Source organism: Winogradskyella psychrotolerans, assembly GCF_018860565.1.
Lineage (GTDB): Bacteria > Bacteroidota > Bacteroidia > Flavobacteriales > Flavobacteriaceae > Winogradskyella > Winogradskyella damuponensis.
Map to the genome: position 1 here is coordinate 115,343 of NZ_JAHKPS010000028.1, position 57,671 is coordinate 173,013.

General features: G+C 33.2%; 56 protein-coding genes and 1 tRNA gene (1 of these 57 cut by a window edge). 40 read left to right on the plus strand and 17 right to left on the minus strand.

Annotation, left to right across the window (positions count from 1 at the left end; translation table 11 throughout):
• Window positions 1-112: 112 nt before the first annotated feature.
• Window positions 113-658 carry an RNA polymerase sigma factor gene (locus KO504_RS14285; RefSeq protein ID WP_215927935.1) on the plus strand — a complete coding sequence of 182 codons (546 nt, stop codon included), beginning with the start codon at window positions 113-115 and terminating at the stop codon, window positions 656-658.
• Window positions 658-1,371: a hypothetical protein gene (locus tag KO504_RS14290; RefSeq protein WP_215927937.1), complete on the plus strand. Its 714-nt coding sequence runs from the start codon at window positions 658-660 to the stop codon at window positions 1,369-1,371. Before KO504_RS14285 ends, KO504_RS14290 begins: the two co-directional genes overlap by 1 nt.
• Before the next feature lie 7 nt (window positions 1,372-1,378).
• On the opposite strand, the gene KO504_RS14295 is transcribed toward KO504_RS14290, so the two are convergent.
• Window positions 1,379-3,010, minus strand: a complete 1,632-nt coding sequence (locus KO504_RS14295) for an ABC-F family ATP-binding cassette domain-containing protein (RefSeq protein WP_215927938.1) — start codon at window positions 3,008-3,010, stop codon at window positions 1,379-1,381.
• Window positions 3,011-3,177: 167 nt separating this feature from the next.
• On the opposite strand from KO504_RS14295, the gene KO504_RS14300 reads away from it, so the two are divergent.
• From KO504_RS14300 to KO504_RS14360, 13 genes are all read left to right on the plus strand, one after another.
• Complete coding sequence (locus KO504_RS14300; protein ID WP_215927940.1) at window positions 3,178-3,321, plus strand: hypothetical protein; 144 nt, start codon at window positions 3,178-3,180, stop codon at window positions 3,319-3,321.
• 44 nt (window positions 3,322-3,365) lie between these two features.
• The gene (locus KO504_RS14305; RefSeq protein WP_215927942.1) at window positions 3,366-4,349 is read left to right on the plus strand and encodes an L-threonylcarbamoyladenylate synthase; all 984 of its coding nucleotides are present in this window, start codon (window positions 3,366-3,368) and stop codon (window positions 4,347-4,349) included.
• Between the two features lie 160 nt (window positions 4,350-4,509).
• Window positions 4,510-4,965 (plus strand): 50S ribosomal protein L13, encoded by a 456-nt coding sequence (rplM, locus tag KO504_RS14310; RefSeq protein ID WP_215927944.1) that lies wholly within the window; start codon window positions 4,510-4,512, stop codon window positions 4,963-4,965.
• A complete protein-coding gene (rpsI, locus tag KO504_RS14315; protein WP_215927946.1) occupies window positions 4,966-5,352 on the plus strand; it encodes a 30S ribosomal protein S9 in 387 nt (128 codons plus the stop codon).
• A 210-nt stretch (window positions 5,353-5,562) separates the two neighbouring features.
• Window positions 5,563-6,348, plus strand: a complete 786-nt coding sequence (gene rpsB, locus KO504_RS14320) for a 30S ribosomal protein S2 (protein WP_215927948.1) — start codon at window positions 5,563-5,565, stop codon at window positions 6,346-6,348.
• 81 nt (window positions 6,349-6,429) lie between these two features.
• A complete protein-coding gene (gene tsf, locus KO504_RS14325; RefSeq protein WP_215927950.1) occupies window positions 6,430-7,404 on the plus strand; it encodes a translation elongation factor Ts in 975 nt (324 codons plus the stop codon).
• 216 nt (window positions 7,405-7,620) lie between these two features.
• Complete coding sequence (pyrH, locus tag KO504_RS14330) at window positions 7,621-8,328, plus strand: UMP kinase (RefSeq protein ID WP_215927952.1); 708 nt, start codon at window positions 7,621-7,623, stop codon at window positions 8,326-8,328.
• Between the two features lie 45 nt (window positions 8,329-8,373).
• A complete protein-coding gene (gene frr / locus KO504_RS14335; protein ID WP_215927954.1) occupies window positions 8,374-8,928 on the plus strand; it encodes a ribosome recycling factor in 555 nt (184 codons plus the stop codon).
• Window positions 8,929-9,027: 99 nt separating this feature from the next.
• Window positions 9,028-10,308, plus strand: a complete 1,281-nt coding sequence (locus KO504_RS14340; RefSeq protein ID WP_215927956.1) for a DUF5686 family protein — start codon at window positions 9,028-9,030, stop codon at window positions 10,306-10,308.
• A gap of 76 nt (window positions 10,309-10,384) precedes the next feature.
• Window positions 10,385-12,787, plus strand: a complete 2,403-nt coding sequence (locus KO504_RS14345; protein WP_215927958.1) for an efflux RND transporter permease subunit — start codon at window positions 10,385-10,387, stop codon at window positions 12,785-12,787.
• 36 nt (window positions 12,788-12,823) lie between these two features.
• Entirely contained in the window at window positions 12,824-14,257 is a 1,434-nt protein-coding gene (gene asnS, locus KO504_RS14350; protein WP_215927960.1) for an asparagine--tRNA ligase, read from the plus strand.
• A 76-nt stretch (window positions 14,258-14,333) separates the two neighbouring features.
• Window positions 14,334-15,800 (plus strand): RNA polymerase factor sigma-54, encoded by a 1,467-nt coding sequence (gene rpoN, locus KO504_RS14355; RefSeq protein ID WP_215927962.1) that lies wholly within the window; start codon window positions 14,334-14,336, stop codon window positions 15,798-15,800.
• Between the two features lie 10 nt (window positions 15,801-15,810).
• Complete coding sequence (locus KO504_RS14360; RefSeq protein WP_215927964.1) at window positions 15,811-16,419, plus strand: hypothetical protein; 609 nt, start codon at window positions 15,811-15,813, stop codon at window positions 16,417-16,419.
• Here KO504_RS14360 and KO504_RS14365 read toward each other — a convergent pair.
• The 8 genes from KO504_RS14365 to KO504_RS14400 all read right to left on the minus strand — a co-directional run bounded on the left by KO504_RS14365 (window position 16,414) and on the right by KO504_RS14400 (window position 21,584).
• Entirely contained in the window at window positions 16,414-17,121 is a 708-nt protein-coding gene (locus KO504_RS14365; RefSeq protein WP_215927966.1) for a porin family protein, read from the minus strand. The genes KO504_RS14360 and KO504_RS14365 overlap by 6 nt on opposite strands.
• 92 nt (window positions 17,122-17,213) lie before the next feature.
• Window positions 17,214-17,678, minus strand: coding sequence for an ExbD/TolR family protein (locus KO504_RS14370; protein ID WP_215927967.1), 465 nt, complete (start codon window positions 17,676-17,678; stop codon window positions 17,214-17,216).
• Window positions 17,679-17,689: 11 nt separating this feature from the next.
• Entirely contained in the window at window positions 17,690-18,325 is a 636-nt protein-coding gene (locus KO504_RS14375) for an ExbD/TolR family protein (protein WP_215927969.1), read from the minus strand.
• Window positions 18,326-18,331: 6 nt separating this feature from the next.
• Window positions 18,332-18,772 (minus strand): hypothetical protein, encoded by a 441-nt coding sequence (locus tag KO504_RS14380; protein ID WP_215927971.1) that lies wholly within the window; start codon window positions 18,770-18,772, stop codon window positions 18,332-18,334.
• Between the two features lie 9 nt (window positions 18,773-18,781).
• A complete protein-coding gene (locus KO504_RS14385) occupies window positions 18,782-19,549 on the minus strand; it encodes a MotA/TolQ/ExbB proton channel family protein (RefSeq protein ID WP_215927972.1) in 768 nt (255 codons plus the stop codon).
• Between the two features lie 75 nt (window positions 19,550-19,624).
• Window positions 19,625-19,712, minus strand: a tRNA-Ser gene (locus tag KO504_RS14390).
• Window positions 19,713-19,786: 74 nt separating this feature from the next.
• On the minus strand, window positions 19,787-20,815 hold the full coding sequence (locus KO504_RS14395) for an asparaginase (protein ID WP_215927974.1): 1,029 nt from the start codon (window positions 20,813-20,815) through the stop codon (window positions 19,787-19,789).
• A gap of 1 nt (window position 20,816) precedes the next feature.
• Window positions 20,817-21,584 (minus strand): TatD family hydrolase, encoded by a 768-nt coding sequence (locus KO504_RS14400; protein WP_215927976.1) that lies wholly within the window; start codon window positions 21,582-21,584, stop codon window positions 20,817-20,819.
• 60 nt (window positions 21,585-21,644) lie between these two features.
• Between KO504_RS14400 and KO504_RS14405 the strand changes: the two genes are divergently transcribed.
• Both KO504_RS14405 and KO504_RS14410 read left to right on the plus strand, forming a co-directional pair.
• On the plus strand, window positions 21,645-22,097 hold the full coding sequence (locus tag KO504_RS14405; protein WP_215927978.1) for a retropepsin-like aspartic protease: 453 nt from the start codon (window positions 21,645-21,647) through the stop codon (window positions 22,095-22,097).
• Between the two features lie 57 nt (window positions 22,098-22,154).
• The gene (locus KO504_RS14410) at window positions 22,155-22,790 is read left to right on the plus strand and encodes a response regulator (RefSeq protein ID WP_215927979.1); all 636 of its coding nucleotides are present in this window, start codon (window positions 22,155-22,157) and stop codon (window positions 22,788-22,790) included.
• Between the two features lie 532 nt (window positions 22,791-23,322).
• Here KO504_RS14410 and odhB read toward each other — a convergent pair.
• Window positions 23,323-24,537 carry a 2-oxoglutarate dehydrogenase complex dihydrolipoyllysine-residue succinyltransferase gene (odhB, locus tag KO504_RS14415; RefSeq protein ID WP_215927981.1) on the minus strand — a complete coding sequence of 405 codons (1,215 nt, stop codon included), beginning with the start codon at window positions 24,535-24,537 and terminating at the stop codon, window positions 23,323-23,325.
• A 49-nt stretch (window positions 24,538-24,586) separates the two neighbouring features.
• The gene (locus KO504_RS14420) at window positions 24,587-27,343 is read right to left on the minus strand and encodes a 2-oxoglutarate dehydrogenase E1 component (RefSeq protein ID WP_215927983.1); all 2,757 of its coding nucleotides are present in this window, start codon (window positions 27,341-27,343) and stop codon (window positions 24,587-24,589) included.
• A gap of 117 nt (window positions 27,344-27,460) precedes the next feature.
• Between KO504_RS14420 and KO504_RS14425 the strand changes: the two genes are divergently transcribed.
• The 13 genes from KO504_RS14425 to KO504_RS14485 all read left to right on the plus strand — a co-directional run bounded on the left by KO504_RS14425 (window position 27,461) and on the right by KO504_RS14485 (window position 39,255).
• Window positions 27,461-28,003 carry an alpha-ketoglutarate decarboxylase gene (locus KO504_RS14425; RefSeq protein WP_215927985.1) on the plus strand — a complete coding sequence of 181 codons (543 nt, stop codon included), beginning with the start codon at window positions 27,461-27,463 and terminating at the stop codon, window positions 28,001-28,003.
• 307 nt (window positions 28,004-28,310) lie between these two features.
• A complete protein-coding gene (locus KO504_RS14430) occupies window positions 28,311-28,796 on the plus strand; it encodes a c-type cytochrome (RefSeq protein ID WP_215927987.1) in 486 nt (161 codons plus the stop codon).
• Between the two features lie 6 nt (window positions 28,797-28,802).
• On the plus strand, window positions 28,803-29,375 hold the full coding sequence (locus KO504_RS14435; protein ID WP_215927989.1) for a fasciclin domain-containing protein: 573 nt from the start codon (window positions 28,803-28,805) through the stop codon (window positions 29,373-29,375).
• A 27-nt stretch (window positions 29,376-29,402) separates the two neighbouring features.
• Entirely contained in the window at window positions 29,403-31,361 is a 1,959-nt protein-coding gene (gene nosZ / locus KO504_RS14440; protein WP_215927991.1) for a Sec-dependent nitrous-oxide reductase, read from the plus strand.
• A gap of 140 nt (window positions 31,362-31,501) precedes the next feature.
• A complete protein-coding gene (locus KO504_RS14445; RefSeq protein ID WP_215927993.1) occupies window positions 31,502-32,116 on the plus strand; it encodes a hypothetical protein in 615 nt (204 codons plus the stop codon).
• Between the two features lie 26 nt (window positions 32,117-32,142).
• Entirely contained in the window at window positions 32,143-32,580 is a 438-nt protein-coding gene (locus tag KO504_RS14450; RefSeq protein ID WP_215927994.1) for a nitrous oxide reductase accessory protein NosL, read from the plus strand.
• A gap of 4 nt (window positions 32,581-32,584) precedes the next feature.
• Window positions 32,585-33,820 carry a nitrous oxide reductase family maturation protein NosD gene (locus tag KO504_RS14455; RefSeq protein ID WP_252723704.1) on the plus strand — a complete coding sequence of 412 codons (1,236 nt, stop codon included), beginning with the start codon at window positions 32,585-32,587 and terminating at the stop codon, window positions 33,818-33,820.
• Window positions 33,814-34,521, plus strand: a complete 708-nt coding sequence (locus KO504_RS14460; protein WP_215927995.1) for an ABC transporter ATP-binding protein — start codon at window positions 33,814-33,816, stop codon at window positions 34,519-34,521. Before KO504_RS14455 ends, KO504_RS14460 begins: the two co-directional genes overlap by 7 nt.
• Window positions 34,514-35,296: an ABC transporter permease gene (locus tag KO504_RS14465; protein ID WP_215927996.1), complete on the plus strand. Its 783-nt coding sequence runs from the start codon at window positions 34,514-34,516 to the stop codon at window positions 35,294-35,296. Before KO504_RS14460 ends, KO504_RS14465 begins: the two co-directional genes overlap by 8 nt.
• A 2-nt stretch (window positions 35,297-35,298) precedes the next feature.
• The gene (locus KO504_RS14470) at window positions 35,299-35,721 is read left to right on the plus strand and encodes a hypothetical protein (protein WP_252723705.1); all 423 of its coding nucleotides are present in this window, start codon (window positions 35,299-35,301) and stop codon (window positions 35,719-35,721) included.
• Between the two features lie 54 nt (window positions 35,722-35,775).
• A complete protein-coding gene (locus tag KO504_RS14475; RefSeq protein ID WP_215927997.1) occupies window positions 35,776-36,174 on the plus strand; it encodes a hypothetical protein in 399 nt (132 codons plus the stop codon).
• Window positions 36,175-36,272: 98 nt separating this feature from the next.
• Window positions 36,273-37,118, plus strand: coding sequence for a hypothetical protein (locus tag KO504_RS14480; protein WP_215927998.1), 846 nt, complete (start codon window positions 36,273-36,275; stop codon window positions 37,116-37,118).
• 136 nt (window positions 37,119-37,254) lie between these two features.
• The gene (locus KO504_RS14485; RefSeq protein WP_215927999.1) at window positions 37,255-39,255 is read left to right on the plus strand and encodes a TonB-dependent receptor plug domain-containing protein; all 2,001 of its coding nucleotides are present in this window, start codon (window positions 37,255-37,257) and stop codon (window positions 39,253-39,255) included.
• A 19-nt stretch (window positions 39,256-39,274) separates the two neighbouring features.
• Here KO504_RS14485 and KO504_RS14490 read toward each other — a convergent pair whose 3' ends face one another.
• Together KO504_RS14490 and KO504_RS14495 are read right to left on the minus strand one after the other, a co-directional pair.
• Complete coding sequence (locus KO504_RS14490; RefSeq protein WP_215928000.1) at window positions 39,275-39,625, minus strand: hypothetical protein; 351 nt, start codon at window positions 39,623-39,625, stop codon at window positions 39,275-39,277.
• A 7-nt stretch (window positions 39,626-39,632) separates the two neighbouring features.
• Entirely contained in the window at window positions 39,633-40,607 is a 975-nt protein-coding gene (locus KO504_RS14495) for a polyprenyl synthetase family protein (RefSeq protein ID WP_215928001.1), read from the minus strand.
• 150 nt (window positions 40,608-40,757) lie between these two features.
• Between KO504_RS14495 and KO504_RS14500 the strand changes: the two genes are divergently transcribed.
• The 8 genes from KO504_RS14500 (at window position 40,758) to KO504_RS14535 (ending at window position 51,904) form a co-directional block, all read left to right on the plus strand.
• Window positions 40,758-41,366 (plus strand): TetR/AcrR family transcriptional regulator, encoded by a 609-nt coding sequence (locus KO504_RS14500; RefSeq protein WP_215928002.1) that lies wholly within the window; start codon window positions 40,758-40,760, stop codon window positions 41,364-41,366.
• Window positions 41,363-42,688 carry a TolC family protein gene (locus KO504_RS14505; RefSeq protein ID WP_215928003.1) on the plus strand — a complete coding sequence of 442 codons (1,326 nt, stop codon included), beginning with the start codon at window positions 41,363-41,365 and terminating at the stop codon, window positions 42,686-42,688. Before KO504_RS14500 ends, KO504_RS14505 begins: the two co-directional genes overlap by 4 nt.
• A gap of 18 nt (window positions 42,689-42,706) precedes the next feature.
• Entirely contained in the window at window positions 42,707-43,885 is a 1,179-nt protein-coding gene (locus tag KO504_RS14510; RefSeq protein ID WP_215928005.1) for an efflux RND transporter periplasmic adaptor subunit, read from the plus strand.
• 64 nt (window positions 43,886-43,949) lie between these two features.
• A complete protein-coding gene (locus KO504_RS14515) occupies window positions 43,950-47,483 on the plus strand; it encodes an efflux RND transporter permease subunit (protein WP_215928007.1) in 3,534 nt (1,177 codons plus the stop codon).
• A 140-nt stretch (window positions 47,484-47,623) separates the two neighbouring features.
• Window positions 47,624-49,378, plus strand: coding sequence for an aspartate--tRNA ligase (gene aspS, locus KO504_RS14520; protein ID WP_215928008.1), 1,755 nt, complete (start codon window positions 47,624-47,626; stop codon window positions 49,376-49,378).
• A 142-nt stretch (window positions 49,379-49,520) separates the two neighbouring features.
• Complete coding sequence (locus KO504_RS14525) at window positions 49,521-51,323, plus strand: chloride channel protein (RefSeq protein WP_215928010.1); 1,803 nt, start codon at window positions 49,521-49,523, stop codon at window positions 51,321-51,323.
• Window positions 51,324-51,355: 32 nt separating this feature from the next.
• Window positions 51,356-51,601 (plus strand): hypothetical protein, encoded by a 246-nt coding sequence (locus KO504_RS14530; RefSeq protein ID WP_215928011.1) that lies wholly within the window; start codon window positions 51,356-51,358, stop codon window positions 51,599-51,601.
• A gap of 111 nt (window positions 51,602-51,712) precedes the next feature.
• Window positions 51,713-51,904, plus strand: a complete 192-nt coding sequence (locus tag KO504_RS14535; RefSeq protein ID WP_020898101.1) for a cold-shock protein — start codon at window positions 51,713-51,715, stop codon at window positions 51,902-51,904.
• A gap of 84 nt (window positions 51,905-51,988) precedes the next feature.
• Here KO504_RS14535 and KO504_RS14540 read toward each other — a convergent pair whose 3' ends face one another.
• Together KO504_RS14540 and KO504_RS14545 are read right to left on the minus strand one after the other, a co-directional pair.
• Window positions 51,989-52,456 carry a hypothetical protein gene (locus KO504_RS14540; RefSeq protein WP_215928013.1) on the minus strand — a complete coding sequence of 156 codons (468 nt, stop codon included), beginning with the start codon at window positions 52,454-52,456 and terminating at the stop codon, window positions 51,989-51,991.
• A gap of 25 nt (window positions 52,457-52,481) precedes the next feature.
• Window positions 52,482-52,931 (minus strand): nucleoside deaminase, encoded by a 450-nt coding sequence (locus KO504_RS14545; protein ID WP_215928014.1) that lies wholly within the window; start codon window positions 52,929-52,931, stop codon window positions 52,482-52,484.
• 65 nt (window positions 52,932-52,996) lie between these two features.
• Between KO504_RS14545 and KO504_RS14550 the strand changes: the two genes are divergently transcribed.
• Window positions 52,997-54,778, plus strand: coding sequence for a 1-deoxy-D-xylulose-5-phosphate synthase (locus KO504_RS14550; protein ID WP_215928016.1), 1,782 nt, complete (start codon window positions 52,997-52,999; stop codon window positions 54,776-54,778).
• Here KO504_RS14550 and KO504_RS14555 read toward each other — a convergent pair.
• Window positions 54,752-54,922, minus strand: a complete 171-nt coding sequence (locus tag KO504_RS14555) for a hypothetical protein (protein ID WP_215928018.1) — start codon at window positions 54,920-54,922, stop codon at window positions 54,752-54,754. The genes KO504_RS14550 and KO504_RS14555 overlap by 27 nt on opposite strands.
• An 85-nt stretch (window positions 54,923-55,007) precedes the next feature.
• Window positions 55,008-56,348 carry a deoxyguanosinetriphosphate triphosphohydrolase gene (locus KO504_RS14560; protein WP_215928020.1) on the minus strand — a complete coding sequence of 447 codons (1,341 nt, stop codon included), beginning with the start codon at window positions 56,346-56,348 and terminating at the stop codon, window positions 55,008-55,010.
• A 238-nt stretch (window positions 56,349-56,586) separates the two neighbouring features.
• Between KO504_RS14560 and KO504_RS14565 the strand changes: the two genes are divergently transcribed.
• Window positions 56,587-57,671: the 5' portion of a hypothetical protein gene (locus KO504_RS14565; protein WP_215928022.1), read on the plus strand. It continues 223 nt past the right edge of the window; 1,085 of the gene's 1,308 nt are visible here — the first part of the coding sequence; it begins with the start codon at window positions 56,587-56,589; its stop codon lies beyond the right edge, outside the window.

Consider the following 57,671-nt stretch of genomic DNA (forward strand, 5'->3'; position numbering starts at 1 on the left):
TTTTATGAATTGATTACACTTTTAGTTCCTCGAACTTTACAAACATTAACAAACCATCTAAAAAAAATTATATTTGTTTTATTGTTAATGTTTTAGTCTTCGAGATAACTAAATGAAAAACACGCTTAGCGACAACGATTTACAACGACAACTTAGAGCCGATGATAAAAAAGCTCTAGAAAGCGTGTATCTGAGTTATAAGCAAGCGTTTTTAAATTATGCCAAGCGCTACGACATAGCGACTTCTGATGTCTTAGACATATACCAAGACGCCATTATTGCTATGCACCAAAATTTTGTAACGTCGCAATTAGAGCTGCAGAACAGTACCATTAAAACGTACCTCTTTGGCATAGGAAAAAATAAAATATTTAAAACATTAAAAGCACAGCAACGTGTTATAAGAGTAGACGTTGAAAACGACAATTATACAGAAATTAAGATAGAAGAAGAATTACCTACAGCAAACCAACACGCTTTAGCGAAACGACTAAGCGAACTATCTGAAACCTGTAAAACAGTACTTCAACTATTTTATTACAGAAATTTAACGATTGAAGAAATTGTAGGCTTAACCCATTATAAAGATGCGAATACGGTGAGAAGTCATAAATCGCGATGCTTAAAGCATTTAAAAACGTTGTTTAAAGTAAACTAATGAATAACGAAACACTCATACAAGACTATATTGCAAATCGGCTTTCTACTAACGAAAGAGCTGAAGTTGAGCATTTGTTAGAAACAGATTCAGAATTTAAAGCTAAATTTGAGTCTCATAAAGATATGGCTGTGGCTTTTAAAATTTCAGAAGCTGAGTCTTTAAAGAGGCGCTTTCAGGAATTAGAAAACACCCTTCCTAAAGAAAAATCAACTTTTAAAACAGTTAAATATGCCGCTTTTGCTATTGCAAGTGTATTAGTTATTGGGCTATGCTATAACATCTTCAATACGACAACTGGTAACGATTTATTTGAAGACTATTTTGAAATTTCACCAAATACGTATCAACCCGTAACCCGATCAAATAATTCTGATAAGGACAATACTGCTTTTATAGCTTATGAAAACGGAAACTATGAATTGGCTGAAAATAAATTTGAAACACTATTAAAAACCTCAGAAAACCCTAATATTCGTTATTATTACGCATCGTCTTTACTTAACCAGTCAAAATATGATTTAGCATTAGAGCAATTTCAAATCTTAAATAAAATTGATTTTGACTACACGGACGAATCACTTTGGTACACTGCCTTAATCTATATTAGAACTGAAGATTATGATAATGCTAAAGCGCAATTAAAAAGACTGAACTCTAAGAATTCTGTATTTAAAACTAAAGAAAGAAAAGTGCTTTTAGAAAAATTGTAAAAGGCTGTTATAAATCCAATCCTTTTAAACTCTCTACCCTATTTCTTGCTAAGAAATCATCAATCGTTTCAAAATGTTCAACAACGCGTTTTTCTTTAAACTCAAAGACTTTATTTGATAGACCTTGAAGAAAATCTCTATCGTGAGACACGAGAATTAATGTCCCATCAAAATTCTTTAAGGCTTCTTTTAAAACATCCTTCGATTTTAAATCAAGGTGATTGGTAGGTTCATCGAGAATTAATAAGTTCACTGGTTCTAGTAAAAGTTTCACCATCGCTAATCTGGTTTTTTCACCACCTGATAAGACGCTCACTTTCTTTTCAACATCATCTCCCCTAAACATAAAACCACCCAAAATACTTTTAATCTGCGTGCGCACATCACCCTGAGCCACATCATCAACAGTTTGAAAAATGGTTAGACTCTCATCTAACAAAGCCGCTTGGTTTTGGGCAAAATACCCAACCTTTACATTATGACCTAAAGCGCAAGTCCCTTCCACATCTATTTCTCCTAAAATAGCTTTTATCATGGTGGATTTTCCTTCTCCATTTCTACCCACAAAACAGACCTTCTCTCCTCTAGCAATAGACATATTAGCATTTTTAAATACCACATGGTCGTCATAAGATTTAGACACCTCTTTTACCGTCACCGGATAATCACCAGAACGTTGTGTTGCTGGAAAACGCAATTTTAAAGCCGAGGTATCAATCTCATCAATTTCAATCCTTTCTAATTTTTCAAGCATACGCTCTCGTGACGACACTTGGTTGGTTTTAGAATATGTTCCTTTAAAACGCTCTATAAACGCCATATTATCAGCTATAAACTTTTGCTGCTCTTGATAGGCTTTTATTTGATGTGTACGTCTATCTTCACGCAACTGAAGGTAATGCGTATAATTAGCCTTATAATCGTAAATACGCCCCATCGTTACCTCGATAGTTCTATTGGTTATATTATCTACAAAGGCTCTATCGTGTGAAATAACAACCACAGCATTCGCTTTATTAAGTAAAAAATCCTCTAACCAAATAACCGATTCAATATCAATATGGTTGGTGGGCTCATCTAATAGAATTAAATCCGGTTTTTGCAATAAAATCTTAGCCAATTCTATTCGCATACGGTAACCACCAGAAAACTCATTGGTTTGCCTGGCAAAATCGTCTTGTTTAAATCCTAAACCTTTTAATGCTTTTTCAACTTCGGCATCGTAATTGACATCCTCTAAAGCATAATATTTCTCACCCAAATCAGACACACGTTCAATAATTTTCATGTAGTCGTCAGATTCATAATCGGTTCGCGTTTCCAATTGTTTATTGAGCGCTTCCATCTCATCACGCATTTCAAACACATGCTTAAATGCTTTTGATGCTTCATCAAAAACAGTCGTATTATCTTCGGTTAACAAATGTTGTGGTAAATACGCAATAACAGCATCCTTAGGACACCTTACGTTACCATGAGTTGCTTTTTGCACACCTGCAATAATCTTCATCATGGTCGATTTTCCTGCACCATTTTTACCCATTAAAGCAATTTTATCATTAGCATTAATCGTAAATGACACATCACTAAAAAGCGTATGCCCACTAAATTCTACGGCTAAATTATCGACTGAAATCATATTTTGAATTTTAAAGATGCAAAACTACTAAATGGGAAGTCATTATTTATAATTGTAGTCAAAATAATATCACAACTCTTATAAGCTAATCCTAGTCTCTATTCAGTTAAGATGTAAAGATCTAATCCATTAATTTTAGAACATAATTAATATGTAATAAAACAATTATGATACTAACAAAAGTTTTAGGGTTAACAAGCGCATTAACCAAAAGCAAAAAAGCCAAAATAGCCCTTTTAAGTCTCGAGATCGCTGTATTAGGTTATGCACTTTACCAACAGAAAAAGGAAAATAAGCGTATTAAATCTTAGTCGTATGAGATTTTGAAGTAATTTTGTAATCGCATTTTACGACTATGAGCATCATTTCAAAAGACATATCAAAAGCGATTCAACTATTAACGGCTGAAGACATTGTTGCTATTCCAACAGAGACTGTCTATGGCTTAGCAGGAAATATTTATAGCGAGAAAGCTATAAAAGCTATTTTTGAAACCAAGAAGCGCCCTTTTTTTAATCCGCTTATTGTTCATATTCCTTCTATAGATAAGCTTTCCAACATCGTTGAATATATTCCTAAAAAAGCGCAGTTATTAGCCGAAGCTTTTTGGCCAGGGCCAATTACTTTGGTTTTAAAAAAGAAAGCTATAATTCCAGATTTAATTACTGGTGGAAAAGATACAGTTGCAGTTCGTGTTCCTAATCATCCCACTACAATAGAATTATTAAAACAATTAAATTTCCCTTTAGCCGCACCAAGTGCCAATCCTTTTAGTAGCATTAGTCCAACGACAGCAGCACATGTAGAAACCTATTTTAAAAATACTATTAAAATGGTTTTAGATGGAGGGGCTTGCACAAGCGGAATAGAATCTACCATTATAGGTTTTGAAAATGACAACCCTATTATTTATAGATTAGGCTCAACAGCTTTAGAAGACATTGAAGCCATTGTTGGAAAAATTGAAATAAAAAACATGGCTACTGAGCGTAGTCAAAATAATAAAGAAATAAGTCCGGATGCTCCTGGTATGTTAGAGAGACACTATGCACCAAAGACGACGACGATCTTAACAGATAATATTCCTAACACATTAGATAAATATAAAGAGAAACGTGTTGGACTCATAACATTTCAATCTCAAATTGAAAATAACGCAATCGAAGTACAAATTGCGCTTTCAAAATCTGGCGACTTAGCCGAATCGGCTTCAAAACTTTACGATGTTCTACATCAGTTAGATAAAATGCATCTGGATGTTATTATTGCCGAAAAATTCCCAGATCATGGCTTAGGAAAATCCATAAATGACAGACTTACAAGAGCTACAAAAAACTAAATTTAGAATACACATTTCCAAACCATCTGATTTTCAGCACAAAAAATATATCCATCAAGGTTTGGTAAATCAATTGTTTATCGTAAATTTGCAAACTCTTTTTTAAAGAGGAATGTTTAATCTTTTTGCGCTGTGAAGCGTAAATATAAATCAAATTAGTGTGGATACATTAAGCTACAAAACAGTTTCAGCTAACAAAGCTACCGTTAATAAGGAGTGGGTTTTAGTTGACGCTGAAGGACAAACTTTAGGTCGCTTAGCTTCGAGAGTAGCAATACTTTTAAGAGGTAAGCACAAACCTAATTTTACGCCACACGTTGATTGCGGTGACAATGTAATTGTTGTTAATGCAGAAAAAATCAACTTAACTGGTAACAAATGGACGGAAAAAAGTTACATCCGTCACACAGGTTATCCAGGTGGACAAAGAAGTCTGACGGCTACTGAAATGTTTGAGAAAGACCCAACCAGATTAGTAGAAAAGTCAGTGAAAGGAATGTTGCCTAAAAACAAATTAGGATCAGCCCTTTTTAGAAATTTAACTGTTGTTTCAGGTACAGAGCACGCTCACGCAGCTCAAAAACCTAAAGCAATCAAATTAAACGAAATTAACTAAATGGAAGTAATTCACAAAATTGGCCGTAGAAAGACGGCTGTTGCTCGTGTGTACGTTGCCCAAGGTAGTGGCAAAATCACAGTGAACAAAAAAGACATGGCGGATTATTTTACTACTGCAACATTGCAGTATAAAATAAACCAACCTTTAGCCTTGACTAACAATGATGGCAACTTTGATATTACTGTTAACGTATATGGAGGTGGTATCACCGGCCAGGCAGAAGCAATACGTTTAGGATTAAGTCGTGCAATGTGCGAACTAGATCCTGAAAACAGACTAGTATTAAAGCCAGAAGGTCTATTAACGAGAGACCCAAGAATGGTAGAGCGTAAGAAATTCGGACAGAAGAAAGCGCGTAAGAAATTCCAATTCTCGAAACGTTAATATCCAAACAACACTTAATTCAGAGTTTGATTTTTCAGGCTCTGAATTATTTTATTTTATTGAAAAGATTCTGAAATACTTTAGAATCAATTAAAACAGATCCTGAAATAAATTCAGGACTAAAAGTTTAGCATCTAAATGAAGCCAACAGCTAATAACCATTAGCTTAATGGAACATTGCTAATTTAACAGAACGTAAACTATTACAAAATGGAAAAAGTAGAAGTAAAAGAATTACTTGAAGCAGGTGTACACTTCGGTCACCTTACACGTAAGTGGAACCCAAACATGGCTCCTTACATTTATATGGAACGTAACGGTATCCATATTATCAACCTTTACAAAACAGCAGCAAAAATTGAAGAAACATCTGAAGCTTTAGCTAAAATAGCAGCATCAGGAAAGAAAATCTTATTCGTTGCTACTAAAAAACAAGCTAAAGACATCGTTGCTGAAAAAGCAGGTGCAGTAAACCAACCTTACATTACTGAGCGTTGGCCTGGTGGAATGTTAACGAACTTTGTAACTATCAGAAAAGCGGTAAAGAAAATGGCTGCTATTGATAGAATGAAAAAAGATGGTACATTCAACTCTTTATCTAAAAAAGAACGTTTACAAGTAGATCGTTTACGTGCAAAATTAGAAAAGAATTTAGGTTCTATTTCTGACATGACTCGTTTACCAGGTGCTATATTCGTAGTTGATATTATGCGTGAGCATATTGCCATTAAAGAAGCACAAAAATTAAATATCCCAATCTTTGCTATGGTAGATACAAACTCTGACCCTCGTGAAGTTGATTATTTAATCCCTGCTAATGATGATGCTTCTAAATCTGTAGATAAAATTTTATCTATCGTAACATCTGCAATTGCTGATGGTTTAAACGAAAGAAAAAATGAGCGTGCAGAAAAAGATGCTAAATCTGCTAAAAAAGACGCAAAACCAGCTAAAAAAGCTGAAAAAGCGCCTGTAGCATCTCAAGAAGAAGAATAAATAACATTTATACAATATTAAAAGTCATTTGGTTCTTTTCATTTTGAAAATTAATTAAATGACTTTTTAAATTTAAAAACTATGGAAAATACTGTAAAAATTACAGCAGCAGAAGTCAACAAGCTAAGACAAGCAACTGGTGCTGGTATGATGGATTGTAAAAAAGCTTTAGTTGAAGCTGGTGGTGATTTTGATAAAGCCATCGAAGTTTTACGTAAAAAAGGACAAAAAGTTGCAGAAAAAAGAGCAGACAGAGATTCTTCTGAAGGTGCTGCAATCGCAAAAATAAATGCAGATAACACATCTGGTGTTGCTATTGTTTTAGGCTGTGAAACTGATTTCGTTGGTAAAAACGAAAACTTCGTAGCATTAGCTAACCAATTAGCTGATATCGCATTAAACTATGACACAAAAGAAGCATTTTTAGCTGCTGATTTTGGTGGAATGACTGTTGCTGATAAATTAATTGAGCAAACAGGAGTTATTGGTGAAAAATTAGACATTACTGCTTTTGAAAAATTAGAAGCACCTTACGTAGGTCAGTACGTTCACATTAACAAAATTGCTGCTTTAGTTGGTTTATCTGCTAAAGTTGATAACGTTGAAACTTTAGTAAAAGACGTTGCAATGCAAGTAGCTTCAATGGGAGCAACTACATTATCTTACAAAGATTTTGAGCCTGAATTTATCGCATCAGAAACTGAAGCTCGTATTGCTGTTATTGAAAAAGATAATATCGAATTAGGACGTTTAGGTAAAACATTAAAGAATGTACCTAGCTATATTTCTATGGCTCAATTAACTCCAGAAGTTATCGCTGAAGCTGAAGAAGCTGCAAAAGCAGAATTAAAAGCTGAAGGTAAGCCAGAACAAATTTGGGATAGAATTTTACCAGGTAAAATGGAGCGTTTCATTTCTGATAACACAACTTTAGACCAAGAAAAATGTTTATTAGACCAAAAGTTTATTAAAGATGAAAAGCAAACTGTTGCTGATTATGTTAAAACTTATGGTGATGTTTCAGTTACAGGTTTCAAACGTGCAACTGTTGGATAATTAACATTATTCAAATTACAATAATTAAAAAAGCTTCTCAAAATTGAGAAGCTTTTTTTTTGCTTTTTTTTCACTTTTACAGATGCTAATAATTACGTAGTTTTGCTAAACTTTCTAAACCCACATAAAATGAATCAGAATCATATAGTAAATTTTTACCAATATGATGCTTGACACATTCTATTAGACCATAAAATAGCAATAGAAACTATCTAAATGAAATATAAAAGAATACTACTCAAATTATCTGGCGAAGCCTTAATGGGAAACCGTCAATATGGTATTGATCCTGAAAGATTAACAGAATATGCTAAAGACATTAAAGAAATAACTGATTTAGGTGTAGAAGTTGCAATAGTAATTGGTGGCGGAAATATTTTTAGAGGTGTTGCTGGTGCCATGAACGGTATGGATCGGGTGCAAGGTGACCACATGGGAATGCTAGCTACTGTAATTAACGGATTGGCTTTACAAAACGCACTAGAAGATGCTGATGTAAAAACGCGTTTGCAAACAGCTATCAAAATCAATGAAGTTGCAGAACCTTTTATAAGACGTAAAGCAATGAGTCATCTAAGAAAAGGACGTGTTGTAATTTTTGGAGGTGGTACAGGTAACCCTTATTTTACAACAGATTCAGCAGCCGTTTTACGCGCTATCGAAATTGAAGCAGATGTCATTTTAAAAGGTACACGTGTAGATGGTATTTATACTGCAGATCCTGAAAAAGATATCAATGCCGTTAAATTTGATAATATTTCATTTAAAGATGTTCTAAGCAAAGGACTTAAAGTAATGGACACAACAGCGTTTACACTTAGTCAAGAAAATAACTTACCAATTATTGTTTTTGATATGAATAAAAAAGGAAACTTATTAAAAGTAGTTTCTGGAGAAAATATTGGTACTAAAGTCAACCAATAATTTTTGGCTTAAATTTTGATAAATCGTAATTAAAACTTCAACATTATGGACGAAGACATTAAATTTATAATAGACACAGCAAAGGAATCTATGAATGCTTCTATAAAGCATTTAGAAAAACAACTTACAAATATTAGAGCTGGCAAAGCTAGTCCTGCTATGCTAGGTAGCGTTATGGTAGATTATTATGGTTCTCAAACGCCTCTTAGCCAAGTTGCCAATGTAAATACTCCAGATGGAAGAACAATAACAGTTCAACCATGGGAAAAATCTATGCTTCAAGAAATTGAGCGTGGTATCATGCTTGCTAATCTTGGTTTTAACCCAATGAATAATGGCGACACTATTATTATCAATGTTCCACCATTAACAGAAGAACGACGAAAAGATTTAGCAAAACAAGCCAAATCAGAATCAGAAGATGCTAAAATTGCCGTTAGAAATGCGCGTAAAGATGCTAATAATGATATAAAAAATTCTGAAGTTTCTGAAGATTTACAAAAAAATGCAGTAATTGATATACAATCACTAACAGATTCTTTTATTAAAAAAATAGATAGTATTCTTGAGGTTAAAGAAAAGGAAATTATGACTGTTTAATTTATTAATTAAGTTACAAACCTAAAAACATTATCAGCACAAGTAAGCTAAGAGGTTAACCCCTTTTATATTTTTCTCTAGCTTTAATAACAATTTTAAATGTTACAGCGCCTGTTTGTTGTTTTTTTTATGACAATTGCAACGCATAGCTTTGCACAACAGCCTGTTAAAACAGATAAAGATTCTGTTAAAGCTGTTCAAGACTCTATCAAAAAAAAAGTATTTGTAAAAAATATAGGTAACGGCTATCTCCCTTTTAATTACTTTAATCTGGATTTACGTTACCTAATAAAATTTAATCAGTACGAAGGTTTCAGAACGGGATTAGGAGGTATAACAAATAATCGCTTTTCAGAACGCTATAGAGTTAATGGCTATTTGGTTTATGGTGTTAGAGATAAACGTCTAAAATATAAAATAGGTGGTGGTTTTAGAGTTAATGAAGCTTCAAACACATGGGTAAACTTAGACTATGTTGATGATTTACAAGAAACAGGAAGTTCAAAATTTTTAACTGATAAACGTTTTTTTACTTTTTTTGAACCACGATTATTAAATATAGATCTATTTCATAGACATATTACAAAATCAATTGCTTTACAGCATAAGGTTTCTAATCATCTGCTTTCAGAATCTCAAATAGCACTTTCTAAAATAAATCCAACATACAATTATACTTATGTTTTAGGCGAAGACTCATATAAAACATATGATTTAAGCACTGCCAAAGTTAGTTTGCAATGGAGTCCGTTTAGCCACTATACCATAATAAATGATAAAATAAAAGAAACTAAAGACGGTTATCCAAAATTTACACTTCAATTAACACAAGGATTCAAATCTGTCTTTGGAAGTGATTTTAATTTTTCAAAGCTCGATTTTAGAACCTTGCAAAAATTCTATCATAAAAACGATGCTATAACAAGTATTACATTTGTTGCAGGAATTGCTGGTGGAGATACTCCTTTAACCCATTTGTACCATGCGTACCCAAACAATATCACTAAAGAAACTATTTTACAACGTTTTTCTGTTGCAGGTTTAAACAGTTTTGAAACCATGTATTTTAATGAATTTTTTAGCGACAAATTTTCAACACTACAATTAAAACACACATTTAAACCTTTTAAAATAACAGAACGTTTTAAGCCTCAGCTTGTATTAATATCCAGATATGCAGTAGGAGAAATGAAGAGCATTAGAAGACATCAAGGTATAGAATTTAACACTCTTGAAAAACTCTATTCAGAATCTGGCTTAGAAATTAATAAATTGTTCTTTGGCTTTGGATTGAGTTTTGCCTATAGATATGGTAGTTATCACCTACCAAAATTAGAAGATAATATGGCTTTTAAGTTCACCTTCAACATCTCATTATAATCAAAATTATAATACTGTTAATTACCTTACTAATCCTTAGCTTTTTTCTACCTTTGCGGCTTATTTTAATTGGCGCATGTTTAAACTTTTAACAACAGGATTTTGGGAAGCTATTGCGAGACTTATTCTTCGTAATAAAATTTTTATACTTATTGCCATCATACTAACCACTGTGTTTTTCAGCTTGCAATGGAAACACATGCGTTTTACCTTTACTGAAGCCAATCTTTTACCAGACGACCACGAAGTTAATCTTATATACAATGATTTTTTGGACGTTTTTGGTGAAGAAGGAAATCTAATTGTTTTAGGTGTTAAGGATTCTAGTCTATTTTCAGTAAAACAACTCAATGCTTGGAACAAACTTTCAGATTCGTTTAAAGGTTATGACGAAGTGGAAACCGTTTTATCCATAAAAGACCTTCAGAAATTAGTTAAAAACACTAAAGAAGAGCAATTTGACTTAGTGCCATTTATAAAGGATTCTATTTCTAGTATCGAAGAAATAGAGCGCCTTCAAAACGAACTATTTAAACAATATCCCTTTTACGATAATTTCCTATTTAATGCAGAAACGAAAACTATTCGTACGGCTTTATACATGGAAAAAGACATCGTAAATACATCTGCTAGAAAAGATTTTATCCTCGATGATTTTTTACCAAAAGTTGAAAAATTTGAGACAGAAACAGGATTAGATGTTAGAATTTCGGGAATGCCTTACATCAGAACCTTAAATGCAACAAGTATTGTTGATGAAATCCCTATTTTTATTGGTGCGGCGCTTTTTGTAACCTCTCTAATATTTTTTCTTTTCTTTAGGTCATTTAGAGCCACTTTTATTTCGCTTATTGTGGTTTGTTTTGGAGTCATGTGGACCTTTGGAATTATAGGTTTACTCGGTTATGAAATTACAGTCCTAACGGCATTGATTCCGCCTCTAATAATTGTTATTGGTATTCCCAACTGTGTGTTCTTAATTAATAAATACCAACAAGAAGTAAAATCGCATGGTAACAAAGTAAAATCTTTACAGCGTGTTATTACTAAAGTAGGTAATGCTACTTTAATGACCAATATAACCACAGCTTCTGGTTTTGCTACATTTATACTTACAGAAAGTAAGCTCCTAAAAGAATTTGGAATTGTGGCATCATTGAGCATTTTAGCAATTTTCATGCTGTGTTTGCTCATTATCCCTATTCTATACACATTTCTACCTTATCCTAAAGAACGTCATTTAGAACATTTAAATAAACGCTGGATTGGTGCTTTTGTAGATTGGATGGAACGCATGGTAAAGCACAAAAAAATTACCATCTATATCACAGCACTTATTTTAATTGTTGGAAGCATTATTGGGATTCATCAGATTAAAATTTCTGGTAGTCTTATTGAAGATATGCCACAAGACACTGATTTCTTTAATGATATTCGGTTTTTTGAATCTGAATTTAATGGTATTATGCCATTAGAAATTATGATAGATACCAAACGTAAAAAAGGGGTGATGAAACTCGCCACTTTAAAACGAATGGAAGAGCTAGAAGAACTCATTAATGATATACCAGAACTATCGCGTCCAATTTCTGTAGTTAGCTTAGTGAAGTACAGCAAGCAAGCCTATTACAATGGCAATCCAAAATATTACCAATTACCTTCAAGCCAAGAGAACACATTTATCCTGTCTTATGCTAAAAACTCAACCTCTAATGTTGATATGTTGAGCAATTTTGTAGATAGTACAGGGCAATATGCACGTATTACTACCTTTATGAAAGACATTGGTACGGATAAGATGGAGCGTATTCAAGAAGACCTTCAAACAGAAATAAACAAGTTGTTTCCAGAAGAACGTTATGAGGTTATTATGACAGGGAAAGCTTTAGTTTTTCAAAAAGGAACTAAATATTTGGTTAAAAACTTAATCATTTCATTAACACTTGCCATTGTACTTATAGCCTTATTTATGGCCTACCTTTTCCGTTCTTTTAGAATGATTGTAGTTTCATTAATCCCCAACCTATTACCACTTTTAGTTACAGCAGGTTTAATGGGGTATGTTGGAGTTCCTATTAAACCATCAACAATATTAGTATTTAGTATTGCTTTTGGTATTTCTGTAGATGACACCATTCACTTTTTGGCAAAATACAGGCAAGAATTACAAGCCAACCATTGGAAAATTAGAAAATCGGTTTACGCAGCACTTAGAGAAACTGGTGTGAGTATGATTTACACCTCTATAGTATTATTCTTTGGGTTTTCGGTATTTACAATTTCTAGTTTTGGAGGTACGGTAGCATTAGGAGCTTTAGTATCTATAACACTATTATTTGCTATGCTTTCTAACTTACTATTATTACCTTCACTATTATTATCTTTAGAGCGTAATATTGCCAATAAGGAAGTTTTAAGAGAGCCTTCAATAAATATTATTCCTTCAGAAGATGAAACTGAAGACCATAAAGAAAATTAAGATTAACAATATATTAGCATTCAAAATTATTAAACAATGACTTCAAAAACTGTAGCACAATTATTATCGCAAGATGTCACCTTACAAGATGTTACCATAAAAGGTTGGGTAAGAACCTTTAGAGCTAACCGATTTATTGCCTTAAACGACGGTTCTACCATAAATAATATTCAATGTGTTGTCGATTTTGAAAATTTTGACGAAGCACTTTTAAAGCGTATTACTACAGGAGCTGCTATTCATGTTACAGGAGAACTTGTAGAAAGTCAAGGAAAAGGACAGTCCGTTGAAATTGTTGTAAAAACATTAGAAGTTTTAGGTGATTCTGATCCTGAAACCTACCCTATTCAACCTAAAAAGCATTCGTTTGAATTCTTAAGAGAAAATGCACATTTACGTACTAGAACAAACACCTTTAGTGCTGTAATGCGTTTACGTTCGTCATTATCATTTGCAGTTCACAAATATTTTAATGAGAATGGCTTTAATTACATGCATACACCAATTATAACAGGAAGTGATGCTGAAGGAGCTGGTGAAATGTTTAAAGTAACGAATTTAGATGTAAAAAATCTGCCATTAAACGAAGATGGTTCTGTAAATTACAAAGAAGATTTCTTTGGAAAAGAAACTAACCTAACTGTTTCTGGTCAACTTGAAGCTGAAACTTATGCCATGTCTTTAGGAAAAGTTTACACGTTTGGACCAACCTTTAGAGCTGAAAACTCTAACACCTCTCGCCATTTAGCAGAATTTTGGATGATTGAACCAGAAGTTGCTTTTATGGATTTAGCGGGCAACATGGATTTGGCTGAAGATTTTATGAAGTCTGTTTTAAGTTATGTACTTGAAAACAATAAAGAAGATTTAGAGTTTTTAGAAAAACGTTTACTAGACGAAGAAAAAACAAAACCACAGGCAGAACGTAGCGATATGAGTTTAATTGAAAAAATTAAATTCGTAGTTGATAATAACTTTAAGCGTGTTAGCTATACTGAAGCTATTGATATTCTTAAAAATTGTAAACCTAACAAGAAGAAGAAATTCAAATATATTATTGAAGAATGGGGAGCAGATTTACAATCTGAGCACGAGCGTTTCTTAGTCGAAAAACACTTTAAATGTCCTGTAATATTATTTGATTATCCTGCCAATATTAAAGCCTTTTACATGCGTTTAAATGAAGATGGAAAAACAGTAAGAGCCATGGATATTCTGTTTCCAGGCATTGGAGAAATGGTTGGAGGCTCTCAAAGAGAAGAACGCTTAGATGTTTTAAAAGAAAAGATGAAAGCCTTAGACATTGATGAAAAAGAATTGTGGTGGTATTTAGATTTACGTAAATACGGAACTGCTGTGCATTCTGGATTTGGATTAGGTTTTGAGCGTTTGGTTATGTTTGCAACAGGAATGGGTAATATTAGAGATGTTATCCCTTACCCTAGAACACCGCAGAACGCTGAATTTTAATTGTTAAATGATAATCCTGATAGGTTTTAGAAACCTATCAGGTTTTTTTATTACATTTATAATCAACAGAAATTTTATGTCTCTAAAGCAATTTTTATCATTTAAGCTCTCACAAAAGCTCTCTCCGCAACAAATTCAACTTATGAAGTTGATTCAGTTGCCTACACAAGCTTTTGAACAACGTTTAAAGCAAGAATTAGAAGAAAATCCTGCCTTAGATACTGGAAAAGAATCGGAAACATCTGAAGATAATTTTGATGAGTTCGATAATTCTGAGGAAGATTTCAATGACAGTGAAACTATTGAAGCAGATGACATCAATATTGATGAATATTTAAGTGACGACGAAATTCCTGAATATCGTACCCAAGCCAATAACTATAGTGCAGATGACGAAGATAAATCAGTACCTTATGCTGCAGGAACTTCATTTACACAACATTTAATAAATCAATTAAACACCTTTCGTTTATCTGATCAAGAAGAAGAAATTGCCTATTTCTTAGTTGGTAGTGTTGATGAAAGTGGTTATATACGTCGTGCATTATCTGATATTACAGACGATTTAGCTTTTACACAAAATGTCTATACAACGGAAGAAGAAGTTGAAAAGGTTTTACAAATTGTGCATCAATTAGATCCCGCTGGTGTTGGTGCTCGTAACCTTCAAGAGTGTTTAAGTATCCAATTACATCGAAAAGAACAATCTCCAGATGTAGAGTTAGCTACTACTATTATTGATAAAGGCTTTGATCAATTCACAAAAAAGCATTATAAAAAATTAATGCAGAAATTCAACATTGATGAAGAACAACTCAAAGGTGCAATTGAAGAAATAGAACGACTTAACCCAAAACCAGGTGGTTCTTATGCTGGAAACAACAAAATTGTTGAGCATATTGTTCCAGATTTTGCGATAAGAATTGTAGATGGCGAATTAGAGCTTACACTTAATGGTAGAAACGCTCCTGAACTTCATGTGTCTAGGGAATATAACAACATGCTTAAAGGCTATAAAGAGACTAAAGATAAGTCTAAAGCCCAAAAAGATGCTGTAATGTTTATAAAACAGAAATTAGATGCTGCAAAATGGTTTATAGAGGCCGTAAGACAACGTCAGCAGACTTTATTTGTAACTATGAGTGCTATTATGCATTACCAAAAAGAATACTTCTTAACAGGTGATGAGCGCAATTTACGTCCTATGATCTTAAAGGATATTGCTGACGAAATTGAAATGGATGTTTCAACCATCTCTCGTGTTGCCAATAGTAAATATGTAGATACACCTTATGGTACTAAATTGATTAAGGAATTCTTCTCAGAATCTATGACCAATGATCAAGGTGAAGAAGTCTCTACAAGAGAAATTAAAAAAATCCTCGAGACGGTTATTGAAGAAGAAAGCAAAAAGAAACCAATGACAGATGAAGCGCTTTCTAAAATATTAAAAGAAAAAGGCTATCCAATTGCTAGACGTACTGTTGCTAAATACAGAGAACAATTAGACATACCTGTAGCGCGTTTAAGAAAGGAATTATAAGAAACATTGAATGAAAAACTTTATTTTAAAGAGCATATCGTTTGTGTTTCACCCATTGATTATGCCATTATTAGGTCTGCTGTTTTATTTTTCTAAAACACCTCGATTTATTCCAGAGCCTGTTATGAAGGCTAAGATTTTTTCAATCGTTATTCTTACTATTATTTTACCTATTCTACTTTTCTTTCTACTTAAAACGATTAATAAAGTTGATTCTATCTATTTAAAGAGTACAAAAGAACGCCTAATTCCGTTATTTATAAATTGTATTATTATTCTACTGATTCTAATACGCGTATTAACACCAAGCGAAATTATTGAATTATACTACTTCTTTTTAGGGATTCTTTGCTCTACACTAACCTGTTTAATACTGGCTATTTTTAAAATAAAAGCAAGTATTCATATGATTGCAGCTTCAGGTTTTTTAATGTTTGCCATTGCTATAGGCATACACTATCATATAAATATAAACGGCTCTATTGCACTTATGATGATTATTTTAGGGGCTATTGCTACATCGCGTTTGCATTTAAAAGCGCATACAAACCAAGAGTTAATTTTAGGAATTTTTACAGGAGTTACTCCTCAACTTTTTTTATGCAGTTATTGGCTATAGAATATAAAACATAAGTCCAATTTTTAAGGATTTCATGTCTATAGTTTTAGTGTTGAGTTTTGAGTTGGAATCAAAAATTGGATTTAATCCGTAATACACATGAAAGTTCCAAGTACTATATCCTGCACTTAAAGTTAAGCCATATTGAAACTTATTAAAACTGTCAATATTAGAGAGTTTTACATTTTCTACTTCACTCATAAACTTTGTAGAATTATACAGCAAATAGCCTACTTTAAAACCTGTGTATATACGCCAAAAGTTATAATCTGTTGCATTAGAAGTTCTCCATCTAATTTCTAAAGGAACTTCGAGCAAATAGGTTGTAAATTTATTTTTTGAAACATTATACTCACTTTCGTCAATACTGTTAAATTCAATTCCATTATTACCTTCTTCAATGAGTATATTTTTCTGATTATATGAATTTGAAGAGATCCCTAGACCTAATCCTATAGCAACATTACGGCGTTCGTTAATTGGCATATCTCTAATAAAACCTAAATGAAAGCCTGAAGAAAATCCATTTTGAGAAATTCCATCTGGTTTTTCATTAATCAAATTATAGGTTACTGAGGCGTAGAATTGATCTTCTCTATAATCTTTATATAGTTCTGACTTATATCTATTATCAATATCTTCATTTTGGGAAAACCCAATGAATACTGAACATATTAGTAAAAGAAAAATATACTTTTTCATGTTTATAAAACTACGAAATCTTTGATAATCTATTAAACAAAAAAACGTCCCGATTACTCAGGACGTTTTATCTATAAAATTAAGAATATATATTAATTCTCAGTTTTTGTATTTGCAATGTACATTACTTTTAATGCATTTGCTTTACGTAACTCTTGCTTAATATCTGACACTAAACCAGCATTGGTTTCTTTGTCAACCTTTAAACCAATAACGACTTTACTTTGTAAATCTTCATTTAATTCAGAAATGGCCTGAATAACCGAAGGTCTAACATCCTCTACACCAATAAAAGCATCATTGAATTGAATTCTTGGTTCTTCTCCAAATTGCTTATACTGACTGCTTGGTTTACCACCATATATAAATACGGTTCTGTCCTTTTTTAATTTTTCAACCTGATCTGCACTTGGCAATCTATTTTCAATCATTAAAGAACTATCTCTCATTACAGTTGCAACCATAAAAAAGAAAAGCAACATAAATACAATATCAGGAAGTGATGCCGTTGAAATCGCTGGTAATTCACCTTTATCCTTTTTTCTAAATTTAGACATATTTGTTTCTTTTAATTTTTATCAGGTTCTGCTTCAGACAATTTCATTGGGAATAATTTCTTAATGGTTTCAATACGTTCATTAAGCTTTTCATCCTTATTAAATTGATTCTTCTCTTTTTCTTCTAGCATTGCAGTAAAAACTTTATCTGCATCTGGATAGTACTTTTTATATAGTCGCGTTGCCTCACGTTCTCTAAGAATATTGTATGCAGCGACTAATTCATTTTGTACATCCATGTACTGCTCGTAAGAAGTTTCTCTGTCATGCTTCATAGAGATAATTGCTTTATCAGGATGATCAGAGGAATCCTCTAAACGTTTTCCTTTACAATAATCACAAGATTCTCCTGCGGCATTTGTACCTCCTCCGTTATCTAAAAAGTCTATTGCTGCTTGTCTTAAATCTTCTAATTCCATTTGCTCGTCTTCTACTAACAATTGGTTATTACGATTTATTAAAACAGTAAATAGATTTTTTTGTTTAATAATAGGCGGTTCAACTTCTGTGTCATCAATAGGTGGCAAACTTCTTAATAATCCTTTGTCTTTCTCTATCGTTGTTGTTACTAAGAAAAAGATAAGTAGTAAGAAAGCAATGTCAGCCATTGATCCTGCATTTACTTCGGGTGCTGCTCTTTTTGCCATACTATATTATTTACTAATTACTTTTTTAACTCCTGAGAAAATCATGGTTATTGCAGCAACTGCTAATAATATATAGAACGCAATTAAACCAGCTCCAACCATAGTAGATTCACCAGATGTAGCAACAGTATCTCCATTTTTATATTCTAACGGTAAATCACTACCTGATAGTGCATAAGAAACAACTAATACAGCAACAAATGCACCTACACCTATAAGTGTATTCTTTAAATCTGAAGTATTTGTAAACAAGTTTTTTAATACAAAAACTAAAACAAACAATACTGTTAGACCTAAGATAATATAACCTACCCAAGCCATAGGCTCAAAGAGACCGTCTTCTCCACCTGTTTTGATGGCTTCGTCACCAGCTGAGATAATTCTAATCAGAGATACAATTCCAATTAAACTTAAAACAGCGGCTACTATTTTTAATATTTTGTGCATAATTGTTTTTTATTTTTTGTGTCTTACTAATAAATCCATCAATGTAATTGATGCATCTTCCATATCATTTACAATGCTATCTATCTTAGCGATGATATAATTATAAAAAATTTGAAGTATAATTGCTACAATAAGACCAAATACTGTTGTTAAAAGTGCTACTTTAATACCACCTGCTACTAAAGAAGGTTGCATATCACCAGCTGCTTCAATTTTATCGAAGGCTTGAATCATACCAATTACCGTACCCATGAAACCAAGCATTGGTGCCAAAGCGATAAATAAAGAAATCCAAGATACATTCTTTTCTAATTGTCCCATTTGTACTCCACCGTAAGCTACAACAGCTTTTTCAGCAGCATCGATATCTTCATCTGCTCTGTCTAAACCTTGATAGAATATAGAGGCAACAGGTCCTTTTGTATTTCTACATACTTCCTTAGCAGCTTCAATACCACCTGAGTTTAGTGCATCTTCTACATTTTGAGTTAATTTCTTTGTGTTTGTTGTTGATAGATTTAAAAAGATAATTCTTTCAATAGCAATTGCTAATCCAAGAATTAAACATAGTAGTACAATACCCATAAAGCCTGGACCACCTTCTATAAAACGCTTTTTTAATTCTTGATGAAACGTCAAGTCTTCTGCCGCAGCGTCATCTTGAGTTACAGTTGTTACAGTTGCTGTTGCGCTTGCAAAGGCTGTTGTTGCATTTGCATTAACAGTTCCGATAGCCATTAAACATGTTATGGCAAGGATAGAAAATAATCTTTTCATTGTTCTGAATCTTAATTTTATTAGTTAAAGTGTTAAAGATAAAAAAAAATATGTAATTCTATCATAAAATATCAGCAGAGAGGAAGGGATTCGAACCCTCGATACCCTTTTGGAGTATACACACTTTCCAGGCGTGCGCCTTCGACCACTCGGCCACCTCTCTGTAATTTATATTTAAAATTACACGATGCCAAATAACGAAAAAAACTTCAAACCCTAAAATTTATAATGTTATTTTTAAGACATTTCTCCTCTTAGAGGTGTTTCAAAATAAAATTGAAATTTTTCAGCTTCTACTTTTTCTCCTAAAAGGTACATCATTTTAGCTATTGCAGCCTCTGTAGTGATATCTTTCCCAGAGATAACTCCAATAGATTTTAACTGTGAACTTGTTTCATACTGTCCCATGTTTACACTACCTCCAATACATTGCGTAACATTTACAATATGTAGTCCATTCTTAATCGCGTTTTCCAATGCTTGAATAAACCAAGATTCTGTTGTTGCATTCCCAGAACCGTAGCTCTCAATAATTAGTCCTTTTATTAGCTTACTTGTTAGAATAGCTTCGCAAATTGGTCTAGATATTCCTGGAAACAATTTTAAAACACCTATATCAGAATCCATAACAGTACGTACAATGAGTTCTGTATTAGGTATAGGCTTCCAAAGCTGTTTTGTATTTACATTTAAGTGTACTCCTGACTCAGCTAAATGTGGATAATTGAGCGACTCAAATGCTTCAAAATGTTCAGCATTTACTTTTGTGGTTCTATTACCTCTATATAATTTATATTCAAAATAAAGACCAACCTCTCTAATTACTGGCACTCCATTATCTTGAAGTGATGCCATCTGAATAGATGTAATTAAATTTTCCTTAGCATCTGTTCGCAAATCTCCTATAGGTAACTGAGAACCTGTAAATATCACTGGTTTTGCAAGATTCTCTAACATAAAACTAAGCGCAGAAGCAGAGTAACTCATTGTATCACTGCCATGTAACACTACAAAACCATCAAACTTCTCATAATTATCCCCAATAATACTAGCAATATCTGCCCAATATTTAGGATTCATATTAGATGAATCAATGGGTTCTTCAAAAGAAATTGTTTTAATCGTACAATCCAAAAGACGTAATTCTGGAATTTTAATAAGCAAACTATCAAAATCGAATGCTTTTAGCGCACCAGTAAATGCGTCTTTAATCATACCAATGGTTCCTCCGGTGTAAATTAGTAGAATGTGTGGTTGTGTTGTCATTTTAAATTCCGAATATAGCTTTTGAATTTTCTGTAGTAATATGTGCAACTTCACCTGCACTCATTTGATAAAGTTCGGCTAACTTTTCTAATACCTTGTATATGTATGAGCTTTCATTTCGTTTTCCACGATATGGTTTTGGTGCTAAATAAGGAGAGTCGGTTTCTAAAACAATATGCTTTAAGTCTATTTGATTGATAAACTGATCTATTTTACCATTCTTAAACGTGACAACTCCACCAATACCCAATTTCATATTATACGAAATGGCTTTTTGTGCTTGTTCTAAATTTCCTGTAAAGCAATGAAAAATCCCATACAAATCATCTGACTTTTCTTGTTCTAAAACTTCAAAAATTTCATCAAAAGCTGCTCTACAATGAATTACTATTGGCAATTGATATTGTTTGGCTAAATGTATTTGATGTCTAAAAGCTTCTATCTGAATATCTAAAGTAGATTTATCCCAATATAAATCTATACCTATTTCTCCTATGCCATAGAAAGACCTTGCCGCTAACTGTGCTTCTACATGAGCTAACTCATCTTTATAATTTTCTTTAACATGCGTTGGATGCAATCCCATCATTAAAAATACATGTTCAGGGAAATCTTTTTCTAATTGAAGCATAGATGCTGTATAAGTAGAATCTATCGCAGGAATAAAAAACCGTTTAACATTTGCATCAATGGCTCTATGAATCATTTCTGCTCTATCCTCATCAAAAGCTTCACTATATAAATGGGTATGTGTATCTGTAATAATCATATTGCAAAAGTAAGCGTTTACAGTATGATACCAATTCTTATATTTGTACAAATTGAAAAAATGGAAACACTAAAAGACTTCCTAATTGAAAAAGGGTATTCTAAAATTAAGCTAAAGCTCACAAAGACAAATCATTTTGAAATAAAGGCATCTATTAATGGTGTTAAAGGACGATTTATTTTAGATACAGGCGCCTCTAGCAGCTGTGTTGGTTTTGAAGCCATTGAGCGTTTCAATTTAAGAGTAAAAGATTCTGAAATTAAAGCGGTTGGTGCTGGCGCTACTAATATGATGACTAAGATTTCTAAATCAAACGATTTAAAAATTGGAAAATGGAAAAAGAAACGTGTGGCTTTAATACTATTTAATCTTACTCATGTTAATACCGGACTTATCAGCCATAATGCACAACCTGTAGATGGTATCATTGGAGCTGATATCTTAAAAAAAGGTAAAGCCATTATAGACTACGAAAAAAAATATCTATATTTAAAATTAAAAGAAATTTTATAAGCAAAGGATTCTTAGTATATTCACACAACACTATATTTTAGTTGAATTAATAGCCAAATGAACCCTACCATTATTATAGCTGATGACCATCCGCTTGTACTTAAAGGTCTTCAAGATTTTTTAATTGAAAAAAAATTCAATGTTTTAGCAAGTGCTAAAAATGGAAAAGAAGCGCTAGCTTTAATTAAAGCTCATACTCCCGATATTGCTGTTTTAGATATTAAAATGCCTTTTTTTACTGGCCTTGAAATTGCAGAAAAATGTAAAGCAGACAAACTACCAACTAAAATTATACTTATTACGTTTGAAAAAGATGAAAAAACCTACAATGATGCTAAAGCATTAGGCGCTTATGGTTATATCTTAAAAGAATTTGCCCTCGAGGAAATTGAAAATTGTATAGCGTCTGTTATTAAAAATAAAACCTATTTTAGTCCAGACTTACTAAAATTTATAGAACTACAAGAAGCGCCTAAACATTTTGAAGCATTAACTAAACACGAACAAAATATTGTCAAATTAATATCTAACAATAAAACAGGTGTTGAAATTGCAAACCTACTTAACATATCTACTAGAACCGTAGAAAAGCACAAAAGCAATATTATAAAGAAGTTAAAATTAGAAAGCAAACAAAACAGTCTGCTTATATGGGCTAAGGAAAATTCAGATTTTTTAAATACTCAAACCTAGATTAAACCTAAATTAATTTAAAAAATACGTAAAGTTACGTATAGTATGGTACCACATTTATTCAGACCTTTACATCAGTGATTTTATTATTATTTAATTGAATCGCTGTTATTAATTAAGGGTTAATAACGAGCTATTAGTTAGTTCTTAGGGGATTATTTAAGTCTCGGACAAATGTCCGAGACTTTTTTTTATAAAAAATACGTAAAGTTACGTATAGTATGGTATCACATTTATTCAGAAATTTACATCAGCTATTAATTAACACCTCAAATTAAATTCTTACTGCTCTGAATTAACTTATAATTCAGGACTTTTCTAAAACCATTCATATTATGGAAACAATGAAAAATGAATCATCTACAAAAAGGGACAAAATTTTTATCATCTTGCTAATAGTAAGTTCTATAATTATTATCTCAGCAAATATTGCCGTTAATTTTTTCAGTTAGTTAATCTCTTGTTAGTTAGGAGTAAAAAAAAAGCGCAATTCCAATGGAATTGCGCTTTTTAAATTTTATTAGCTTAAGATTTACATCTCTAAAGCCTTCTTTATGTTATTATCCATTAATAATTCTTCTGGATTTTCTAATGCTTCTTTTACAGCGACTAAGAAACCTACAGATTCTTTACCATCAATAATTCTGTGATCATAAGATAAGGCCACATACATCATTGGATGAATTTCAACATTACCATTTACAGCTATAGGACGTTCAATAATATTATGCATTCCTAAAATTCCACTTTGAGGTGGGTTAATAATAGGTGTCGATAACATACTACCAAATACTCCACCATTAGTAATAGTAAATGTACCGCCTGTCATTTCATCTACAGTGATTTGACCATCTCTAGCTCTTAATGCCAAACGTTTAACTTCAGATTCTATACCTCTAAATGATAAATTCTCAGCATTTCTAATTACTGGCACCATTAATCCTTTTGGACCTGAAACGGCAATACTTATATCTACAAAATCGTAAGTCAACATTTCCTTACCATCTATCATTGAGTTTACAGCAGGATACATTTTTAATGCTCTAACTACCGCTAAAGAAAAGAAGCTCATAAATCCAAGACTAACACCATGCTTAGCCTTAAAGTCTTCTTTATACTGCTTACGTAATTCAAATATTGGCGTCATATTAACCTCATTAAATGTGGTTAACATTGCTGTTGTGTTTTTAGCTTCTACTAATCGCTCAGCAACTTTACGACGTAACATTGACATTTTACTACGTGTAGTTCCTCTATTACCTCCTGTTGGAGTTCCCATAGAAGGCACTGCGTTTACAGCATCATCTTTGGTAATACGACCATCTTTTCCAGTTCCCGAAATAGAACTTGCATCAATTCCTTTTTCAGCTAACACTTTTTTAGCGGCAGGACTTGCAGTTCCTGTTGCATAAGTTTTAGACGCTGCTGTAGTTGGTTTTGACTCTTCTTTTTTAGGAGCTTGCTCTACCTTAGCTTCTTCAGCTGGTGCTTCACCACCTTCTGGTTTTGCTGCGCTAGTATCAATTAAACAAACTATAGCACCAACAGCAACGGCATCACCTTCCTCGGCTTTTAGTGTAATTGTTCCACTAGCTTCTGCTGGCAACTCTAAAGTTGCTTTGTCACTATCTACCTCAGCAATGGCTTGGTCTTTTTCTACATAGTCACCATCTTGCACTAACCATTCTGCAATTTCTACCTCAGTAATTGATTCGCCTGGTGAAGGCACTTTCATTTCTAAAATCATGCTTTATTGTTTTATTTAAGCTCTAATTTGCGTTGTATTAATTCTCTTTTTATCTCTGGTTGTTTTTGGTAGTATCAAAAACGTAATCTATAACTTCTTGATGTCTCTTTTTAGAACGCACAGAACTACCTGCAGCTGGAGCGCCATAAGGTCTTCTACTTGCCACTCTAAATTGCTTAGCTTCATCTAAATGCATTAACATATGACTATAAGCTCCCATGTTTCTTGGTTCTTCTTGAGCCCAAACAATATCTTCTGCGTTTTTATATTTTGCTAAAACAGCTCTAATGTCTTCTGCTGGTAATGGAAATAATTGCTCTATTCTTACTAATGCAACATCTTCTCTTCCTAGTTTTTCTTGCGCTTCTAATAAGTCATAATAAAACTTACCAGTCATAAAAACTAATGTTTTCACTTTATCAGCTTTAGCATTAGCATCATCAATTAGCATTTTAAAACTTCCGTTTGCAAATTCATCTACTGTAGACACTACTTTTGGGTGACGTAACAAACTCTTAGGTGTAAAAACAATTAACGGCTTTCTGTAATCGGCTATCATTTGTCTTCTTAATAAATGGAACATGTTAGCAGGTGTTGTACAATCTGCTACAAACATGTTATCTTTTGCACATAATTGTAAATAGCGCTCCATACGTGCCGAAGAATGTTCTGCTCCTTGACCTTCATAACCGTGAGGTAATAACATCACCAATCCGTTTTGGAGTTTCCATTTATCTTCTGCAGCAGAAATATATTGATCTAACATTATTTGTGCTCCGTTGCTAAAATCACCAAACTGAGCTTCCCATATAGTTAATGTTTTAGGACTTGCCATAGCATAACCATAATCAAAACCTACAACTCCGTATTCAGATAATAATGAGTTATAGATAAAAAACTTCCCTTGGGTATCACTTAAAGTATTGTGAAGAATAATTTCCTCCTCACTATCTTCAACTTTAACAACAGCATGACGATGCGAAAACGTACCACGTTCTACATCTTGGCCTGATATACGAACATCATTACCTTCTAACAAAATAGAGCCATAAGCTAAATGTTCTGCCATTGCCCAATCCAAACGATTTTCATCAAACATCGTTTGTCTCGATTCAATTAAGCGCTGAATCTTTCTAATAAATTTCTTATCCTTTGGTAAATTAGAAATTGATTTTGTAATATTCTCTAGTCTTTCCTTAGGATAACGCGTATCTACAGGAAGCATCATTTTATCTTCTTCTGCAGTTTTAAAATCTACCCATTCATTTTGCATAAATGGAGTAATCTCTGTTTTCTTTATCTTACGAGAATCTTCAAGTTTTTCTTCAAGCTTATCCTTGTATTCTTTTTCTATTTTAGTAACAAAGTTTTTATCAATAACGCCTTCATTCATTAATCGCTGCGCATAAATGTCTCTTGGATTATTGTGCTTTGCTATTGCTTTGTATAATAATGGCTGTGTAAATTTAGGCTCATCACCTTCATTATGTCCATATTTTCTATACCCTAGCATATCAATAAAGACATCACGCTTAAATTTCATTCTAAAATGTAATGCAAATAATGTAGCATGTACTACAGCTTCAACATCATCTGCGTTTACATGCAAAACAGGTGAAAGTGTAACCTTACCAACATCTGTACAATACGTACTAGAACGTGCATCTAAATAATTAGTAGTAAAACCAATTTGGTTATTAACTACAATATGTATCGTTCCGTTGGTTTTGTATCCATCAAGTTGCGCCATTTGGATCAACTCATATACTAAACCTTGACCTGCAATTGCAGCATCACCATGAACAATAATAGGTAATACTTGAGATGGGTTATCAGAATATTTGTCGTCTTGTTTAGCTCTAACAATTCCTTCTACAACAGCTCCAACCGTTTCTAAGTGTGAAGGATTTGGTGCTATATTTAGATTAATTTTTTTACCTGCATCACTAACACGATCACTAGTCCAACCTAAGTGGTACTTAACATCACCATCAAAAACTTCTTGCTCGTAATCTTTACCATCAAACTCGCTAAAAATATCTTTTGCAGATTTACCGAAGATATTTGTTAAGGTACTTAAACGACCACGATGGGCCATTCCCATTACAAATTCTTTTACATCATATCCAGAAGCATGCTCAATTAAAGCATCTAAAGCCGGTATTAATGCTTCACCTCCTTCTAAAGAGAATCGTTTTTGACCTACATATTTGGTATGTAAAAAGTTTTCAAACGAAACCGCTTCATTTAGTTTTCTTAAGATTGTTTTCTTCTGATCTGGAGAGAACTGCGGATGATTGTCATTGACATTAAGCTTCTGCTGAATCCATTTAATTTCTTCAGGTTTTCTGATGTACATATACTCTACACCAATAGATTCACAATACACTTTTTCTAAGTGATCAATAATAACTTGCAACGTTGTAGATCCTAAACCTAACACTTCTCCTGCTGAGAAAGTGCTTTGCAAATCATTTTTTGACAATCCGAAGTTTTCAATTTCTAAGGTTGGTGCATATTTACGTCTTGCACGTACAGGATTTGTTTTAGTAAACAAATGACCTCTACTTCTGTAGCCATCAATAAGCTTTAAAACTTGAAATTCTTTTTGAACCTGTTCTGGTATTTGTGTAGAAACACCTTCTACAATTTCACCATCTAATCCGTAATTTTCGGATCCAAAGTCGTAACCTTGAAAAAAGGCACGCCAACTTGGTTCTACAGAGTCTGGGTTTTTTAGGTATTGGTCGTATAGGTCAGCAAAATAAGCTGTGTGTGCCGCGTTGAGAAAGGAATATTTATCCATTATACTTTTTGAGACGTTTTCGTTTCAACATAATTTATTCAAAAATACAACTTTTACTAAATATAGATAAGGATTTATTATATTTATAACATATAGAAATTAACGCTCCCAATTATTATGAATAACAATTCCATTTCCTTAACAAAATCTTTACTTATTACTATCTCTATTTGCCTTTGTAGCACAAGTGCATTCTCACAAGACCAAAGACCTAATAATCAGAGCTTTTGGAGGAATGTAGAATTTGGTGGTGGCCTTGGCCTTAACTTTGGCGATGGTTTTTTTAGTGGTGCTATTTCTCCTAATGCAGTTTATAGGTTTAACCCTTATGTGGCAACAGGTGTTGGCCTTAATTTTTCATACAGCTCACAAAAAAATGTTTTTAAATCTACGGTTTTAGGAGGAAGTATTATTGGGCTTTTTAATCCAGTCAATGACATTCAGATTTCAACAGAATTTGAACAACTACATGTAAACCGAAAATTTGACGATAGGTTTATAACAAATCTTGAAGAAGACTATTGGTATCCTGCCTTATTTATAGGAGCAGGTTACACCAGTAGAAATGTAACTATTGGTATTAGATATGATGTACTCTATGATAAAGACAAGAGTATTTATTCCGAAGCATGGATGCCATTTGTTAGATTTAGATTTTAAACTAAACACTCTCTCTTTTCCTTTTTTAATACCTTATAAGGTAAAATACATTGATTCTTAATCTTACTAAAACACCTTAAATAGAGTTTTGTGACATCAGTTTAATATGAATGTTATAAAACTTTATTTAAGGGCTTTCTCTAATTTTATTCTCAATTTAAAATACACATAAACAACTCAAAATCAAATCTATTTGATGTGTTCTTGATTTATTTTTCTAAATAGGACAAATAAGTCTCAAATATGACATAAGTCATGTTTTTATTGTAGCATGCACTCTAAATTTGCTAAACTTAAATCTAGAACGATGAGAAAATATTTAAAACTATTATCAATGATTGCTATTGCAACTATGCTTAGTTGTGGTGGTAACGACAAGAAGAAAGAAGAAACAGGTTACGGTAAAAAAGCACCAGCCAAAGTAGAAAAGAAAGTTGCAGCTTCGCAACGTATAGAACTTACTAACAAAGGTGTTGGACCAATAACCTCTATAACCCTAGGTGCAGAAATAGATCAAGATATGGCTGAGCATGGTAAGGACGTTTACGCAAAAATGTGTACCGCTTGTCATAAGGCAGACAAAAAATTTATTGGTCCTGCACCAACAGGAATTTTAGAAAGAAGAACTCCTGAATGGGTTATGAACATGATTTTAAACCCAGAACAAATGGTTAAAGAAGATCCATTGGCCAAAGATTTACTAATGGAATTTAATGGAGCTCCTATGGCTAACCAACATCTTACTGAAGAAGAAGCTAGAGCTGTCTTAGAATATTTCAGAACCTTAAAATAATAAACCATGAAACCAATTAAACATGAGTTTCTTGTTTTTATAATCGCAATACTTTTCTGTTCTTGTAAAGACACGAGCAAAGACGCTTCAGCCTCGTCTTCAGACGTAACCATCGAAACACAATCCACTGAACGAACTGGTCAAGCCTTTATTGAGGACGACAGAAGCACAACCGTGCTAAGTATCGCTATGGGCTCTGAAGACCACACGACTTTAGTTGCTGCTGTACAAGCTGCTCAATTAGAAAATGCTTTAGTAAACGCAGGGCCATTAATGGTTTTTGCACCAACAAATGAAGCTTTTGCAGCTTTGCCAGAAGGTACTGTTGAAAATTTATTGAAACCTGAAAACAAAGATGCTTTGGCTAATATTTTAAAGTATCATGTAACTCCTGGAAACTATTCTAAAGACTTTTTAAAGAAATTTAAAAAACTAGGTCAGGCTAATAATGATTATGTAAAGGTAGAAGTTGTAGACGGAGAACCTATGATTGGAGGTGCAAAAATATTAGCAAGTATTAAAGCTGGCAACGGTATTGTACATGTTATAGACAAGGTTTTATTGCCTCCAACTGAATAATACAAACGCTAATTAAAACGATAAACAATGAAAAAAATACTAAAATCAACACTTGCAATTGTAGCGGTTTTTGCCGTTTTTACAAGCTGCAACAATGCCGATAAGTCTAGTAATTCTGGAGCCTTATCTAGCAACAATGCAGAAAAAGTTTATATAGCACCTGGAGAACACGATTCCCATTACGCCTTCATTTCTGGTGGCTATAGTGGTAACCTTACCGTTTATGGTTTACCATCAGGACGAATGTTTAAAGAAATTCCTGTATTCTCTCAATTTCCAACAAATGGTTATGGCTATTCTGAAGAAACGAAACCTATGCTAGAAACCTCTTATGGTTTTGTGCCTTGGGACGATTCGCATCACCCAGACATTTCTCAAACCAAAGGAAAACTTGATGGTCGCTGGGTCTTTATTAATGGTAACAACACACCTCGTATTGCTAGAATTAGTTTAACCACTTTTGAAACTGAAGAAATTATTGAAGTGCCTAACAGTGCTGGTAACCACAGTTCTTCTTTTATAACAGAAAACACTGAGTATGTTGTAGCAGGAACACGTTTTTCTGTGCCAGTTCCTCAAAAGGATATATCTATTAAAGACTATAAGGGTAACTTTAAAGGAGCTTTATCATTTATCTCTGTAGATCCAGAACATGGACACATGGATATTAAATTCCAAGTATTAATGCCAGGTTTCAACTACGATTTATCACATCCTGGACGTGGAAAATCTCATGGATGGTTCTTCTTCACCACATATAACACAGAAGAAGCCAACTCTCTATTAGAGGTGAATGCATCTCAAAATGATAAAGATTTTATCGCAGCCATCAACTGGAAAAAAATTGAAGAATATGTAAATAATGGTGGTGGCACAATGATGCCAACGGAATACGCACATAACGTATATGATGATGACACACATACAGCTACTTCTACAATGAAAAAAGAAGTACGTGTCGTTAACCCAACAGAAGTACCTGGAGCAGTCTATTTAATTCCAACACCAAAATCACCTCATGGATGTGACGTAGATCCTTCTGGAGAGTACATTGTGGGTAATGGTAAATTGTCTGCTAATTTAACTGTACACTCATTTACAAAAATGCTAGATGCAATTAAGAATGAAAAGTTTGCTGGTGAAGCTTATGACATCCCAATTTTAAATTTCGAAGATGTTTTAGCAGGCTCAGTGGAACAACCAGGATTAGGACCTTTACACACTGAATTTGATGGAAAAGGCAATGCTTACACCACGTTCTTTATTTCTTCTGAAGTTGTAAAATGGAAATTAGGAACCTGGGAAGTTATTGACAGAAAACCAACCTATTACTCTGTAGGTCACTTAACCATACCTGGCGGAAACTCAGCAGAACCTTTTGGAAAGTACATGTTTGCCATGAACAAAATAACAAAAGACCGTTATTTACCAACAGGTCCAGAAATGGAGCACTCTGCACAACTTTACGATATCTCTGGAGACAAAATGGAACTGCTTCTAGATTTCCCTACACATGGCGAACCGCATTATGCCGCAGCTATTCCAGCAGAGATTGTTAAAAACAACTCTCGTAAAATCTTTAAGTTATCTGAAAATGAACATCCTAAAAAAGCACTTAGCGATGCCGACACTAAAATTGTTAGAGATGGTAAAAACGTTCATGTATATATGACAATGATACGTAGTCACTTTTCACCAGATAATATTGAAGGTGTAAAAGTTGGAGACAAGGTCTTCTTTCATATTACGAACCTAGAACAAGATTTTGATGTACCACATGGTTTTGCCATGATAGGTGCTAGAAATGCCGAATTACTAATCGCACCAGGACAAACAAGAACCTTAACTTGGGAACCTCAAAAAGTAGGTGTTTGGCCATTCTATTGTACCGATTTCTGTTCTGCATTACACCAAGAAATGCAAGGCTATGTTCGTGTGTCTCCTGCTAATTCCGACATTGAATTGTCTTGGTCTCTAGGAGAATAGTCAATTACTTTTAAAAATTTAGGGAAATTTTGTTTTAGTGTTTATTTTCCTAATATAAGGCGAGAGTTGACATGTCGCTCTCGCCTTTCTTTTTTAAATCACTATGAACTGAATGATTAAATTAGATAATACTGAATATTATGAAAAAGGCTGGAATTATAATGATTATAGGTTCATTACTCTTATTAGGGCTTTTTAAATTTCCTCTTTGGAACATTATGCTAGGTGCACCTCAATATCCTGATCCATTAGGAATGAATATCTATATTCAAGGTATTAAAGGTGTTGAAGAATTTGATCTACAAAATATTGATGGTTTAAACCACTATATTGGCATGAAAACAATCCCAAAAGCAGAAGAAATGTGGGAGTTTTCAGTTTTTCCTAAAGTTATTCTAGGCATGGCCATTTTAGGGGTTGCTATTGGCCTGTTAGGCTTTTTTGAAAAGCTAAATTATAAATACTTTTTAGGTTGGTTTTTATTGATGTCCATACTTGGTATTTTGGGTATGTACGACTTTAACAATTGGTTAGTAGATTATGGTGGAAATTTAGATCCACACGCCATTATTAAAGTAACCAATCCAGATGGCACACCAATGTCCTACAAACCACCATTAATTGGTTATAAAAAGTTACTAAATTTTGATGTCGATTCATGGCCTCACATAGGAGGATATCTTATGTTTATTGGCATGGCACTAACCCTCATTGCTTTTTGGATAGGAAGAAAAGCAAGTTTGAGAACACCATAATAGTAATCTAAAAAAACACTACACTCATGCAAACACTAAAACACTATTCAAGCCTTGTATTACTACTTCTGTTTTTAAGTTGTAATGTTGGTCCAAAACCCATAAATTACGGAAGCGACAGTTGTCAATTTTGCACCATGACTATTGTAGATAAAGTTCATGCCGCAGAAATTGTAACTCAAAAAGGTAAAGTCTATAAGTTTGATGCTACCGAATGCATGATTAACTTTATAAAGGATTTTGACGCTACTGAAATTCAATTGTACTTATCTAATAACTACACAGAACCCGAAGTTTTAATTGATGCTACAAAAGCCACCTTTTTAATTAGCGAACAGATTCCTAGTCCCATGGGAGCCTTTCTTTCTGCCTTTAAAAACAAGTCAGATGCTGAAAAGTTCCAAGCAGATAAAGGAGGTCAATTATACACTTGGGAAACCTTACTAGCAAAATTTAAAGCCTAGTAACATGAAACATATTTTAGCTTTATTAGCCGTCATTATAATGACTCCATTTACTTATGCCCAAACTGTTGAAGTTTGCAAAACCTGCCCTATTTCAACATTAAGCGATGGTATTGCACAGGCAAAGGATTTTGATACCATTGTCGTTAAAAAAGGCACCTATAAGGAACATAATGTTATCGTTGATAAACCCTTGACCATCATTGGAGAAAATTATCCAATTATTGATGGTGAATTAAAAGGCGAAATCATTACAATTATTTCAGATAATGTTACTGTAGATGGTTTATTCATCATTAATGTTGGTAATAGTTATACTGCAGATTACGCAGCCATCCGTGTTAAAAACAGTAAAAATTTCTTGATTCAAAATTTGGTTTTAGAAAAGTTATTCTTCGGAATTTATATCGAAAAATCAAGAGATGGTAAAGTCTTTCACAATAAAATAATTGGGGAAGCTGTAGAGGAATATAATTCCGGAAATGGTATTCAACTTTGGTACAGTAAAAACGTACTGATTGAACATAATTTTGTGCAGCATGTTAGAGACGGTATTTATTTAGAGTTTTCTAATTTTTGCACCATAAAGAACAACGTCAGTGCATTAAACGTGCGTTATGGCTTACACTTTATGTTCTCTAATGACGATTTATACGAAGACAATACCTTTGAAAACAATGGGGCTGGTGTTGCTGTGATGTTTTCAAAACGTATAAAAATGTTTAATAATAGTTTTAAAGAAAATTGGGGAACCGCCTCTTATGGCTTATTGCTGAAGGAAATTAACGATGCCGAAATTAAAGGCAACACCTTTGAAGACAACACTATTGGTATTAATGTAGAAGGTTCTAACCGTATAAATTATATGCACAATACCTTTGAAAATAATGGCTGGGCGATTAAAGTGAAAGGCGCCTGCTACACCAATAGCTTTACAGAAAACAACTTTTTGTATAATTCCTTTGATATTGCCTACAATAGCAAAGTCAATGATAATGAATTCGATAAAAATTACTGGAGCAGCTACACAGGTTACGACTTAGATAAAAATGGCATTGGAGATATCCCTTACCGCCCCGTAAAACTATTTTCATACATCGTAAATCGTACGCCAGAAACCATCATTTTACTACGAAGTATGTTTATAGACATCATTGATTTTTCTGAAAAAGTTTCACCTGTTTTTACACCAGATGACTTATTAGACAACAACCCTCAAATAAAAAAACTAACATGGTAACGATTGAAAATCTACATAAAAAATTTGGAAAGAATCAAGTCCTTAGTGGTGTTGATTTATCAATAAGCGAAGGTGGAATTTTTGCCGTACTTGGTCCAAATGGCTCTGGCAAAACCACCTTAATAAAATCGGTTTTGGGTATGGTAATTCCTGACAAAGGCAATATCACTGTACTTGGCGAAAACATTAAAAAGAATTCCGAATACCGACATAAAATCGACTACTTACCCCAAATAGCTAACTTTCCAAGTAACCTTCGTGTTAAAGAATTAATCAAAATGATTAAGGATTTACGCAAACCCACCAATGAAGACGAACGCTTAATTGATCTTTTTAAATTAGAACCCTTTTTAGATAAAAAATTGGGAAACCTTTCTGGTGGAACTAAACAAAAAGTAAATCTCGTTTTAACCTTTATGTTCGATAGTCCTATTGTGATTTTAGACGAACCAACTTCCGGTTTAGATCCAATTTCACTCATTAGATTAAAAGATTTAATTAAAGCCGAAAAAGCTAAAGGAAAAACCATTCTCATCACCTCACACATTATGAGTTTTGTTGAAGAAATTTCAGACGAAATTGTATTTATCCTTGAAGGTAAAATTTACTTTAAAGGTAGTATTCAAAAATTAAAAACCAAGACCAATCAACCCGATTTTGAACATGCGATTGCGTCTATATTAACCGATAACCATGCTTAAGATATTAAAATATAGTTTTTACGACCTTATGCGTAGTCGTTGGAGTTACGTGTATTTTGCCTTCTATTTATTATTAGGTGTTGTCTTGTTGTTTTTGAATAATGACTTATCAAAAGCCGTTATTACCTTAATGAACGTCATCATCGTTTTAGTACCATTAATAGGTACCATTTTTGGTGTGATGTATTATTATAATTCACAGGAATTTACAGAGTTACTTTTAGCACAGCCTATTAAACGGTCGTCCATATTCTTAGGACAATATTTAGGTGTTGCCTTATCACTATCTATGAGTTTAACCTTAGGATTAGGCATTCCTTTTGTATTCTATGGCTTGTTTGAAAGCAGTGCCATTTGGGATTTTTCACTACTACTAATCACAGGTACATTTTTAACTTTAATTTTTACAGCATTAGCATTTAATATTGCCTTATCTAATGAGAATAAAATTAAAGGCTTTGGTTATGCCATCTTACTTTGGTTATTCTTGGCTGTTATTTATGATGGCCTCTTTTTAATGACATTAATTTTCTTTGAAGATTATCCATTAGATAAAGTATCGCTTATTGGCACTATGCTGAATCCTATAGATTTATCGCGAACGCTTATTCTTTTAAAATTAGACATTTCGGCCTTATTAGGATATACAGGTGCGGTTTTCAAACAATTTTTCGGAACAAGTTTTGGTTTAATCGTATCTTTTGTAATGCTAACCGTTTGGGTTGTAATGCCTGTGTTACGCATTGTATTCAAATCAAAGAAAAAAGATTTTTAATTATGAAACGATTACTATCAAATTCAGTCATTCTTATAATGATACTGTTAAGTTGTTATTCATGTAAAAACAACACAACAGAACCTCAAGCAGTTCAGCTAGAAGGTTTAACACTCAACAACAACGAAAAGTGGATTGCCAATGAAGAAACCCATATTGGTATGAAGCGTATTGATTCTATTTTAAAGAATAACACTTCAACACGTGGAAAAACTTTAGGTGATATACTTTCAAAACAAACCAGTTATATTATTAAAAGCTGTGATATGGAAAGCGAAGCACACGACCAGCTTCATGTAGTACTCGTTCCTATTCTAGAAGAAATTACAGATATAAAAGACCTAGAAAATGCGTCAGATATAGATAAAAAAGTAACAACTTTAAAACGCTTAACAGCCACCTATTTTCAATATTTCAAAATATAGCTTTAACTGACATAAATCATATAATTAAAGACAAAATAGTCCTAATTTTGAATTATGATATTAAAGGTTATACATAAAGTCACGGCCTTATTTTTAACGTTCGTTTTATTAGCGAACAATATTAACAACGCGGTTATTGTAACCGATTTTATAGTAAACCAAGATTTTATTGCTAAAACACTTTGTATTCAAAAAGACGATCAAAAAGGTTGTAACGGAAAATGTCATTTAGCAAAGCAATTAGTACAGAATAACACAAGTTCTAGTTCAGATACACCACTACCAGACACTGCCAGAATACGCTTAGACGTTTTTGTTATTTATGAAACTACAAACCATACCATTGATAATTTTAGTCAATTATCAAGATTCCAAAACAATACACATTACAGAATAAAGCAACCTGTTTCTGGGTATTATGCTATCCACACACCTCCACCAGATTTAAGTTAGTTTTTAAAGCGCTACAAAGCACAAATTTCCAGTTTTTGAAACCAAATCGGCTTCAAACAGAACAATTACATCAAAAAAACAACTTAAATACATTAAAAATGAAACTTAAATATATATTACCAATTGCATTTATTGCATTATTCTTTTCATGTTCAACAGACGACGATAACGATACATCAACCATAAATGAAGTTAAAGGCTTAGAACTTATTCAAACTATAAGTAATGGCAACGAAACTATAGAGCTTTACAACGAGAAAGGTATTTTTGAAACTGGCTATAATAGGATTAGCCTTAGACTTAAAGATAACACTACAGACAGCTATATTGAAGACGCTACTCTTTCTTGGATGCCAATGATGCAAATGCCAACGATGCAACATTCTTGTCCTAAATCTACAATTTCTAAAGCTTTAGGAAAAGATACCGTTTACGAAGGTTTTATTATTTACCAAATGACAAATGAAGATAGTTCTGGTTGGTCATTAACCATAAATTATAATATAGATGACACCGACTATTCCGTGACAGAAACCATTAGTGTATGGCAATATGAAAATCAAAATACAGCGAGTTTTATGGGCAGCGATGACAGCAGATATATCCTTGCGCTAGTTGAACCGAAAGCCCCAAGTATTGCCGTAAACGAAATGAAAGTTGGTTTGTTTAAAATGCAAGATATGATGACATTCCCTGTTGTTGAAGATTATACTATTGCTTTAGATCCACGTATGCCTGGCATGGGAAATCATTCGTCACCAAACAACACGGATTTAACCTTTAATAATGCAGACAATTTTTACTATGGCGATTTATCATTAACCATGACTGGATATTGGAAATTAAATCTAAAGTTAATAAACGCTAATGGAGAGGTTTTAAAAGGAGAAGACGTAACAGAAGAGAACGAAGCAAGTAGCTTGTATTTAGAATTAGAGTTCTAAACTGTCCTTTACTGTTATTTAGAACGAGGCACGACGTGAAGAATCTCAACTGTAATGCTGGTTGTGATTCTTCAGGTTCCCCTCTTCTTCTCTAACACATTTCACCCATTGATTTTAAACACTAAATTTTTTAGCTATGAAAACGCTAATAACAGTCATTCTATGTCTGCTATTGTCTTCTTTAGGATTTACTCAAGACAACAATAAAGAGATAAAAAAAGACACTACAAAACTCGAAGAAGTCCTCGTACTTTCAAGACGTAAGTTAAGCAATCACAGACAAGAAAAAACACTGTCTAGCATTGATGATTATCTTGAAAAATCTAACAAAATAACCATGATAAAACGTGGTAATTACGCTTGGGAACCAACCATTAACAACATGGCAAGCGAGCGTCTGGTAGTGACTATCGATGGAATGCAAATTTTTGGTGCCTGCACAGATAAAATGGATCCAATAACGTCTTACGTTGATGTTTCTAATCTCGAAAAAGTCACTATTGGTTCTGGCCAAGAAGGGACAGAAAACGGACATTCAATTGGTGGTGGCATTGATTTAAAGTTACCATCGTCTAAATTTAACGGTTCTGGTTTTAAATCTGGATTAGACCTAGGCTATGAAACCAATGGTAACTATAAAGCAACTGGATTAGATTTAGAATACACAGGCAATACATTTTATATGAGTGCAGATGCTATTTATAGAAAATCTGATAATTATGACGCAGGTGGCAATGAAGAAATCTTATATTCTCAGTTTGAAAAATATAATCTCTCAATACAATCAGGTTATAAGTTTTCTGAAACTCAAAGTGTCGATGCTAACCTTATTTACGATAAAGCTACCGATGTAGGTTATCCTGCTTTGCCAATGGATGTTTCTTTAGCTGAAGCTTTAATTGCATCATTAACGCACTATTACAAACCTGAAGACAAAGTCTTAAAATCCTTAGAAACCAAATTGTATTTTAATACTATAACGCATATTATGGACGATACAAAGCGACCTGTTGTTGCTATAAGAATGGACATGCCAGGTTGGAGCGATACGTATGGGTTTTACAGTAAAGCAGAACTGAGAAAAAAGAAACACCATTTCACGCTTAACCTTAATGGATTCTATAATAAATCACTTGCAGAAATGACCATGTTTTCTAATAACCCAAGTGAACCAGATATGTTTATGTACACTTGGCCAGACATTAGAACCCTATATTCTGGTATTTTTATTAAAGATGATTTTCATTTTAGTGAAGATGAAACACTCACATCTTCTATTAGATTAGGCTATCACAATAACAAAATAGCAAAAGAAGTTGGCATTCAGAGTCTTGAAATTTTCCATGATACTGTAGACGAACAAAGCAATAGATTTTTAGTGAGTTTAGCATCTACATATCAACTTAAAAAGGACAATTACAATCTCTCTGTTGGTTTAAGTTATGGTAAACGCGCACCTTCCGTTAGTGAAGGTTATGGTTTTTATTTATTCAACAGTTTTGATAATTACGATTATATAGGCAATCCAAATTTAAAAGACGAAAAAGCCTTAGAAGCGAACTTTAGTTTTAAACAAAAATTCAACGATTTTGAAATTGGTATAGAATCATCTTACTTCCATATTATGGATTATATTATCGGTGAGATTACGCCAAATGTAAGCTCCATGACTATTGGCGCTAATGGTGTGCGTGTTTATACCGCATTAGATCATGCTTCTATTTTTAATACCTATGTAAATAATAGTTATAAAGTATCGGAACGTTTTGCAATAAACGGAACGGTTGGTTACAATTATGGAAAAGGAAATGATGGCGAAAACTTACCACTTATAAAACCGTTTTCTTACTTTGCTGAATTCAATTACAACACACCTAAATTTACTGCCGCATTGCAACTAGATGGCAACGGAACCCAAAGTAATTACAGCCCTAAGTATGGAGAAAACAAAACTGCTGATTATGCAATAGTAAACCTTAATTTAGGGAATGTATTTTATAATAAACTCGGAAAAACAGTCTTAAAATATGGTATTGAAAACATATTAGACACCAAATATTCTACCTATGCAGATTGGAATGACTTTCCGAGACAAGGTCGTAATTTTTATATGAATTTGTCTTTTGTTTTTCAATAAAAAACACTCATAATTTTAATTAAGAATATTTAGCCTTATACCAAACTTTTTGCCATTCGCGTTGCAAAATCATAAAAGTAACCTCTTCAGATAATTTTAAAGTATCACTACCATCTAAAGATTTAATTTTTGCTTCGGAAACATCTACAATATATAGTAAATTGAGATAGTCTGAAAACTTAAAATTTATTAAGTTAAAAACCGTTTCTTGCAACACAAACCTTAAGCTCGTTGGCAAGGTTTCTTCGTCAAACTCTAGGTCAATATTAGCATACAACACATCTTTATTGAGCTGAACAATAAGTTTTTTGTATAGGTTTAAACCTTCGGCTTCAGATATTAAATCTTCAAAATTTGATGGTAAACTCATATATAAATTATACGCGTCTATTCATTAATTGTTCTCCAAACAACCTCAGTGATTGCTTTTTCTCTTCAGGAATCTCTAATGTTTCTAAAACTTCAAATGCTTTGCTAGTATAGTCTTTTACTGCATTTTGAGTTGCTTCTTTTGCACCAGAATTAGTAAATAATTGCTTTACTTCTTCAACCTTATTAGTGTTAGACAATTCTAAGTTTGACATAAAAGTCTTTAAATTCATTTTATCATCATCAGATCCTAACGCTATTGTTTTAAGGTATAAATAGGTCTTTTTATTTTCAATAATATCTCCACCTACCTGCTTACCAAAAGTTTCAGGATTACCAAAAGCATCCAAATAATCGTCTTGCAATTGAAATGCAATTCCCAAAAGTCGTCCAAATTCATAAATAGAATTTTGATTTTCAATAGAAGCATTAGCTACAATCGCTCCCATTTTCATGGCAGCACCAACCAATACAGCTGTTTTATATTCTATCATTTTAAGATATTCGGGAATCGTAACATCATCTCGTGTTTCAAAATCAATATCATATTGCTGTCCTTCACAAACCTCTAAAGCCGTTTTACTAAATAATTTAGCTAACGCCTGAAATGTTTGCGGATCATAATTTTCAAATAATTGATAAGCCATAATTAGCATGGCATCACCAGAAAGTATTCCTGTGTTTAAATTCCACTTTTCATGAACCGTTTGTTCTCCCCTTCGTAAAGGTGCATCATCCATAATATCATCATGTACTAATGAAAAATTATGAAAAACTTCAATAGATAAAGCTGCATCCATAGCTTTTGGCACATTTCCACCAAAAACATCAGCTGTCATTAAGGTTAAAATTGGTCGTAACCGCTTTCCTCCTAATTGAAGAATATAATTAATAGGACTGTATAAATTTTTAGGTTCTTTATTTACGATAAAACCTTCTAAATATTTTAGAAAAGGCTTTTGATAGTGTTCAATATGTTGCATAAGACAAAAATAATCTTTTAAACATATTTTAAGCTAATGTTGGCTATGTTAAAAAACCATTAAAACTTTGGAAACTTTTTTGGTTTTTAAAGTTTCCTATTGTAGCTTTGCGCAATAATAAAAAAGTTCCGTTAGCAAGGAAAATTAAAAATGAAAGAGAAAATAATATTTAAATCTACTGATTTGTTCTTAAACTTAGGGTTTAAGAGTGTTACTATGGATGATATTGCTAATGAAATGGGTATTTCTAAAAAAACCATTTACCAGCATTTTCAGAATAAAACAAAATTAGTTGAAGCCACTGCAATGTATGTTTTTGAAAATATTTCACACGGTATAGATTGTATTTGTGAGCTCAACAAAAACCCAATTGAAGAGATCTATGAGATTAAGCGTTTTGTTATGCTTCATTTAAAAGATGAAAAATCATCACCTCAGTATCAGCTTCAAAAGTATTACCCTAAAATTTATAACTCATTAAAAAAGAAGCAGTTCGAAAAAATGCTTGGCTGCGTTACTCGTAACTTAGAACGTGGCGTTACTCAGCATCTTTACAGAGATTCTATAGACATAGATTTTATAGCACGACTTTACTTTAACGGTATGATTTCTTTAAAAGATCAGGACCTTTTTCCACACGAAAACTTTTCAATGCCAATGTTAATGAACAATTATATAGAATACCATTTAAGAGGTATCTGCTCCGAAAAAGGATTAGAAACACTAACAAAATTAAACACCAATCTAAATAACCTATGAAAAAAACACTAACGCTAATAATAGGTTTTATTATTTTTCAAACAGGATTTACACAAGAGCAACCCAAAAGTCTATCATTACAAGAAGCAATTGACTATGCCTTAGAAAATAATAGATCTGCTATAAATGCTGCTCGAGATATTGAAGCAGCTAAAAAGCAAAAATGGGAAACCACAGCTACTGGCTTACCTCAAATTGATGCCAATGTTGCTTACACCAACAATATTAAGCAACAATTTGATGCTATTGATTTTGATCAAGATGGTATTGTAGATTTTGGTGCAAAGCAGTCTATGAATCCATCGATAACATTAAATCAACTTATTTTTGATGGCTCTTACCTTGTGGGCTTGCAATCGGCTAAAGTATTTTTAGAAATTTCCGAAAATGCAAAAACCAAAACAGATTTAGAAGTTAGAAAAGCCGTGATTAATGCTTACGGAAATGTATTACTAGCCAACGAAAGCGTTGAAATTTTAAAACGAAACGTAATTGTATTGGAAAAAAACCTTTACGAAACTCAAAAAATTTATGAAAATGGATTAGAAGAAGAGGAAAGCGTTGAGCAATTACAAATTACACTTTCGGGTTTAAAAAGTAATTTAAATAAAACCGAACGCCTTCAGAATATTGCCATTCAAATGCTAAATATTAATTTAGGTATTGACGTATCTAGCAATACAATTTTAACCGATACCTTAGAGTCTTTAACCGATAATAATATAAATCTCGATATTCTAAACATTGAAAACAATGTAGAAAATACTATAGATTATAAAATTGCGAATAATGACAAAATCTCTAAAGAATTACTCGTAAAACTCGAGATGAGTAAAGCACTCCCAACATTAAGTGCATATATTAATGGCGCCTATATAGCCAACAGTAACGACTTTAGTTATTTTGACAAAGAACAACGTTGGATAGGAACCTCTGCATTTGGTGTTAACCTTAACATTCCAATTTTTAGTTCGGGTAAAAGAAGCGCTTCAACACAACGGGCAAAAATAAACTTAGAAAAAGCAGAAACCGACTTAACAGAAACCGAACAACGCATTAAACTTCAAATTGCATCAGCACAAAGCGATTATCAATTTGCTATTGAAGATTATGAAAACAAAAAAGAGAATTTAGCACTAGCCGAACGTATTGAAACCAAAAACCAAACCAAATTTTTTGAAGGTATTGGTTCTAGTTTTGAACTCAGACAAGCACAAACACAGCTATATGCTGCGCAACAAGAACTCCTACAAGCTATGCTAGATGTTATAAACACAAAAGCAGCTTTAGAAACCGTTTTAAATACACCAACTCAAAATTAATCAATCATCACATTTAACATGAAAAATATATATTCAATAATAGCCATTACTTTTCTTTTTCTCTCTTGTGGAGGCGAAAAGAAAAACTCTGTAGAAACCGTCATTGAAAGTGGTAATTTAGAAACCATTAGAGCAAAAAGAGGAGAACTTGTTGGCGAACAACAAGCCATTAATGATAAAATAAAACGCTTAGATGAGAAAATTAAAGCTTTAGACACTGTAAAACATGTACCATTAATCACAACTTTTAAGGCTCAAGCCGAAGTTTTTAATCATGTTTTAGAACTTCAAGGAAACGTAACCACAAAAAATCTTTTAACCATCACACCAGAATACAATGGTATTTTAACACATGTTTACGTAAAGGAAGGTCAAAATGTAACTAAAGGGCAAATTTTAGCCAAAATAGACGATGGTGGATTAAGCCAACAATTAGCACAATTAAAAATTCAATCCGATTTAGCAAAAACGACTTACGAACGTCAAAAACGTCTTTGGGAACAAAATATAGGTAGTGAAATTCAGTTTTTACAATCAAAATCTACTTACGAATCGCAACAAGAAGCCGTAAATCAATTAAAACAACAAATTGCTAAAACAAATGTTAAAGCACCTTTTTCTGGTACCATTGATGATATCATTACAGAACAAGGAAGCGTAGTTGGAGCAGGGCAAACCCCATTAATGCGAATTGTTAATTTAGACAATATGTACATTGAAACCGAAGTCCCAGAACGTTATGTTTCTGATGTTACAAAAGGCAAAAGTGTTTCTGTAAACATTCCGGTTTTAGGCAAAACAATAGAAACCAAAATTCGTCAAGCCGGAGACTTCATAAATCCTGCAAACCGAACCTTTAAGATTGAAGTTGAAATACCAAATAATGACAAATCTATAAAGCCTAATTTATCTGCACGATTAAAAATTAACGATTATACAAACGAAAATGCCTTATTAATTCCACAAAGTGTTGTTTCTGAAAATTCAGAAGGAGAACAATACGTTTATATCGTATCTAACAAAGATTCTAAAGGAATTGGTACTGCACAACGAATAATTATTGAGACAGGAAAAACACAAGATGACGTTATTGAAGTTTTAAAAGGTCTAGAACCTGGAGCTGAAATTATTAAAGAAGGAGCAAGAAGTGTTAGAGATACGCAATCTGTAAAAGTCCTTGAAATAGACGAAAAATAATGGAAGGCTTCTATTCTTATAAAGTAATTAAACACTAATTCTATAGTCTAAAAAACAAACTTAAATGACTAATAATAAAAAAAACACAGAAAAAGAATTTGCGTGGTCGTCGTGGGCAATTAATAATAAAACCACGATGTACGTGCTTATTGCTGTCTTTTTCTATTTGGGAATTTCGGCTTTCTTCGATATGCCAAGAGAATCGTTTCCAGAGGTAAACGAGACTAAAATTTATGTCAGCACAATTTACCCAGGAAACACCGCTGAAGACATTGAAAAGTTAATAACCGACCCTGTAGAAGACCGACTAAAAACCGTGAGTAATCTTGTAGAAATCACGTCGACATCTCAAGAAGATTATTCTATGGTTATCATAGAGTTTGATGAAAATATCACAGTAGAACAGGCCAAACAGAAGGTTAAAGACGAAATTGATTCTGAAACCGCTAGTGAAGATTGGCCAACATTTAACGGAGCAAAAGTAGAACCAGATGTTTTTGAATTGAGTCTTTCTGAAGAAATGCCAATTCTAAATATTAATATTTCTGGTGATTATCCAATTGAAAAATTAAAGGATTATGCCGAATATCTTCAAGATGAAATTGAAGATTTACAAGAAATTAAAAAAGCAGATATTCGTGGAGCTCAGGATAAAGAAGTAGAAGTTGCCGTTGACATTTATAAAATGATGGCAGCCAAAGTTACTTTTAATGATATCCTTGGCGCTATTGGAAATGGAAACATAACACAATCTGCCGGAAATTTAAAAGCAAGTGGACAAAGACGTACCATAAGAATTATAGGTGAAATTGAATCTCCTTCAGAGCTGAATGATTTTGTAGTTAAATCTGAAAATGGAAATTCTATTTATTTAAAAGATGTAGCAACCGTTTCTTTTCACGAAGAAGACAAAACCACTTATGCTAGAAAATCTGGAAAACCTGTTGTAATGCTAGACGTTAAAAAGCGTGCTGGTAAAAACATGGTTGCTGCAGCAGAACAAATTCAAGTTATTGTACAAGATGCTATTGATAACGAATTCCCTCAAGACGTAGAAGTCACCATTACCAATGATCAATCTTCTGTAACAATTGGTCAAGTAGATGATTTAGTAAACAACATCATCTTTGGTGTTATCTTGGTCGTTACTGTATTAATGTTCTTTTTAGGGTTTAAAAATGCCTTATTTGTTGGTTTTGCTATACCAATGTCTATGTTTATGTCATTAATGATATTAGGCATGATTGGCTATAGTTTAAACACAATGGTGCTTTTTGGACTTATTATGGGATTAGGAATGTTAGTAGACAACGGAATTGTAGTTGTAGAAAACGTTTACCGTTTAATGGAAGACGAAGGCATGAGTCGTATTGAGGCTGCAAAAAAAGGTATTGGTGAAATTGCATTTCCTATTATTATTTCAACAGCAACAACCGTAGCCGCTTTTGTTCCCTTAGGTCTATGGCCTGGTATTATGGGAGAATTTATGAAAATTCTACCAATAACCCTTTCTATTGTTTTAGGCTCATCTTTATTTGTGGCTATCTTCTTTAATTCGGTATTAGTATCGCGTTACATGACCACTGAAGACAAGGACATGCCTTTAAATCAAATCATTAAAACCACAATTATAGTTGCCGTTATTGGAATTATAATTTTAGTTTTCGGTGGTACATATCGTGGTTTAGGAACTATTATGGTATTCACAGCGATTATGCTTTGGGCATACCGTTTTTTCATCAGAAGATGGGCAAATAGCTTTCAAACTAAAGCATTAGTAAGACTTGAAAATTGGTACGAGCGTCGTTTACGAAGTGCATTATCTAAAAAACAACCTTATATTTTAAGTATTGGAACCTTCCTATTATTGATTGCGGCATTTATAGCCTTTGGAATTTCATTGTCTACACAACGTACTAAAGTTGAATTTTTTCCAGATAACAAACCCAATCAGATTATTGTCTACATAGAATATCCACAAGGAACAGCCATTGAAAAAACCAATGCTATAACGGCACAGATTGAACAACGTGTTTATGAGGTTATTAATGCTGACCGGTTTATGGAAAACGGAAGAAACTTCTTAGTAGAAAGCGCTGTTTCTCAAGTAGGTGAAGGTGCAGGAAATCCTCAAACCGATATGGGTTCTGGTGCAGAAATGCCACATAAAGCTAAGATAACAGCTTCTATGCGTGAGTACAAATTCCGTCGTGGAGAAGACAGTGAGCTCTTACGTCAAAAAGTACAAGAAGCCTTAGTTGGTATTTATCCAGGGGTTTTAATTTCTGTAGAGAAAAATGCAGATGGACCACCTGCTGGTTCGCCTATTAACATTGAAATCATAGGTAATGATTATAATGAATTAATTGCAACAGCAGAACAAATGCGTGCTTTTGTTAATTCTAAAAACATTGCTGGAATTGACGAACTCAAAATCGATGTTAACAAGGACAAACCAACGATGCAAGTTGAAATTGACCGTAAAAAAGCCGGAGAATTAGGTGTTTCTGCCAAACAAATTGGAGACCAATTGCGTAATTCTATATTTGGTTCTAAAGCAGGAATATATAAAGAAGATGGTGATGATTTTGACATTTATGTGCGCTTTAATGAAAATACACGTTATGATAAAAGTGCGCTTTTTAATCAGAATATAACCTTTAGAGATAACACAGGTCAGATTAAAGAAATTCCTTTATCAACAGTTGCGAAACAAAAAAACAACTCTGGATTTAGTGCTATAAAACATAAAGCAACTAAGCGAGTCGTTACCGTTTATTCTGCTTTATCACCTGGCTATACAGATGCACAGGCCATTGTAACCCAAATTCAAAATGAAATGAAAAGTTACAAGGGGTTATCAGAAGATATTCATATTGATTATACAGGTCAAATTGAAGAGCAGAACAAACAAATGGCGTTTTTAATGGGAGCATTTTTTACTGGACTTGGATTAATTTTCTTCATCTTAATATTTCAATTCAACTCTATCTCTAAACCAACCATTATTATGATTGCCATTTTCTTGAGTTTTATTGGTGTATTTGGTGGTATTGTACTTTCAGGAAGTGCTTTTGTGATTATGATGACGATGGTTGGGATAATTTCTTTAGCCGGAATTGTAGTAAATAACGGGGTGGTACTCTTAGATTATGCACAACTTTTAATAGATCGAAAGAAAAATCAACTCAATTTAAATGAAGATCAATACCTAACTAACGAAGACCTTTTTGAAAGTATCGTTACCGCAGGAAAAGCACGTTTAAGACCTGTTTTATTAACTGCAATCACAACTATTCTAGGGTTAATTCCGTTAGCAATTGGGCTAAACATTAACTTCTTTACACTGTTTGCAGATTTTAATCCAAACATTTATATGGGAGGAGACAACGTCGTATTTTGGGGACCATTAGCTTGGACCGTTATCTACGGCCTGTTAATAGCAACATTCTTAACATTAATTGTAGTTCCAATTCTGTTTTATTTAAGTGTTAAACTAAAAATGTGGATGAACAAATCTAAAGTGGCTTCAACAAACGAAGTTATACCTCAGGAAACATTTAATATGAATAAGAGATTAGATAAAAATAACATTTAAAACACAATGTTAATAAATGAACCAAAAGAGAGCCTTAACAATTGTTGAGGCTTTTTTATTTGTTTATACCTTAAGTTGATTAAATTTGCAACCGCATTCATCAAAGCATTAGCAACGATGAATAAAATTAAAATTTCAATATGTACAGAAGTCACAATTGTGGTGAATTAAGAGCATCACACAGCAATACAGAAGTAACACTTTCTGGTTGGGTTCAAGGAATTAGAGACAAAGGATTTATGATTTACCTAGATCTTAGAGATCGCTATGGTATAACGCAACTTTACTTTGATGAAGAGCGTACTTCTAAAGACTTAATGGAAAAAGCGTCTAAGCTAGGTCGCGAATACGTTATTCAAGTTAAAGGTACAGTAGTTGAACGTGCGTCTAAAAACCCAAACATTCCAACTGGGGATATTGAATTATTAGTTTCAGAATTAACTATTTTAAATACGTCTTTAGTACCACCTTTTACCATTGAAGATAAAACCGACGGTGGAGATGATGTACGTATGAAATATCGCTATATAGATATTCGTCGTAATCCCGTAAAAAACAGTTTAATCCTAAGACATAAAGTTGCGCAAGCGGTTAGAAATTATTTATCTAATGAAGATTTTATTGAAGTAGAAACCCCTTATTTAATAAAATCAACACCAGAAGGTGCACGTGATTTTGTGGTACCATCTCGTATGAATGAAGGCCAATTTTACGCATTACCACAATCTCCTCAAACCTTCAAACAATTATTGATGGTTGGTGGCATGGATAAATACTTTCAGATTGTAAAATGTTTTAGAGACGAAGATTTACGTGCAGACAGACAGCCAGAATTTACACAAATAGATTGTGAAATGGCATTTGTAGAACAAGAAGATATTTTAAATACGTTTGAAGGTTTAACACGTCATTTATTAAAAGAAATTAATGGTGTTGAAGTAGAAAAATTCCCAAGAATACTTTATGATGATGCCATGCGATTGTACGGAAACGACAAACCAGACATTAGATTTGGAATGGAGTTTGGCGAATTAAACGATGTTACACAACATAAAGACTTTGGTGTATTTAATTCTGCAGAGCTAGTGGTTGGTATTGCTGTTCCTGGTGGTAATAAATTCACGAGAAAAGAAATTGATAACTTAATTAAATGGGTAAAGCGCCCACAAGTTGGTGCTTTAGGCATGATTTATTCGCGTTGTAATGATGACGGTTCATTTAAATCTTCAGTAGACAAATTTTACGACCAAGAAGATTTAGCTAAATGGGCAGAAATTACAGGCGCAAAAGCAGGTGATTTAGTATGTGTATTGTCTGGCGATAAAAATAAAGTAAGAGCACAATTAAGTGCTTTACGTATGGAGTTAGCAACACAATTAGGTCTTAGAAAACCTAATGAATTTGCTCCTCTTTGGGTTATGGATTTTCCATTGCTAGAATGGGACGAAGACACCGAACGATACCACGCTATGCACCACCCTTTTACATCTCCAAAACCAGGTCAATTAGAATTACTAGACACTAATCCAGGCGAAGTAAAAGCCAATGCTTATGATTTAGTCTTAAACGGAAATGAAATTGGCGGAGGCTCTATAAGAATCCATGACAAAGCAACACAAGCCATAATGCTAAAACATTTAGGTTTTTCTGAAGAAGAAGCAAGAGCTCAATTTGGTTTCCTTATGGATGCTTTTGAATATGGTGCACCACCACACGGAGGTATTGCTTTTGGATTGGATAGATTAGTAGCTATTTTAGGAGGCCAAGAAACAATTAGAGACTTTATTGCTTTTCCTAAAAATAATTCAGGACGCGATGTTATGATTGATGCTCCAGCATCAATTGATGATGAACAACTAAAGGAACTGAGTTTAAAATTGAATTTGAAACAATAAATACTCCCTTTAGGAATTGCTTCCTCAAAATTGTATATTTGGTATAAGAGTGTAGTAAGCTCAATAAAATAAATAGGTTAAACCTGTAGGTTGATTACTGAGCTTTGTCGAAGTACAACCTACAGTTTTTTTTTGAAATAAGATGCCAACGAAATCTTTCATAAAACAATTTCTATTATTACGATACAAATATATATCGCAAAAGAACTTTGTTTACCTGTTAAGTGTTCTTGTTGGATTGCTTACAGGTGTTGCAGCTGTAACTTTAAAAAACATCACTTTCACCATTCAAAAAGGATTAGAGAAAGGTATTATTTTTTCTCAAAATCAGCTCTATTTTATACTCCCTGTTATTGGTTTATTCTTGGTATACCTCATAGCTAAATATCTATTTAAAAAAGGAATGACACCATCAATTCCACCTTTTATAAAGCGAGCTATTCCATCATTACTTTATTCTTTATTGAGACAAAAAGGACTACTATCTTATAAACTTATTTACCATCCCTTAATAATGGCACCTTTAACAGTAGGTTTTGGTGGTTCTGTTGGGTTATTAGGACCTGCTATAACCTCTGGTTCTGCTTTAAGCTCTAATTTAAGTCGGATTTTACACGTTGATAAAAAAACAAGAACATTACTCATTGCTTGTGCAACCGCTGCTGCTGTAGCATCTATGTTTAAATCTCCAATTGCAGCAATTGTATTAGCTGTTGAAATTTTTAGTTTAGATCTTACATTTGCGGCACTACTACCCTTGTTAATTGCTTCTATATCTTCTGTTTTAACCTCTTATTTCTTTTTAGGAGATGAGTTACTTTTTAACTTTAATGTTACGGAAAAATTCAACCCAAAAGACACTCCACTCTATATGTTACTGGGTTTAGGAACAGGGATAGCATCCATATATTTCACCAAAATATATTTTGCTGTTTATGCCTTTTTCGACCGCTTTAAATCACGCTTTACAAAACTTTTAGTTGGTGGTGTTGCTATTGGTATTATGCTTTATTTTATCCCTCCACTTTATGGGGAAGGCTTAAGTTTTACTAAAGACTTATTTGAAGGTAATTATCTACACGCCTTAGGCGATAATCCTTTTGACAAATACGTTGACAATATTTGGGTTGTTATTGTATTACTCATTGGTTTTACCATATTTAAAGCGATAGCCATGACTACCACATTTGCCGCAGGAGGTGTTGGAGGAGTTATTGTACCAACGATGGTTATGGGAAGTGCTTTAGGTAATGTTGTTGCCAAAATCATTAATAATATTGGACTTGGACATCAGGTATCTGAAGCTAATTTTACACTCATTGGAATGGCCGGACTAATTGCCGGAGTGATTCATGCTCCATTAACCGCTATATTTTTAATAGCCGAAATTACTGGTGGTTATATTTTATTTTTACCGCTAATGATCACAGTCGCAATTTCATATATGATTACAAAAAATTATATGGAACATACAATTTACACGCGCGAATTGGCAGAACGTGGAGATTTATTAACACATGATAAAGACCAAAGTGTTCTTACAATGATGCAGTTAGATAGTGTTATAGAAAAAGATTTTATTGCATTAAACCCAGAAATGACCTTAGGAGAAATGCTTCATAAAGGCGTCTCTAAATCCAGTCGGAATTTATTTCCTGTAGTCGATAGTTATAAGCGTTTAGTAGGAATAATTCTATTAGATGATATTAGAACTGTAATGTTTGATCAGTCGTTATACGATTCTACTTCGGTAGAAACTTTTATGCACAACCCGCCAAATTATATCGATTACGAAAAAGATACAATGAAAGCTGTGATGAAAAAATTTCAAGATAGCGGAGCTTGGAATTTACCTGTAATAAAAGAAGGCTGTTATTACGGTTTTGTATCAAAATCAAAATTACTAACCGCTTATCGTAACGAATTAATTAACTTTACATCTTAAGTCTATATAGACAATTGAATAAAAATTTTTGAATGAAACCTATAAAAATCATCACCTTTATTGCACTTGTTTCCTCAATAACTAGTATTGCTTGTGGTTTTTTATTAGATGTGCCTTACCATCAAAAACTAATTGGCTTTGGAGTTGTAGGTTTATTCTTCGTTGTTTTTCCATTGTTCTCCTATTATAGGTGGAAAGATAAAGATGTTAAAGACTATATGCTTTCTAAGGAAAATCTTGACAAGATGCGAGAAAATCAGCGTGATTCTAGAACGTGATTTATTAAATTCTGTTTCTATTATCGTGATATAAAACAAAATAAAACGATTTATTAACAGTGGACTTTATTTTTATATTATCTTTGTACTTTAATTTTTATTTATATTATAATGACTGGAACAGTTAAATTTTTTAATGATTCAAAAGGATTTGGATTCATTACCAACGAAGAAACAGGAAAAGACATCTTCGTACATGTATCAAACCTTAATGGCGTAGAATTACGCGAAGGTGACACAGTAGAGTACGACGAAGAAGAAGGAAGAAAAGGATTAGTAGCTGCAAATGTGCAAGTACTATAAGTAATATATCTTACAAGTTTCAACGCTCAACCAATGGTTGAGCGTTTTTTTTTGCTCTATTACGAACTCAAAGACGTCATACAACTATTTAAAAACTATAGGCAAATCTGTTTTAGCAATCTTAGTAATATAAAAAGGTTGCGTCATTACACTCGTTGCATTTCCCGTAGGACTATTGTACATCACTTTAACAATAATCTTTTCAGACGTATTTGTCACAGCCAATTCTATACTATTACCACCACTTCCTTTTACAGTATTGAACACTGCAATAACTGTATATTTTGAAAAATCAACTTTAGTTTCAGAAAAACCATCAGAGACATTATTAACCTTATTCATCTGATGCATCAGATCCTCCCAATCACTTTGGTTTTCTATAATCATATTCTGCTTTGTTAACCCCTCTTTACCAGCACCATAAAGATTGCCCTTTGCAATTAAAACAGATTCTACAGTGGTCATTTTTGCATTATTTACAGCTGTTTTATGGCATTTACAACTTACAACACATATTAAAGCTAGTATTATTAGTAATGGATGTTTTTTCATGATAACTATACTGTTTTGTTTAAAATTAATTTAAGTTACGCTTTTCAATAAAAAAACGTTTCATTAAAGCAGAAGCTTCTTCTGCTAAAATTCCGCTCACAACTTCTGTTTTAGGATGTAATGTCGTTCCCAATGTTTTAAAGCCTCTTTGTACATCTGAAGCTCCATAAACGATCTTAGAAATTTGACTCCAATACAGCGCACCCGCACACATTTGACAAGGCTCTAAAGTCACATATAAGGTACATTTATTTAAATATTTTCCACCTAAAAAATTAGCAGCAGATGTTATAGCCTGCATTTCGGCATGTGCTGTTACATCGTTTAATAATTCTGTAAGGTTATGTGTTCTTGCAATAATTCTATTTTCTACTACAATAACCGCTCCAACCGGAATTTCGCCTTTTTCAAAAGCAGCCTCAGCTTCCTGAAGGGCACGTCTCATAAAATAAGTGTCGTCAAATGGGTCTGTCATAGTTGTAAAAATACGATTCTAATTGCATAAAAAAATACATTTGCTTATAGTACATTTGTAATTGAATGAAAAACCTCTTAAAACATATTAATCTTCCTAAAGATTTACGCCAACTTGCGCCCGAAGACTTACCTCAACTTGCTAAAGAGTTACGACGCTTTATTATTAACATCGTCGCTACAAAAGAAGGTCATTTAGGAGCTAGTCTTGGCGTGGTGGAATTGACTATTGCGTTGCATTACGTCTTTAATACTCCAAAAGATGAATTAATTTGGGATGTTGGCCACCAAGCTTATGGTCACAAAATCTTAACCGGAAGAAAAGACATTTTTGATACCAACAGGCAACTCAATGGTATAAGCGGTTTTCCAAAGCGTAGTGAAAGTGAATATGATGCTTTTGGTGTTGGACATTCATCAACCTCAATTTCGGCAGCTTTAGGAATGGCAATTGCTTCACAACTAAAAGGCGAAAACAAACACCATATTGCTGTCATTGGCGATGCTTCTATTGCTAGTGGAATGGCTTTTGAAGGTTTAAACCACGCCGGAGTTACAGATGCTAATTTACTCGTTATCTTAAATGATAATGCCATTGGTATAGACCCAAGCGTTGGTGCCCTAAAACAATATTTGACTAACGTAAAAAAAGGAACTGAAAAGCAAGACAATATTTTTGAAGCCTTAAACTTTAATTACTCCGGACCTATTGATGGTCATGATTTACCCTTACTCCTTTCAGAATTAAAACGACTAAAAACCGTAAAAGGACCTAAGTTTTTGCATATTATTACCACAAAAGGAAAAGGCTTAAAACAAGCAGAATTAGACCAAGTAAAATACCACGCACCAGGAAAATTTGATGCAAAAACAGGTGAACTGCCAGTAAAATCAGACTTAAAGCAACCTCCAAAATACCAAGATGTTTTTGGTGAAACTATTGTAGAGTTGGCTTTAAAAAATGATAAAATAGTAGGTATTACTCCTGCTATGCCAACAGGAAGCTCCTTAAAATATATGATGGAAACCATTCCTAATAGAGCTTTCGATGTAGGTATTGCAGAGCAACATGCTGTTACACTTGCTGCAGGAATGGCAACACAAGGCCTTATTCCATTTTGTAATATTTATTCTACATTTTTACAACGCGCCTACGATCAAATCATTCACGATGTGGCATTACAAAACTTACCTGTAATCTTCTGTTTAGACAGAGCTGGTTTGGTTGGTGAAGATGGAGCTACACATCACGGTGTTTTTGATTTGGCGTATTTAAGTTGCATTCCTAATTTGGTGATTTTTGCACCAAAAGATGCTATTGCACTCAGAAATATAATGTACACCGTTCAATTAGGTATTGATTTTCCTATTGCGATTCGTTATCCACGCGGAAGAGGTCATCTTTTAGATTGGAAAAAACCTTTTGAAATCGTAGACATAGGAAAAGGCAAATGCCTTAAAGAAGGCCTTAAAATTGCCATACTTACTATTGGTACAACAGCAAAAACTATTGACGATGTAATTCTGTCTATCAATCAGAAAGATGCTATTGGACATTATGATATGCAATTTGTAAAACCTTTGGATGAAAATTTACTGCACCGTATATTTAAAAAATACGATGCCATTATTACCATAGAAGATGGTACTGTTGTTGGTGGTTTTGGCAGTATGATTTTAAATTTTGCTAATACTAATAATTATAAACAAACCATTACTATTCTAGGTATTGAAGATCAGTTTATAGAACATGGCACTACAGACCAATTAAAAGCAATGCAAAAATTGGATGCCTCATCACTACAAAAGAGAATTGAAGACTTACTCTTCGCTCTCAACAATTGCTAAATCTGTATTATTTTCAACTTGTTCTACCTCAACAGTATCTTGTATTGATAACTGTTCTTGTGGATTTGAAATGTCGTCCAGCATTAATAAGCATGTTACTACAACCATGAAGATAACTAAGCCACCGAGTATATTATTTTTCATAAGTAGATGTTTTTTTGAGGGCTGATTATAAGGTAAATAAAAAACAAATACCGTTAAAAAACAAATTTATTCGATGAAATGCACGTTATAAAATATTACCTTTCAACTTCTGATGTAGCAACATAGCATTTGTATCTGATAATTTTGAAATGTATAAGCATACAGAAAGTAGGTTTTGATAAAGTGCATCACTCTTCAATTTAACCGTTTCTGGCAATATATTATACAATAAATTATCGTAGTTGGACATATGACCTTTATAATAATTAAAAGCCATTTCACCATAAGCATTGAGTAATTGATTTAGAATTTCGTAACCCGCAATTTCCTTATTTAATACATCTTTAGAGCGGTAAACATTCTTAACACTTATATCAATAATATCTTTTATCTGCGCTTTATACTGACTTACCTCCAACAAAGCCGTTTCAAATTTACCAGCTAAAATAGCTTCTTCATGCTCCATAAATAGAGACGCGGCTTCATTTATTAATCGTCCTATCGCTAAGGCTCGTAAATAACTCACACGATCTTCAGTGGTTTTTAAGGCGTGATAATTTTCGGTTTTAATACTGCCTCTTACCAAATTAATTAAATATTCTAAAGCATATTCTTCTTCAATCAATCCAAGGTTAATACCATCTTCAAAATCAATTATAGTATAACAAATATCATCTGCTGCCTCCACTAAAAATGCTAATGGATGTCTTTGAAAACTCAAATAATCATTACCTCTTTTGGATAAACCTAACTCTGATGCTACATCTATAAACATCTCTTTTTCACTCTGAAAAAAACCATATTTTTTATCTACTATATGATTGGTTGGTTTTTTAGGTAAAGATTCTTTAGGGTATTTCATAAATGCTCCTAAGGTTGCATAACTTAATCTTAATCCTCCTGCTCTACCTTCTCTACTTTCGGTTAAGATTTTAAAACCATTGGCATTACCTTCAAAATCACATAAATCTTGATATTCTTTTTCTGTTAAGAGTTCTTTAAATTTGGAACCCTTACCATTTTTAAAATAAGCTCCAATAGCTTTTTCTCCAGAATGACCAAATGGTGGGTTACCAATATCGTGAGCTAAAGCGGCTGCAGCTACTATGGCACCAAAATCATTTATTGTATAACCATGTACACTCTCTAAATGTGGATGTTTTTTTAATAGTAATTGACCAACTTTTCGCCCTAAAGATCTACCAACAACACTCACTTCTAAACTATGTGTTAAGCGCGTGTGTACAAAGTCGGTTTTAGACAAAGGTATAACCTGTGTTTTATCTTGAAGACCTCTAAACTCGGATGAAAATATAATACGGTCATAATCAACCTCAAAACCCAAACGCGTTTCATCTTGCTCTTTTCTCAATCTTTTATTAGTGTCTCCAAAACGCTTTAAGGAGAGTAGTTGTTCCCAATTCATAGTAATAGTGTTATAAGATGCAAGATATATAAAATGAGAAACAATTGATTAAATAAAACTTAGTTAGACACTAGAAATTTCAATGTTACCTAATTGTTTCCTAAATATAAATTCACATAATACTAAGCTAACAGTAAACTAACCTTTTCATTACAAACCTTTAATTTTCACATAACTTCTAAATAAGCATATGATAGTTTCTTTGCAGCACAATATTAAATCAAGAAAAAAAACAAAAATGAAAACAATTAAAAACTTATTCTTTTTACTTACATTTTCACTTATCGCATTTAACTGTAGTAGTGATGATGACAATGGTGGTGGTAGTGACGATGGTGTAACACCAACTGCTAGTTTCTCTGACGATGCAGATGCTTGGTCTTCTGCAGTTGCACAAGGTGCACAAACTACAGGTGCTGATTTAAATGTATTTGGATGGACGTACACAGCGAGCCAAATGGCAGCTGCTATTGATGGTTTATCTTACGACAACCCAACTTGGACTGTTGATAGCCCACAAGCAGACGAAACACATTCTGGTTTTATTACAGCTGATGAAACTTGGACAAATGACAGATTTCATATTTTAGATGGTAAAGTTTATGTTCAAGAAGGTGTAACATTAACTATTGAGCCTGGTACAATTATTAAAGGTGCTGAATCTACAGGATCTAACGCATCTGCTTTAATTGTTGCTCAAGGTGGTATGATTAATGCTAACGGAACAGCTAGTGCGCCAATTATCTTTACTGCAGCAAGTGATAATATTGCTTTAGGAACTAACGCAGGAACAAACCTTTCTATCGATGATAGAGCTTTATGGGGTGGTGTTTTAGTTTTAGGTAAAGCACAAGGTTCTTTTTCTGGTGATGCAGTATCAATACAAATAGAAGGTTTACCTGCAACTGAGCCAGGTTCTTACGGTGGAACAAATGATGCTGATAACTCTGGTGTATTAAACTACATCTCTATTAGACATGGTGGTGCTGTAATCGGATCAGATAACGAAATCAACGGTTTAACACTTGGTGGTGTTGGTAGTGGTACTACAATTTCTAACATTGAAGTTGTTGCTAACTTAGATGATGGTATCGAATGGTTTGCAGGTGCTGTTAACGTATCTAACCCAATCGTTTGGGGTTGTGCTGATGATTTATTAGACATAGATGAAGCGTTCTCTGGAACTATTAGTAATGCCCTTACAATTTCTACAAACGTAACAGATCACGCTATGGAAATTGATGGACCTGCTGGTTCTTTCCAAGCTGGATTTACAATTGACGGTTTAACAATGATTGGTGATACTTCTGCTACAATTGATGG

Coding starts and splice junctions, on each gene's coding strand:
- KO504_RS14285 (WP_215927935.1), top strand. CDS start 113: ATGAAAAACACGCTTAGCGACAACGATTTACAACGACAACTTAGAGCC.
- KO504_RS14290 (WP_215927937.1), top strand. CDS start 658: ATGAATAACGAAACACTCATACAAGACTATATTGCAAATCGGCTTTCT.
- KO504_RS14295 (WP_215927938.1), bottom strand. CDS start 3,010: ATGATTTCAGTCGATAATTTAGCCGTAGAATTTAGTGGGCATACGCTT.
- KO504_RS14300 (WP_215927940.1), top strand. CDS start 3,178: ATGATACTAACAAAAGTTTTAGGGTTAACAAGCGCATTAACCAAAAGC.
- KO504_RS14305 (WP_215927942.1), top strand. CDS start 3,366: ATGAGCATCATTTCAAAAGACATATCAAAAGCGATTCAACTATTAACG.
- rpsI (WP_215927946.1), top strand. CDS start 4,966: ATGGAAGTAATTCACAAAATTGGCCGTAGAAAGACGGCTGTTGCTCGT.
- rpsB (WP_215927948.1), top strand. CDS start 5,563: ATGGAAAAAGTAGAAGTAAAAGAATTACTTGAAGCAGGTGTACACTTC.
- tsf (WP_215927950.1), top strand. CDS start 6,430: ATGGAAAATACTGTAAAAATTACAGCAGCAGAAGTCAACAAGCTAAGA.
- pyrH (WP_215927952.1), top strand. CDS start 7,621: ATGAAATATAAAAGAATACTACTCAAATTATCTGGCGAAGCCTTAATG.
- frr (WP_215927954.1), top strand. CDS start 8,374: ATGGACGAAGACATTAAATTTATAATAGACACAGCAAAGGAATCTATG.
- KO504_RS14340 (WP_215927956.1), top strand. CDS start 9,028: ATGTTACAGCGCCTGTTTGTTGTTTTTTTTATGACAATTGCAACGCAT.
- KO504_RS14345 (WP_215927958.1), top strand. CDS start 10,385: ATGTTTAAACTTTTAACAACAGGATTTTGGGAAGCTATTGCGAGACTT.
- asnS (WP_215927960.1), top strand. CDS start 12,824: ATGACTTCAAAAACTGTAGCACAATTATTATCGCAAGATGTCACCTTA.
- rpoN (WP_215927962.1), top strand. CDS start 14,334: ATGTCTCTAAAGCAATTTTTATCATTTAAGCTCTCACAAAAGCTCTCT.
- KO504_RS14360 (WP_215927964.1), top strand. CDS start 15,811: ATGAAAAACTTTATTTTAAAGAGCATATCGTTTGTGTTTCACCCATTG.
- KO504_RS14365 (WP_215927966.1), bottom strand. CDS start 17,121: ATGAAAAAGTATATTTTTCTTTTACTAATATGTTCAGTATTCATTGGG.
- KO504_RS14370 (WP_215927967.1), bottom strand. CDS start 17,678: ATGTCTAAATTTAGAAAAAAGGATAAAGGTGAATTACCAGCGATTTCA.
- KO504_RS14375 (WP_215927969.1), bottom strand. CDS start 18,325: ATGGCAAAAAGAGCAGCACCCGAAGTAAATGCAGGATCAATGGCTGAC.
- KO504_RS14380 (WP_215927971.1), bottom strand. CDS start 18,772: ATGCACAAAATATTAAAAATAGTAGCCGCTGTTTTAAGTTTAATTGGA.
- KO504_RS14385 (WP_215927972.1), bottom strand. CDS start 19,549: ATGAAAAGATTATTTTCTATCCTTGCCATAACATGTTTAATGGCTATC.
- KO504_RS14395 (WP_215927974.1), bottom strand. CDS start 20,815: ATGACAACACAACCACACATTCTACTAATTTACACCGGAGGAACCATT.
- KO504_RS14400 (WP_215927976.1), bottom strand. CDS start 21,584: ATGATTATTACAGATACACATACCCATTTATATAGTGAAGCTTTTGAT.
- KO504_RS14405 (WP_215927978.1), top strand. CDS start 21,645: ATGGAAACACTAAAAGACTTCCTAATTGAAAAAGGGTATTCTAAAATT.
- KO504_RS14410 (WP_215927979.1), top strand. CDS start 22,155: ATGAACCCTACCATTATTATAGCTGATGACCATCCGCTTGTACTTAAA.
- odhB (WP_215927981.1), bottom strand. CDS start 24,537: ATGATTTTAGAAATGAAAGTGCCTTCACCAGGCGAATCAATTACTGAG.
- KO504_RS14420 (WP_215927983.1), bottom strand. CDS start 27,343: ATGGATAAATATTCCTTTCTCAACGCGGCACACACAGCTTATTTTGCT.
- KO504_RS14425 (WP_215927985.1), top strand. CDS start 27,461: ATGAATAACAATTCCATTTCCTTAACAAAATCTTTACTTATTACTATC.
- KO504_RS14430 (WP_215927987.1), top strand. CDS start 28,311: ATGAGAAAATATTTAAAACTATTATCAATGATTGCTATTGCAACTATG.
- KO504_RS14435 (WP_215927989.1), top strand. CDS start 28,803: ATGAAACCAATTAAACATGAGTTTCTTGTTTTTATAATCGCAATACTT.
- nosZ (WP_215927991.1), top strand. CDS start 29,403: ATGAAAAAAATACTAAAATCAACACTTGCAATTGTAGCGGTTTTTGCC.
- KO504_RS14445 (WP_215927993.1), top strand. CDS start 31,502: ATGAAAAAGGCTGGAATTATAATGATTATAGGTTCATTACTCTTATTA.
- KO504_RS14450 (WP_215927994.1), top strand. CDS start 32,143: ATGCAAACACTAAAACACTATTCAAGCCTTGTATTACTACTTCTGTTT.
- KO504_RS14455 (WP_252723704.1), top strand. CDS start 32,585: ATGAAACATATTTTAGCTTTATTAGCCGTCATTATAATGACTCCATTT.
- KO504_RS14460 (WP_215927995.1), top strand. CDS start 33,814: ATGGTAACGATTGAAAATCTACATAAAAAATTTGGAAAGAATCAAGTC.
- KO504_RS14465 (WP_215927996.1), top strand. CDS start 34,514: ATGCTTAAGATATTAAAATATAGTTTTTACGACCTTATGCGTAGTCGT.
- KO504_RS14470 (WP_252723705.1), top strand. CDS start 35,299: ATGAAACGATTACTATCAAATTCAGTCATTCTTATAATGATACTGTTA.
- KO504_RS14475 (WP_215927997.1), top strand. CDS start 35,776: ATGATATTAAAGGTTATACATAAAGTCACGGCCTTATTTTTAACGTTC.
- KO504_RS14480 (WP_215927998.1), top strand. CDS start 36,273: ATGAAACTTAAATATATATTACCAATTGCATTTATTGCATTATTCTTT.
- KO504_RS14485 (WP_215927999.1), top strand. CDS start 37,255: ATGAAAACGCTAATAACAGTCATTCTATGTCTGCTATTGTCTTCTTTA.
- KO504_RS14490 (WP_215928000.1), bottom strand. CDS start 39,625: ATGAGTTTACCATCAAATTTTGAAGATTTAATATCTGAAGCCGAAGGT.
- KO504_RS14495 (WP_215928001.1), bottom strand. CDS start 40,607: ATGCAACATATTGAACACTATCAAAAGCCTTTTCTAAAATATTTAGAA.
- KO504_RS14500 (WP_215928002.1), top strand. CDS start 40,758: ATGAAAGAGAAAATAATATTTAAATCTACTGATTTGTTCTTAAACTTA.
- KO504_RS14505 (WP_215928003.1), top strand. CDS start 41,363: ATGAAAAAAACACTAACGCTAATAATAGGTTTTATTATTTTTCAAACA.
- KO504_RS14510 (WP_215928005.1), top strand. CDS start 42,707: ATGAAAAATATATATTCAATAATAGCCATTACTTTTCTTTTTCTCTCT.
- KO504_RS14515 (WP_215928007.1), top strand. CDS start 43,950: ATGACTAATAATAAAAAAAACACAGAAAAAGAATTTGCGTGGTCGTCG.
- aspS (WP_215928008.1), top strand. CDS start 47,624: ATGTACAGAAGTCACAATTGTGGTGAATTAAGAGCATCACACAGCAAT.
- KO504_RS14525 (WP_215928010.1), top strand. CDS start 49,521: ATGCCAACGAAATCTTTCATAAAACAATTTCTATTATTACGATACAAA.
- KO504_RS14530 (WP_215928011.1), top strand. CDS start 51,356: ATGAAACCTATAAAAATCATCACCTTTATTGCACTTGTTTCCTCAATA.
- KO504_RS14535 (WP_020898101.1), top strand. CDS start 51,713: ATGACTGGAACAGTTAAATTTTTTAATGATTCAAAAGGATTTGGATTC.
- KO504_RS14540 (WP_215928013.1), bottom strand. CDS start 52,456: ATGAAAAAACATCCATTACTAATAATACTAGCTTTAATATGTGTTGTA.
- KO504_RS14545 (WP_215928014.1), bottom strand. CDS start 52,931: ATGACAGACCCATTTGACGACACTTATTTTATGAGACGTGCCCTTCAG.
- KO504_RS14550 (WP_215928016.1), top strand. CDS start 52,997: ATGAAAAACCTCTTAAAACATATTAATCTTCCTAAAGATTTACGCCAA.
- KO504_RS14555 (WP_215928018.1), bottom strand. CDS start 54,922: ATGAAAAATAATATACTCGGTGGCTTAGTTATCTTCATGGTTGTAGTA.
- KO504_RS14560 (WP_215928020.1), bottom strand. CDS start 56,348: ATGAATTGGGAACAACTACTCTCCTTAAAGCGTTTTGGAGACACTAAT.